At 41.2% G+C, this 55,637-nt stretch carries 43 protein-coding genes and 1 riboswitch; of the genes, 16 read left to right on the top strand and 27 right to left on the bottom strand.

The features are described 5' to 3' along the window. Positions 1-338 precede the first annotated feature (338 nt). Genes L1068_RS18830 through rph form a run of 3 tightly spaced genes read right to left on the bottom strand, consistent with a single transcriptional unit; the run spans position 339 to position 2,150 of the window. Positions 339-722: a diacylglycerol kinase gene (locus tag L1068_RS18830; protein WP_105170221.1), complete on the bottom strand. Its 384-nt coding sequence runs from the start codon at positions 720-722 to the stop codon at positions 339-341. A 58-nt stretch (positions 723-780) separates the two neighbouring features. Continuing rightward, positions 781-1,425, bottom strand: a complete 645-nt coding sequence (gene pyrE / locus L1068_RS18825; protein WP_038637440.1) for an orotate phosphoribosyltransferase — start codon at positions 1,423-1,425, stop codon at positions 781-783. Positions 1,426-1,436: 11 nt separating this feature from the next. After that, complete coding sequence (gene rph, locus L1068_RS18820; protein WP_237131447.1) at positions 1,437-2,150, bottom strand: ribonuclease PH; 714 nt, start codon at positions 2,148-2,150, stop codon at positions 1,437-1,439. A 188-nt stretch (positions 2,151-2,338) separates the two neighbouring features. Between rph and L1068_RS18815 the strand changes: the two genes are divergently transcribed. The 4 genes from L1068_RS18815 (at position 2,339) to L1068_RS18800 (ending at position 7,652) form a co-directional block, all read left to right on the top strand. Then, a complete protein-coding gene (locus L1068_RS18815; RefSeq protein ID WP_237131446.1) occupies positions 2,339-3,199 on the top strand; it encodes a YicC/YloC family endoribonuclease in 861 nt (286 codons plus the stop codon). A gap of 201 nt (positions 3,200-3,400) precedes the next feature. Continuing rightward, the gene (locus tag L1068_RS18810; RefSeq protein ID WP_237131445.1) at positions 3,401-4,054 is read left to right on the top strand and encodes a hypothetical protein; all 654 of its coding nucleotides are present in this window, start codon (positions 3,401-3,403) and stop codon (positions 4,052-4,054) included. A 6-nt stretch (positions 4,055-4,060) separates the two neighbouring features. Beyond that, positions 4,061-6,418 (top strand): EAL domain-containing protein, encoded by a 2,358-nt coding sequence (locus L1068_RS18805; RefSeq protein ID WP_237131444.1) that lies wholly within the window; start codon positions 4,061-4,063, stop codon positions 6,416-6,418. Between the two features lie 43 nt (positions 6,419-6,461). Beyond that, complete coding sequence (locus L1068_RS18800) at positions 6,462-7,652, top strand: hypothetical protein (RefSeq protein WP_237131443.1); 1,191 nt, start codon at positions 6,462-6,464, stop codon at positions 7,650-7,652. 7 nt (positions 7,653-7,659) lie between these two features. Here L1068_RS18800 and L1068_RS18795 read toward each other — a convergent pair whose 3' ends face one another. The 4 genes from L1068_RS18795 to L1068_RS18780 all read right to left on the bottom strand — a co-directional run bounded on the left by L1068_RS18795 (position 7,660) and on the right by L1068_RS18780 (position 13,841). Then, positions 7,660-8,343 carry a type II CAAX endopeptidase family protein gene (locus tag L1068_RS18795; RefSeq protein ID WP_237131442.1) on the bottom strand — a complete coding sequence of 228 codons (684 nt, stop codon included), beginning with the start codon at positions 8,341-8,343 and terminating at the stop codon, positions 7,660-7,662. A 75-nt stretch (positions 8,344-8,418) separates the two neighbouring features. Then, the gene (locus tag L1068_RS18790; RefSeq protein WP_237131441.1) at positions 8,419-10,236 is read right to left on the bottom strand and encodes a S8 family serine peptidase; all 1,818 of its coding nucleotides are present in this window, start codon (positions 10,234-10,236) and stop codon (positions 8,419-8,421) included. Positions 10,237-10,371: 135 nt separating this feature from the next. Continuing rightward, the gene (locus tag L1068_RS18785; protein ID WP_237131440.1) at positions 10,372-12,210 is read right to left on the bottom strand and encodes a S8 family serine peptidase; all 1,839 of its coding nucleotides are present in this window, start codon (positions 12,208-12,210) and stop codon (positions 10,372-10,374) included. Positions 12,211-12,740: 530 nt separating this feature from the next. Continuing rightward, positions 12,741-13,841 (bottom strand): phosphoribosylaminoimidazolesuccinocarboxamide synthase, encoded by a 1,101-nt coding sequence (locus L1068_RS18780; protein WP_105170235.1) that lies wholly within the window; start codon positions 13,839-13,841, stop codon positions 12,741-12,743. A 199-nt stretch (positions 13,842-14,040) separates the two neighbouring features. Between L1068_RS18780 and L1068_RS18775 the strand changes: the two genes are divergently transcribed. The 3 genes from L1068_RS18775 to L1068_RS18765 are packed head-to-tail and all read left to right on the top strand — an operon-like array spanning position 14,041 to position 16,572. After that, positions 14,041-14,727: an ABC transporter ATP-binding protein gene (locus L1068_RS18775; RefSeq protein WP_237131439.1), complete on the top strand. Its 687-nt coding sequence runs from the start codon at positions 14,041-14,043 to the stop codon at positions 14,725-14,727. Continuing rightward, positions 14,724-16,064 carry an ABC transporter permease gene (locus tag L1068_RS18770; protein WP_237131438.1) on the top strand — a complete coding sequence of 447 codons (1,341 nt, stop codon included), beginning with the start codon at positions 14,724-14,726 and terminating at the stop codon, positions 16,062-16,064. Before L1068_RS18775 ends, L1068_RS18770 begins: the two co-directional genes overlap by 4 nt. Positions 16,065-16,071: 7 nt before the next feature. After that, positions 16,072-16,572 (top strand): DUF3299 domain-containing protein, encoded by a 501-nt coding sequence (locus tag L1068_RS18765; protein ID WP_237131437.1) that lies wholly within the window; start codon positions 16,072-16,074, stop codon positions 16,570-16,572. A 34-nt stretch (positions 16,573-16,606) separates the two neighbouring features. Here the strand turns inward: L1068_RS18765 and mutM are convergent, their stop codons facing one another. Beyond that, positions 16,607-17,416: a bifunctional DNA-formamidopyrimidine glycosylase/DNA-(apurinic or apyrimidinic site) lyase gene (gene mutM / locus L1068_RS18760; RefSeq protein ID WP_237131436.1), complete on the bottom strand. Its 810-nt coding sequence runs from the start codon at positions 17,414-17,416 to the stop codon at positions 16,607-16,609. A gap of 8 nt (positions 17,417-17,424) precedes the next feature. Then, positions 17,425-17,886 (bottom strand): hypothetical protein, encoded by a 462-nt coding sequence (locus L1068_RS18755; RefSeq protein ID WP_237131435.1) that lies wholly within the window; start codon positions 17,884-17,886, stop codon positions 17,425-17,427. Positions 17,887-18,041: 155 nt separating this feature from the next. Here L1068_RS18755 and L1068_RS18750 point away from each other — a divergent pair, with 155 nt between their 5' ends. Then, entirely contained in the window at positions 18,042-18,962 is a 921-nt protein-coding gene (locus L1068_RS18750; RefSeq protein ID WP_237131434.1) for a manganese-dependent inorganic pyrophosphatase, read from the top strand. Between the two features lie 125 nt (positions 18,963-19,087). Then, positions 19,088-21,106, top strand: a complete 2,019-nt coding sequence (locus L1068_RS18745) for a diguanylate cyclase (RefSeq protein WP_237131448.1) — start codon at positions 19,088-19,090, stop codon at positions 21,104-21,106. Positions 21,107-21,351: 245 nt separating this feature from the next. Here L1068_RS18745 and rpmG read toward each other — a convergent pair whose 3' ends face one another. From rpmG to L1068_RS18695, 10 genes are all read right to left on the bottom strand, one after another. After that, positions 21,352-21,507: a 50S ribosomal protein L33 gene (gene rpmG / locus L1068_RS18740; protein ID WP_005493124.1), complete on the bottom strand. Its 156-nt coding sequence runs from the start codon at positions 21,505-21,507 to the stop codon at positions 21,352-21,354. Between the two features lie 12 nt (positions 21,508-21,519). Then, positions 21,520-21,756, bottom strand: coding sequence for a 50S ribosomal protein L28 (rpmB, locus tag L1068_RS18735; protein ID WP_010562023.1), 237 nt, complete (start codon positions 21,754-21,756; stop codon positions 21,520-21,522). 361 nt (positions 21,757-22,117) lie between these two features. After that, complete coding sequence (locus tag L1068_RS18730) at positions 22,118-23,176, bottom strand: efflux RND transporter periplasmic adaptor subunit (RefSeq protein WP_237131433.1); 1,059 nt, start codon at positions 23,174-23,176, stop codon at positions 22,118-22,120. Between the two features lie 11 nt (positions 23,177-23,187). Further along, positions 23,188-26,310: an efflux RND transporter permease subunit gene (locus L1068_RS18725; RefSeq protein WP_237131432.1), complete on the bottom strand. Its 3,123-nt coding sequence runs from the start codon at positions 26,308-26,310 to the stop codon at positions 23,188-23,190. A gap of 163 nt (positions 26,311-26,473) precedes the next feature. Continuing rightward, positions 26,474-27,331: a sulfurtransferase gene (locus tag L1068_RS18720; protein ID WP_237131431.1), complete on the bottom strand. Its 858-nt coding sequence runs from the start codon at positions 27,329-27,331 to the stop codon at positions 26,474-26,476. Then, positions 27,331-28,113, bottom strand: coding sequence for a YggN family protein (locus L1068_RS18715; RefSeq protein WP_010562027.1), 783 nt, complete (start codon positions 28,111-28,113; stop codon positions 27,331-27,333). The genes L1068_RS18720 and L1068_RS18715 overlap by 1 nt, the downstream gene beginning before the upstream one ends. 60 nt (positions 28,114-28,173) lie before the next feature. Then, complete coding sequence (locus L1068_RS18710) at positions 28,174-28,695, bottom strand: DUF1566 domain-containing protein (RefSeq protein WP_237131430.1); 522 nt, start codon at positions 28,693-28,695, stop codon at positions 28,174-28,176. Positions 28,696-28,708: 13 nt separating this feature from the next. Next, positions 28,709-30,403, bottom strand: coding sequence for a DUF1566 domain-containing protein (locus L1068_RS18705; protein ID WP_237131429.1), 1,695 nt, complete (start codon positions 30,401-30,403; stop codon positions 28,709-28,711). A gap of 112 nt (positions 30,404-30,515) precedes the next feature. Next, positions 30,516-30,848: a hypothetical protein gene (locus tag L1068_RS18700; RefSeq protein WP_237131428.1), complete on the bottom strand. Its 333-nt coding sequence runs from the start codon at positions 30,846-30,848 to the stop codon at positions 30,516-30,518. Between the two features lie 75 nt (positions 30,849-30,923). Beyond that, complete coding sequence (locus L1068_RS18695; protein ID WP_054980556.1) at positions 30,924-31,616, bottom strand: DUF2982 domain-containing protein; 693 nt, start codon at positions 31,614-31,616, stop codon at positions 30,924-30,926. A 222-nt stretch (positions 31,617-31,838) separates the two neighbouring features. Here L1068_RS18695 and L1068_RS18690 point away from each other — a divergent pair, with 222 nt between their 5' ends. Beyond that, on the top strand, positions 31,839-32,900 hold the full coding sequence (locus L1068_RS18690; protein WP_237131427.1) for an efflux RND transporter periplasmic adaptor subunit: 1,062 nt from the start codon (positions 31,839-31,841) through the stop codon (positions 32,898-32,900). After that, a complete protein-coding gene (locus tag L1068_RS18685) occupies positions 32,897-35,986 on the top strand; it encodes an efflux RND transporter permease subunit (RefSeq protein WP_237131426.1) in 3,090 nt (1,029 codons plus the stop codon). Before L1068_RS18690 ends, L1068_RS18685 begins: the two co-directional genes overlap by 4 nt. Positions 35,987-36,017: 31 nt before the next feature. Here the strand turns inward: L1068_RS18685 and L1068_RS18680 are convergent, their stop codons facing one another. Continuing rightward, positions 36,018-36,719 (bottom strand): SDR family oxidoreductase, encoded by a 702-nt coding sequence (locus L1068_RS18680; protein WP_237131425.1) that lies wholly within the window; start codon positions 36,717-36,719, stop codon positions 36,018-36,020. Between the two features lie 65 nt (positions 36,720-36,784). Here L1068_RS18680 and msrA point away from each other — a divergent pair, with 65 nt between their 5' ends. Then, positions 36,785-37,309, top strand: a complete 525-nt coding sequence (msrA, locus tag L1068_RS18675) for a peptide-methionine (S)-S-oxide reductase MsrA (RefSeq protein ID WP_237131424.1) — start codon at positions 36,785-36,787, stop codon at positions 37,307-37,309. 57 nt (positions 37,310-37,366) lie between these two features. On the opposite strand, the gene L1068_RS18670 is transcribed toward msrA, so the two are convergent. After that, on the bottom strand, positions 37,367-39,274 hold the full coding sequence (locus L1068_RS18670; RefSeq protein WP_237131423.1) for a TonB-dependent receptor: 1,908 nt from the start codon (positions 39,272-39,274) through the stop codon (positions 37,367-37,369). Between the two features lie 33 nt (positions 39,275-39,307). Then, positions 39,308-39,506, bottom strand: a riboswitch (cobalamin riboswitch). A 162-nt stretch (positions 39,507-39,668) separates the two neighbouring features. On the opposite strand from L1068_RS18670, the gene L1068_RS18665 reads away from it, so the two are divergent. Next, positions 39,669-42,923 carry a M6 family metalloprotease domain-containing protein gene (locus tag L1068_RS18665; RefSeq protein ID WP_237131422.1) on the top strand — a complete coding sequence of 1,085 codons (3,255 nt, stop codon included), beginning with the start codon at positions 39,669-39,671 and terminating at the stop codon, positions 42,921-42,923. A gap of 353 nt (positions 42,924-43,276) precedes the next feature. On the opposite strand, the gene L1068_RS18660 is transcribed toward L1068_RS18665, so the two are convergent. Next, the gene (locus tag L1068_RS18660; RefSeq protein WP_054981465.1) at positions 43,277-43,759 is read right to left on the bottom strand and encodes a YajQ family cyclic di-GMP-binding protein; all 483 of its coding nucleotides are present in this window, start codon (positions 43,757-43,759) and stop codon (positions 43,277-43,279) included. 123 nt (positions 43,760-43,882) lie between these two features. On the opposite strand from L1068_RS18660, the gene L1068_RS18655 reads away from it, so the two are divergent. Further along, the gene (locus tag L1068_RS18655) at positions 43,883-44,245 is read left to right on the top strand and encodes a VanZ family protein (protein WP_100914138.1); all 363 of its coding nucleotides are present in this window, start codon (positions 43,883-43,885) and stop codon (positions 44,243-44,245) included. Beyond that, entirely contained in the window at positions 44,214-45,125 is a 912-nt protein-coding gene (locus L1068_RS18650) for a 2-dehydropantoate 2-reductase (RefSeq protein ID WP_237131421.1), read from the top strand. The genes L1068_RS18655 and L1068_RS18650 overlap by 32 nt, the downstream gene beginning before the upstream one ends. Here L1068_RS18650 and thiI read toward each other — a convergent pair. Further along, entirely contained in the window at positions 45,103-46,563 is a 1,461-nt protein-coding gene (thiI, locus tag L1068_RS18645; RefSeq protein WP_237131420.1) for a tRNA uracil 4-sulfurtransferase ThiI, read from the bottom strand. The genes L1068_RS18650 and thiI overlap by 23 nt on opposite strands. A 366-nt stretch (positions 46,564-46,929) precedes the next feature. Between thiI and L1068_RS18640 the strand changes: the two genes are divergently transcribed. Continuing rightward, entirely contained in the window at positions 46,930-49,707 is a 2,778-nt protein-coding gene (locus L1068_RS18640; protein WP_237131419.1) for a pitrilysin family protein, read from the top strand. Between the two features lie 104 nt (positions 49,708-49,811). Here the strand turns inward: L1068_RS18640 and L1068_RS18635 are convergent, their stop codons facing one another. The 4 genes from L1068_RS18635 to L1068_RS18620 all read right to left on the bottom strand — a co-directional run bounded on the left by L1068_RS18635 (position 49,812) and on the right by L1068_RS18620 (position 54,552). Continuing rightward, positions 49,812-50,240, bottom strand: a complete 429-nt coding sequence (locus L1068_RS18635; protein WP_237131418.1) for a BLUF domain-containing protein — start codon at positions 50,238-50,240, stop codon at positions 49,812-49,814. 120 nt (positions 50,241-50,360) lie between these two features. Then, positions 50,361-51,098 (bottom strand): 23S rRNA (guanosine(2251)-2'-O)-methyltransferase RlmB, encoded by a 738-nt coding sequence (rlmB, locus tag L1068_RS18630; protein ID WP_010562064.1) that lies wholly within the window; start codon positions 51,096-51,098, stop codon positions 50,361-50,363. A gap of 4 nt (positions 51,099-51,102) precedes the next feature. Further along, positions 51,103-53,532 carry a ribonuclease R gene (gene rnr, locus L1068_RS18625; protein WP_237131417.1) on the bottom strand — a complete coding sequence of 810 codons (2,430 nt, stop codon included), beginning with the start codon at positions 53,530-53,532 and terminating at the stop codon, positions 51,103-51,105. Between the two features lie 66 nt (positions 53,533-53,598). Then, complete coding sequence (locus tag L1068_RS18620; RefSeq protein WP_237131416.1) at positions 53,599-54,552, bottom strand: ribonuclease Z; 954 nt, start codon at positions 54,550-54,552, stop codon at positions 53,599-53,601. Positions 54,553-55,637: the final 1,085 nt, after the last annotated feature.

Below are 55,637 nucleotides of genomic sequence, written 5' to 3'. Positions count from 1 at the left end.
CGTCGCTGTTAGGGCTGCGCATATTACGCTTTCCTATTTTTTTGTCAACACTTAATTTTGATTATTTTCTTTTTATTTTAAGAAAGTTTCAAAACTCAGTTTTACTTGACTCAACCAACTCGTGATTCGCTGCTATTCTGCGTCGTTCCCCGTGTTGGTGGAGGCGCATTATAGAGAGATCCGAATTTGGATCAACCCCTATTTCAAACTTTTTTTAGTTTTTTGGATCGTTTGGGTAAAATACGTACAAAACCGCCATAATTTGCAACTTCCGTTACATATTTATCACTTTTAAAGCCAGATAACTTAAAAAATGTCTAATTTTACACCACAGTAAATTAAGCAAAGATCTTTATATAGAGACTTACGCCCCAGACGATACCGACGATTAATAGTGAAAACGTAACCGCAGCTGAGCCCATATCTTTTGCTCGACCGGATAAAACATGTCTTTCTGTGCTTACGCGATCAGTTAATGCTTCAATTGCTGAATTTAATAATTCTACTATTAGTACTAATAACAGCACTGAAACTAACACAGCCCAATGAATCAAATCTTGAGCCAACCAAAATGATGCCGGAAACATCACAATTGCCAAAAGCAGTTCTTGGCGAAATGCTGCTTCTTCTTTTATAGCAGCTTTAATACCTAAGTAAGAACAGTAGCTGGCTTTAAATACACGCTGTAACCCGCCGCCATTTGGTTTATTTATTTCGCTCATTTTATTTATCCATAAAAAAACCCCGATAACCGGGGTTTTATATCAAACTTTTAGGTAATTACGCTACACCGTATTGATCACGGTACGCTTTGACCGAAGCTAAGTGCTCAGACATATCACCTTTTTGCTCAAGATAAGTAATAAGGTCAGCTAGCTTAACAATTGAAATTACCTGTGTATTAAAGTCACGCTCAACTTCTTGAATAGCAGATAGCTCGGCTTTACCTTTTTCTTGGCGATCAAGCGCAATCAGTACACCTGATAAATCGGCACCATTTGCAGCAATGATTTCCATTGATTCGCGAATTGCAGTACCTGCCGTGATCACGTCATCCACAAGCATGATTTTACCTTCAAGTGCAGACCCTACTAATGTACCGCCTTCACCGTGATCTTTTTTCTCTTTACGGTTAAAGCAGTAAGGCACATCACGGTCATGATGGTCAGCTAATGCAACTGCTGTTGTAGTCGCAATTGGAATACCTTTATAAGCAGGGCCAAATAATACATCGAAATCAATACCAGAATCTTGTAATGCAGCTGCATAAAAGCGGCCTAAACGTGCAAGGTCACGACCAGTATTAAATAAACCCGCATTAAAGAAGTAAGGGCTAGTACGGCCAGACTTAAGTGTAAACTCACCAAACTTAAGCACCTGCTTCTCAAGTGCAAATTCAATAAACTCTTTTTGATAATCTTTCATGTTGTCCCCTATTACGCTAACGCTTGCTTTTGCATATCGATGATTTCGCGAATTGAATGCTTAGCTAATTCAAGTAAGTCAGTTAATTCGTCATAAGAGAACGGTTCGCCTTCAGCAGTACCTTGCACTTCAATAAACTTACCTGTTTCGGTCATAATTACATTCATATCCGTTTCAGCTTCTGAGTCTTCTAAATATTCAAGATCCGTTACCGCTTCACCGTTATAAATACCTACCGAAATTGCAGCAATCATATGCTTAAGTGGATTAGCGTTGATCATGCCTTTGGTACGCATATAGGTAAGTGCATCAACTAATGCAACACATGCACCACTAATTGAAGCAGTACGTGTACCACCATCAGCTTGAATAACATCACAATCAATCGTAATTGTATTTTCTCCGAGCGCTGATAAGTCGACAGCTGCACGTAACGAACGTGCAATCAGACGTTGGATTTCCATAGTGCGGCCACCTTGCTTACCTTTTGCAGCTTCACGACCACAACGGCTGTGAGTTGAACGCGGTAGCATACCGTATTCAGCCGTGATCCAACCTTTACCTTGCCCTTTCATAAAGCGCGGCACGCCTGCTTCAACTGTTGCAGTACACAATACCTTGGTATTGCCGAACTCAACTAATACTGAACCTTCAGCATGCATTGTATAATTACGAGTAAAAGAAACTGGGCGAATTTGGTTAGGCGTTCGTTCACTAGGACGCATTGGATATCCTCACTATTCAAGATTTGGCATATTATAAGAACTAATTGTTCGAATCGCTATGGGAAAAGTCATAAAAGGCACAGTCTTTATATTTTTATCAGATAAAATTTACTGTAAGCTGCTTAACAACTTCCGCTATAATGCGACCAAGCATAAATTATCATTTCTAAAAACTTAGGAAACCGCACATGATCCATAGTATGACAGCCTACGCTCGCCATGAAGTTAAAGGTGACTGGGGTAACGGCGTTTGGGAAATTCGCTCTGTTAACCAAAGATACTTAGAAACCTTTATTCGTCTACCGGAACAATTTAGAGCACTAGAGCCTGTTATCCGTGAAAAACTACGCAAGCAATTGCAGCGCGGTAAAGTAGAAGTGTCACTTAAGTTTAATGCCAACCCTGTGCATGTAGGCGAGATGAAAATCAACCAAGCGTTAGCTAAGCAAATTATGAAAAATGCAACTTGGCTACAAGAACAAATTGATGGCGAAATCAGTCCGATGGACATTCTGCGTTGGCCTGGTGTTATGGAAGCTGAAGAAATGGATATGGATTCAGTGCAAACAGAATTGCTGAGTGGTTTTGATAAAACTGTTTCTGATTTTATTGATGCGCGTGGTTCGGAAGGTGCAAACCTTGAAACCATGATAGATACCCGTTTAACCGCGATTATTGAGCAAGTTGAAATTGTAAACGGTCAAATGCCTGAAGTAATGAAATGGCAGCGTGAAAAATTAACGAACCGTTTAGAAGAGTTAAAAGCAGAGATTGACCAAAACCGTCTTGAGCAAGAGCTAATTTACCTTGCACAAAAGCAAGATGTTGCTGAAGAACTTGATCGTCTACAATCGCACGTTAAAGAAACCCGTAAAATCCTGAAAAAAGGTGGCGCATGCGGCCGCCGTTTAGATTTTATGATGCAAGAGTTTAACCGTGAAGCAAATACACTCGCATCAAAGTCTATTAATACAGAAGTAACCAACGCAGCAGTTGAGTTAAAAGTATTGATCGAACAAATGCGCGAGCAAATTCAGAATATCGAGTAAGCTCTTTTTACATTTACTATATCGAAAAAGCCAATCGAACACCGATTGGCTTTTTTTATATTATTAATAAATCTTGCAATTTTTTCCTTAAAACCTCGCTCTAGCTATAAACGGGTCTAAACTTACTTTTAGCTCATAAAATCACTTTTCAACATTAACAATTAATTTGAAATGAGTTTGGCATTACATGGGGAAAATCTTTTGAGGTACTTATTACTTTTATTATCAGCGGTTACTGCATTTAGTGAAGCTAATGCACTCGAGCTGATGGTGAACGTCGTTGATAAAAATAATAACGCTGTAAACAAAGTCGTCGTATTTGTAACGCCAAAAGCTGGGGTCGCCGATTTACAACGCAACAACCAAACGCTGGTCATTGGTCAACAAGGTAAAAAATTTACGCCATATATTACCGTGATGCAAAAAGGGCAAAATGTTGTTTTCTCAAATAAGGATGATATTACCCATCATATTTACTCTGTGTCAGGTAAAAATCGATTTGAATTTAAGTTAAAAGCAGGTGATTCAAAACATATCTCTGATATGAATGCAGCCGAAGAAGTTGCTATGGGATGCAACATTCATGATTGGATGAGTGGTTACATATTAGTTGTCGACACACCATATTTTACTAAAACAAACACAAACGGTAGCGCCGTATTTACAATAAAAGACCCAGGCCAATATAATATTTCAGTTTGGCACCCTCAACTTGATACACCATCACATCAAATAACCGAAAGCCATTTGCTAAGCACAGATAAAAAAACACTGACATTAACCCTAACCAAACCGCTATTACCTATTCCCAAACAAGTTGGGCAAGAAGAATTTGAATTTTTAGAAGAGTACTAATCAACTATGAGACTTTTCAAAGTGCGCAGTTTACAAAGTAAAATTTTAATATTGTTCTTATTTTTACTATTGCTCGTGCAACTGGTTAGCTTCTATTTCACCTATCACACCAATGTAAAGCTTGAGAATACCCAATTAAACAATCGCTTAAGCAATGCATCTAATATATTTGAAACACAGTTTAATAATCGCCGCTATTACCTCTCTGCATTTGCTGAAACAGCAGCAAAAGACTACGGCCTAAAATCTGTATTAGACGAAGATACAAAGAGCTTTTTAGTTGCTTTAAATAATCACCGAAAACGCATTGATAGCGACCTTGCAATGGCAATCAATAACAAAGGAATCGTTTTTGCGCAGCTAGTTACTTACACAAACGATGATGGAATAGTAAAAGTGCGAGTAGGCAAAGGACAAGGCGAACCTTTTAGCCAACCCACCAGCTTTTTACAGCAAGAAACGGCGCAACTGGTCTTTATTGACAATTTACTTTATCAACTGAGCTTTGCACCTATTAAAAGTGGCTCTCGCATTGTTGGTTGGGTGGGGTTTGGTTATTTGATTAATAACGCACTTGCTAATGAACTCGCGACATTGACCGATGTAAACATTGGGTTTGCCAGCTTTGATGGTAAGCACTACCAAGTTATTGCCAGCTCAGATGAAGATAATTACCCAATAAAAGCCGATGTATTCAAACGCATAATTGCCAATACAGAACACCAATATTTGTATAACCGTATAGAACTTGGCAACACCGACAATGGGTATATTTCAGCGGTGCTTTTTGAGTCTCGTGCAGATTTATTAAAAAGCATTGATATCCAATGGCCGCGATTAGCTTTGCTAGTTTTTATTACGGTACTTTTATCGACGTTTGGCGCAATTGCCATTGCACGAGGTATTACCCGCCCAATCAAAAGCCTGATAAGCCAAGTAAAATCAATTTCCAAAGGTAATTACGACGGTATCGTAAATGTATCGGGTAGCCGAGAGTTAAAACAACTTTCGAATGAATTTAATGACATGACAAAAGCGATTATTTCACGTGAGAAAACAATTAGCTTTCAAGCCTTTCATGACCAACTAACACATTTACCTAATCGAAATGCTCTTGTTAGTGCAATTGAAAAACGTCAAATATCCAAGCATGACTTTTTAATTGTACAACTGAGTATTTTAAGAGCGGAGGAAATAGCCGAAACCCTCGGTTATCAGGCGAGTGACTATGTCATCAATGAGGTTGCGAATCGTATTGAAAACACACCACATGACTTTGATTGTTATCACTTAGGTAACGAAAATTTTATACTCCTAATTGAAAACCAAAACATCGACGCACTAATCGACACATTGCAATCAGCATTAACAATGCAATGCCAATTTCAAAACATTCACCTGCACCTGCAATTTACCTTTGGTGTCGTTGTTGCGTCACAACACCCTAACTGTTCTGTGGCCGAATTATTACAAAAATCCAATGTGGCAATTCAACGCGCCAAAAACAACAAAAAAGCATTCCAAATTTATGACCCAATTTTTGACCAAAATGCCATTGAGCGTCTGTTTTTAACCAATAATTTGCGAACAGCCATCGAACAAGATCAGCTCACCTTGTTTTTTCAGCCAAAGCTTTCGTTAAAAACAATGGAGATAAGCCACGTTGAAGCCTTGGTAAGATGGCAACATCCTGAAAAAGGCTTAATTCCACCAGATAGTTTTATTAGCATTGCAGAAAAAACCGGGCAAATGGATGCATTAACTCGCTGGGTAACGAATGCGGCAATTAATCAATATTTGGCATGGCAATCAAATGGAATCCACATCAACATTGCAATAAATATTTCTGCCGAAAATATATTAGATAAGTCCTATCCAGATTATGTAATCTCGTTAAAACAACAACATCAATTAACCGATTGCGCGATTACTTTAGAAGTTACCGAAGATGCCGTTGTGGATGATCCTGAAAAGGCAACCGAGGTATTGAACTACCTAAATCAAAGCGGCTTTAAATTATCGATAGATGATTACGGCACAGGATATTCTTCACTCGCGCAATTAAAACAACTACCAGTGCAAGAGCTAAAAATAGATCGCTCCTTCGTACAGCATTTGCTCGATAATGAAAATGATCAAATCATTGTTAAATCAACCATTGAACTTGCGCACAATATGGGGTTGTCGGTTGTTGCGGAAGGTATTGAAGACGAAGCCACATTACTATTTCTTCAATCTCAAGGATGTGAATTAGCACAAGGATACTTTATTAGTAAACCATTACCCGCTCATGAATTTGAGGCATGGTTATCTCAATCTAACTATAAAAAACAGACAAAAACACATGCGAAAGTACTTGATTAAAAGCCTTCTACCTATTTCTCTTTTATGCACAAGCAGTCAGTTATTGGCCGTAGATGCAAATATAAAAGGGCTAATTGATTTAAGGGCTTATCATGTAACAAGCGATGATAGTAATAGCTATTTAACCGGTGATTATGGAAAATTTCGCTTTGACGATGGCTTTGGAATAGCACTCGGACAGTTAGGTGCCCATCTTAATTTGGAATTTAATTCAACATGGTCTGCAACATTAGTCGCTAACGCATTTGCTAACAAAGGTAATAGTGCCATTGGTATAACCGAAAGCTTTATTAGTTACAAAGGCCTGCCCTCAAGTAATGGCTGGCGAATAAAATCAAAACTCGGTGTTTTCTATCCAACGATTAGTTTTGAAAATGTAGCTACTGCTTGGTCTACCCCATATACATTAACCTCTAGCAGTTTAAACAATTGGGTTGGTGAGGAACTTCGAAATACCGGCATAAACTTATCACTTGAAAAGTTGGGGAAATTCTCAGGCTCAAAGCATAGTTTTTCAGGCGATATTTCGCTGTTTAAAAACAACGATCCTGCGGGTGCAATGCTAGCGTGGCACGGTTGGACTATTGGTAGTCGCCAAACCTTGCTACATGAAAAATTAATTGTACAAGATTTCCCCGCACGCCAACAGAAACTCGCTGCACAAGCCGCTGAATCAGACCCTTTTTTAGAACTTGATGACCGCTTTGGTTTGCATGTTTCAGCCAATTGGAAGTACGCAAATAAACTTAGATTCAACTTAGGCTATTACGATAACTTTGCTAAAGAAGGGATTGTTGAAAATGGTCAGTACACATGGACAACAGAATTTATTCATTCAGCGTTGAAATACCGTTTTGCGAAAGAATGGGAAGTCATTGCCCAGTACATGAAAGGCAATACTTACATGACATCACCATACCAAGAAAAAGTGGTCGATAATGATTTCGACAACGCATTTATAATGCTACGTCATTTTTGGTCTAACCATCATATTGCAGCGCGTTTTGAGCACTTTAATGTGGATGATTTAGATAACATTTGGGGTGATAACAACAACGAGCAAGGTAATGCCTTTTCATTTGCTTATCGCTATAAGCTCTCTAAACAATCATTTATTCTAACTGAATATAACTATATCGATTCAACACGCCCTTCGCGCTGGTACGTAAACCAAGCAGTAGATAAAAAAGAAAGCCAATATCAAATTGGTTACCGCTATTACTTCAAACATTAAACGTGAATTACTCGCTGTATAAACGCATCGTGCTATCAAAATACATGCCGAGCCCAGCGGTAAATAACCAACATCCCCATAAACTGTGCTCAACAGCCACTAACAAGGTGCTACGTGAATGAATATAGGTAAATGAAAATACTAAACCTGCAATAAAGGCCCCCACTACCGCAATCCAATTTGCAAATAATAGATGCGCTAATGCAAAACTTGTCGCACTTAAATATGCACGTAGCTGCTTACTTTTAAAGACTCGTTTATAACGATGAAACATAAAGGTACGAAAAATCACTTCCTGCGGCCAGGCTGAAAAAATAGGGTAAAGAATTAACAGTAAGAACCACCACTTAGTTTGTTGCGTGGGTAAAGTAAAGAACCATTGGGGCGTAAAATACCAACTAGCTATCATCATCAATAGCGCTGCGACTAAAAAAGTAGCAACCACTCTATCGAGCGATAATTTAAGCTGCACCGGATTCCAAAGGCGAAAACGCTTAAAACGCGGATCACTTAACAACAGTAAAACACACCACCCTACTACCGATACCAAAAAAAGCAGTAAATAAGGCGCGATCACATCGCGTACGAAATACAAAAATACGGGTAAACAAAAGAATAAAAATACAAATTCGCAAATCAAAATGCGTTTGTAATAATGCTTAGGTGCCCAACGGGTAGGATCGAGTTTCAATAGCATGCCCTCCTATTACAGTATAGAAAGGCACGTTAAGAATTTAATGAATTTAATGTGAAGTAATCAACTTAGCTAAAACACCACCGATTGCTCTGAAGTGCATTGATTGGTGCCCGCTTCACATACTTTATAGGTATAGCTACCACCGCCTTTTACGCCGATGTTATCTGTGTATTCGCCATTATTACTTACTGAGTTAACAACAGTGCCATTACGGTAAATGTCGACCAAACTGCCCGATATGCCCGACCAAACAAGGTCGACATGTTGCACGCCTCTTACTTTATAGCCGGTTATGTTAAGGTCTGTATTACCTGGGTCGCCACCGCCATCACCACCGCATGGGTTAGCAATTAAGTAATCATCAGCGGCTTTTGCTTGTACTATGCCATAACCAAAGTACACATCTTTACCAGCGGCTCCCCCATCAAGCGCGCTTGCTTTTAATGCACTACGAATCTCTTCGCCGCTACAATCAGGATGATTTGACCAAACCAGTGCTGCTATGCCTGCAACGGCTGGCGTTGCCATAGATGTGCCACTCATATAGCCATAATCGCTGGCACCTACTTTTACTCTTATGGAAAGTGCGTTCAACATTTGACTTCTATCTTCTAATGCTACGCTAACAGTAGGAATACTTGTGTTATTTGGAGAGCCCAATGTGCCGCTAAAGAGCCCGGCTTCATTATTCACAATAACTGCAGCAATGCCTCCCGAGTTTTGGCAATTAAGCGCTTTATCATGAAAGCTAATACTCCCTCTATCGATGACACACACTTTTCCGTTTGCACCACTATCGACCGTATCCCCAAGCCCCATAAAGTGAGGTGAAGCGGTTTCGTCCCCGGTATTTTCCATCGCGCTCGAAGCGACCCCAAAACCATCAGCTAGCACAGCCGCAGTACTTGCAGTTCCTGCAGGATAGGTTGATAAGGTATCTACACCACCAGCGGTGACTTCTACGCAAATGGTTTCATCTTGTTTACGTTTTTTGCCGCGTCCTGTTTCACAGCTCGGAAATTGTGAAAAGCTAGCGATTTGATTATTTGCATCATTTGCACCAACCATCATTACTGACGAATAGCCTGCAGGATAACTGCGAACGCTATTGCCATCGTTACCCGCTGCGGCAATTGAAAGTCCACCAGCGCTTGCGAAGTTTTCAAAAGCTGCTGATTCAGTTGAACTGGCACCACCACCACCTAAACTCATATTAATAATGTTTGCGCCTGCTGCAGCACAAACATTCGCTGCATGAGCAAGGCTTGACGAATACCCCCAACCACTTGCATTAAACACTTTAACAATATGCATTAATACGCCAGGAGCCATGCCTATAACACCCACATTGTTATCAGCAGCACCAATTGTGCCAGCGACATGGGTGCCATGGGGTCCACCTTGCTCATACCAATTCCCTGTACCGGAATCGTTAGTACCATCTATATTGCCCCACACAAAATCGCTGTTAGATTGATCTAAGCCTGAGTCAATCACACACACCTTGATACCACTGTTGCCATCAAACAATACCTTGTCTGCTTGCGCTTGATAGACAACATACGGGGTTAATTGTTGTGTCATAGCATCGCCAATATCATCATTAAACAAATTAAAAGCTGTACGCGGGTAATCTTGTTCAATTAATTTAATGTGAGGGTTATTTAACAATCCTCTTAAGGTTTGGAGATCCTTCCCAGCAAACGACGCAGCAAAAAAGCCATCACTATCGAGCTTTATGTCACCTCCAAAACGTTTTGCAAGTGCTTTCACGACACCTTTATTGGCATTGTCGACTTGAATAATGTATCGATGATTATCAGGTTCGGCATATACACCCGCGCTAATAGAGAAGGCGATGCATACAGTAAGAGAAGAGAGTTTCATTGGTTTATGCCCCAAACACAACTATTGCAATTTTTAGAATAGTCAATTTAGGGGGAATCGCCAGTACGACTCTATACTAAAGAACATAAAAAAAGCCGCTTACGCGGCTTTGTTTAGGGTTGATTAGAAAATCAATTAAAAAACTACTGTCTTTTCAGCTGAACAAGTAGATGTACCTGCTTCACATACTTGGTAAGTATAGCTACCGCCACCTTTCCCACCAACTGCATCTGTGTAGCTACCCGTATTTGATACTGTAGCAATCATAGAGCCATTTCGGAAAACGTCCATTGAAGATACACTTGTACCTGACCAAGTTAGGTCTACACGTTTAGAACCTTTCACTTTGTAACCTTGTGCCGATAACGTGATATCACCTTCACCACCACCGTTATCACCGCCGCCATTGTCACCACCAGCACAGCCATTCGCTGTTAGGTAATCATCAGCTGCTTTTGCTTTTACGATACCGTAACCAAAGTAAACATCTTTACCTGCTGCACCAGCATCATAAGCAGTCGCTTTAAGTGCATTACGGATTTCAGTACCTGTACACGTTGGGTGGTTTGACCAAACTAGTGCTGCAATACCAGAAACCGCTGGTGTTGCCATTGACGTACCGCTCATAAAGCCATAATCGCTCGTACCAATTTTAACTGTCATTGATGCCGCATTAAGAAGCGTAGCACGGTCTTCAAATGCACCGCCAACTGCAGGAATTGTCGTCGCATTAGTGTCGCCTAATGTTCCGTAAAGCATGCCTGCTTCGTTATTAATAATTACCGCACCAACACCGCCTGAGTTTTCACAGTTTAGTACTTTATCGTGGAATGAAATATTACCACGGTCAATCACACAAATTTTACCAGCCGCACCTGAATCAACCGCCTCAGCTGTACCCATAAAGAAGGTAGACGCAGTCGCTTCACCCGCATTTTCCATTGACGATGTATTCATTGCCACACCATCCGCAGAAAGTGATGCGCTTGTTGCCATATCTGCAGGGTAAGTAGAAAGTGTATCTACACCACCAGCTGTCACTTCAACACAAATAGTTTCATCTTCAGTTGCACGTTTACCTCGGCCTGATGTACAGCTCGGGAATTGTGAGAAGTCTGCAATTTGGTCGTTATTGTCATTTGCACCAATCATCATTACTGAAGGGTAACCCGCTGGGTATGAACGCACATTGTTACCGTCGTTACCTGCAGCAGCAACCACTAAACCACCTGCCGCTGTAAAGTCAGCGAATGCATTTGATTCAGTGCTATTAGAACCACCGCCACCTAAGCTCATGCTGATAATGTTAGCGCCAGCTTGACTACATAGGTTTGCTGCATGTGCTAAATCTGATGAATAGCCCCAACCTTCAGCATTAAATACTTTAATAATGTGCATAGGTACGCCTGGTGCCATACCTACTACACCAAAACCGTTATCAGCTGCACCAATTGTACCCGCTACGTGAGTACCGTGAGGACCACCGTGCTCATTCCAGTTACCTGTACCAGAATCGTTATCACCAGTGATGTTACCCCAAACAAAATCTGGGTTAGATTGATCAAGACCTGAATCAATTACGCATACTTTCATATCTGAAGATGCATCAAACGCCAGTTGATCTGCCTGTGATTGGTATACAGCATACGGTGTTAATTGCTGTGTCATCGCATCACCAATGTCATCACTGTAAAGTGACATTGGCTTACGCACAAAATCTTGCTCAATTAGTTTAATATGTGGGTTGTTAAGAAGTCCTTTCACTTCTGATAAATCTTTCCCTGAGAAGCTTGCAGCAAAAAATCCATTTGAATCTAGTTTAATATCACCACCAAGTTTTTTAGCGAGCGCTTTTACTACGCCTTTGTTGTTGTTATCAACTTGGATGATAAAACGGTTTTCATCTGCTGCTTGCGCAGTAGCTACTGTGCTTAACGCTAGTAGTACTGATGTAGTTAATGTTTTTAATTTCATATAGCTTTCCCAGATTACATAAAGTAAGACACATGCTTTGCAAGCCGTATCTGTATTCGGGAATAAAGTTAACTAATATTTAACATTTCAACAACAAAATTCACATATTCCAAATCAACAAAACAATACATACTTTTAAATATAAGCAGACATCCAAACACCTTAAGAGCTAAACTTCTAAATCACTCTTTGCAATAACTCCCCCAATTAATCGAAAAAAAGGGATAATATTTCCAAATAACCAGTAAAACTCATCAGACCTGACTTTCAATATCTAAATGAAAATAAGTCCCGTTTTTAACTCTATTTTATATAACCGCAAAAACCTCGTTACATTTGTTTACATTGTCTTTGTAAACAAAGTTAACATCACATAAAAATGTCACACACACGGCAAAAATACGCTTGATGGAAGCCTTATCACTAGGCTAAAGCGCTAGGAGAAATAGAAAGTAGGAAATAGTTGGGTAGATAATTAAGGTGGAACAAAAAAGCGCCCTAAATAAGGGTTATTTAAGGCGCATTAAAGCTTAGTCGATAAGACCATACTCTTTATCAAGAATATCGATCACTTCTTGACGTGGATCGCTTGGAATTTCTAACTGTTTACCAACAATTTTGCTCGCAATACCTACGTAAGTGTCTGACACTTGCATCATCACATCTACCGGTAGTTTGTAACCCTTGGCAAGTTCTTCACGTTCATCCATGCGATCTTTATTAAGTAATACATCGCTATCAGGCACGTTATTAATTAATAACTGGCGGAAACCCTCTTTCGAGTTTTCAACAATCTTACCATCGCGATAAGCTGGGCCATCCCAAATACGTGATGAATCTGGTGTACCAACTTCATCGATATAAATAAGCTTATGCGAACCATCAACTTCTTCAACGTAGCCAAACTCAAACTTCGTATCCACAAAAATTTGGTCAAGCTCTGCAAGTTGCTCGCTAATTAGCTTAAAGCCTTCAGTTAATAGCTTTTCGTATAAATCGATATCGCTTGCCGACTTAAAGTTAAATGCCGCTAAATTGTTTTCGATGTTTTCGCGCGTAATGTTTACATCATCTACTTCTGGCACTTCTGCTACGCCAGTAATAATGCCTTTAGTCGATGGTGTAATTAATACATTGTCTAATTTTTGGTGAGCTTCTAACCCTTCTGGTAAATCAATACCACAGAAGTTGCGAACGCCTTTTGCGTAATCGCGCCACATACTACCCGTAATGTATTGGCGTGCAATTGCTTCAACGCGAACAGTTTCAGCTTTACGTACAATCCATACATAAGGGTGTGGAATATCAACAATGTGGTTACCCGCAAGGCCTGCTTCATCAAATAATTTAAACCAGTGAGACGCCACTGAGTTAAGCGCAATACCTTTACCTGGTACACCGTTAAGGCCGTTTTCACCTTGCCAAATACAGTCAAACGCTGAAATACGGTCTGAAATAACCATCAGTGCAAGTGGTGTATCTTTTGGAATGTTATATCCCTTTTCTTCGATTAAGCGAACGCTGTCTTGCTCGGTTAACCAATAAACACTGCGAACTTTACCGCTGTGAACCTTACCTTTGGTACGGATCGGTAAATCGTCATTTACGTCCAAAACCTTATATGAACTCATGGAAACTCCAAAAGATATTTTTGATACTAGAAAAGCGCGTTATGCACTCTAAATTGGGGTGCGCCAATTTTAGTGAAAAGTCACTGTAAACTCAATAATTGAACAAAAAAAGCAAGGGTATGAATTGCTATCGCAAAAGATTGGTTTCAAGGTGTTGTTGTTATAGTATCACACCAATATAAACTAATTTTGTGCAGTCATGTTAGCGATAAACAATCTCACTTTTTCATACCCAGGTGCTCGCAGTCAATTTGTGCTGCATGATTTTGCCTTAGCAAAAGGCGAGCATGTGTTTATTTACGGCCCAAGCGGCAGTGGTAAATCAACATTGCTCTCACTAATTACCGGGGTGCAACAGCAAAACAGCGGCTCAATTTCGATTTTAGACACGGCTTTTTCGACTCTTTCACAAAAACAAAAAGATCGCTTTCGCGCAGATCACATAGGTTATATTTTTCAGCAATTTAATTTAATTCCTTTTTTATCAGCTACTGAAAATGTAGCGCTAGGGTGTGAGTTCTCAAAAATACGTACTGAAAAAGCCATAACCAAATACGGCAGTGTTGAAAAAGGAGCGACGACATTATTAATGGCGCTTGGATTAAGCGAACAAAATATTGCTAAACCAGTCAATCAACTAAGCATAGGGCAACAACAACGCGTTGCCGCTGCCAGAGCATTACTTGGTGAACCAGAACTTATCATTGCCGATGAGCCAACGTCAGCCCTTGATAACGACGCCCGAGAAGAATTTATTAACCAGCTTTTTGAGCAAGCTAACAATAATCAAACCAGTATTTTATTTGTCAGCCACGACCAAACGCTCGCAAATTTATTTGATAGGCAATTAGCACTTTCAAGCTTTATGCAGGAGAAAGCACTATGAGCTTATTAACCCTCTCACGCAAAAGCTTACTGAATCGTTTTTCTAGTATTGCGATAACAACCATAGCTATAGCGCTAAGTATTACCTTGTTACTACTTATTGAACGCGCCCGTGTTGATGCCAAAGCAAGCTTTCATAATACGGTATCAGGCACCGACTTAATTGTCGGTGCTCGCACTGGCAATACCGAATTATTACTTTTTTCGGTATTTCGTATCGGTCACCCAACTAACAATTTAAGCTTCAAAAGCTATCAAGATATTACTAGCAAGCGCTCTGTAAAATGGGCGATTCCACTGTCACTTGGTGATAGCCACAAAGGTTTTAGCGTTATTGGTACCAATAATGACTACTTTGCTCATTACCGTTATGCCAATAAGCAAAATCTTGTATTCACAAAAGGGCACGCTTTTGAACAAGTAAATCATGTAGTGCTTGGCAGTAATGTAGCTAAAAAACTGCATTACCATTTAGGTGACTTGATTGTACTGTCGCATGGCGCTGGCAATACCAGCTTTCACCATCATGACGATCACCCATTCAAAGTCGTGGGTATATTAGCGGCAACAGGCACAGCGGTAGATAACAGCGTGCATGTGCCACTAGTTGCAATTGATAATATTCATGGTTCAACAACGCCTAATATTAGCAAAAATCACCAAGCAGATGAGCATCATGAACATAATCATGAACATGATGATAAGAACCATCAGCACCACAACGAACAAAGTGATAAACATAACAAGTTGCCAGCCCTATCAAATGCGGAACTAACCGGCCAACCAAAACAGATCAGCGCATTTTTATTAGGCCTAAAAAGTCCAATTTTTGCACTCCAGCTACAACGTAATATCAGCCAATATAAGCAAGAGCCATTGCTGGCGATTATGCCCAAATTCACCCTACGCCAGTTATGGGAAGTAGTCGGTCTATTTGAAAAAGCCTTATTGGTTATCTCGGGTGCTGTTGTCGTTATTGCTTTACTTGGCATGTTGACTAATTTATTGGCAAGTCTCAGTCAACGTCGCCGCGAACTTGCGATTTTACGCTCAGTGGGTGCTTCGCCGCGTACTATATTCACTCTGCTTGGCTTAGAAGCTTTTTTAATCACAGTATGCGCCACCTTGCTGGCTATCGCATTTTATTACCTTGTTATTGTGTTGCTTGCTAACATGCTTGGCAGCATCAGCGGTATTCACTTGCAACTTATGGCACTTAGCCAATATCAAATGAGTTTATTGGCTGGTATTATTTTGCTTGGCACCTTATTTGGTTGTTTACCTGCTTACAAAGCATATCGTTACGCATTGAGCGATGGCTTAACCATAAAAGTTTGAGAATTATATGAAACGACATTCGCTATTGTTTACTTTTTTCGCCTTAATAACGTTATTAAGTAATCAGCTGTTTGCCAATGGAAAAGCAAAAGAGCTTTACTGGGAAGACCTCATTCCTAAAGGCTATTCATCATCACCAGTTGAAGGGCAAGCTTCACACAATGAAAACTCTGAAGCCAACTGGGTGCAACCCGATTTAAACGCGCCTATTGTAAAAGAGCTGAATAATACCATGGTGACATTACCTGGTTTTGTGGTGCCACTTGAGGGTGATGATGAAGTGATCACCGAGTTTTTATTAGTACCATATTTTGGTGCCTGTATTCATGTACCACCACCGCCACCAAATCAGATAGTGCACGTAACCTTTAAAGATGGCGTACCGATTGAAAGCCTTTACGATGCCATTTCTGTTACAGGTAAAATGAAAACCGAAAGCTGGGAAGGCGAGCTAGCAAAGGTAGGTTATCGTATCGAAGGTGTAGGCGTTGCGCCATTTGACCTTTAAATACATCTAAACAAAAAAGGCGCTGCGGCGCCTTCTATTTCTGACAATTTTTACAATACACTGTACTGCGTTGTCCTTGACGAATTTCCATTAGTGGCTCTTTGCAGGTTACACACGGCTCACCTTTACGCCCATACACCAATAACTTCTGTGCAAAATAGCCTGGCTTTCCATCGGTTTGGGCAAAGTCTTTGAGTGTTGTGCCACCCTGTTCAATGGCATCCGCTAATGTTTGCTTTACGATAGGCACTAATTGTTGGTAACGCTTTTTAGAGATCTTACCTGCCGCGCGCTTAGGGTGAATACCCGCTTTAAATAAAGATTCATTGGCATAAATATTACCCACTCCTACAACCACGCTGTTATCCATTAAAAACTGTTTTATTGCAGTTTGCTTTTGTCGTGATTTTTCATAGAGGTAGTCAGCATCAAATTCGTCTTTTAATGGCTCAGGACCCAATTTTAGTAAGCTGCTATGAATTTCACCCGCTGCTTGCCACAAACAAGCGCCAAAACGACGTGGATCATTCAGACGGAGTACTTTGCCATTTTCGAGCTCTATTTCGATATGATCATGCTTTTTGAGTGGTACAGAATTATCGACTACCCGCAGATTCCCCGACATGCCTAAGTGCAAAATCACACTACCTGCATCCACACTAATCATTAGGTATTTTGCACGGCGGCTAATGTCTATTATTACGTTACCTTCAAGTTGATAAACGTCGTCTGGTACCGGCCAACGCAATTGCGCTTGATGCACGCGCACTTGTTTCACCGTTTGCTTGAGCATATGTGGCGAAATGCCTAAACGGCTTACTTCAACTTCTGGTAATTCAGGCATAAAAAACTCTAAAACTCCGTGGTAGGAAATAACTGATTGCAGGTTTGTTTATCTAATTTTAAACGACGCGCTTGATTATCATCAACAAAACACCCACCTGGCGTAGTAAATACGTCAAACACCAAACTGCGATCATAACCTGCAATGAAAAGTTCCACGCTTGCGAGCGCCGAGGACTTTTCATCAACTATCGGCATCATCTCACCGCTTGCTTGTCGCCAATTTAAATCAAGCAATTCAACATCAATATTTAACTGCTTATTAGTGCGCCAACTCGTACCAATTCGCTCAATTTTAAAGTCGCTGTATTGATAGGTCAGCACTGCGCTATTGGGTGGTAACAGTGATTGCGTAGCCTCATCATCAGACGTCGAGATAATCTTATGATGCAGTCCATTAAACAAAAAAATCATAATTAACATGGCAAAAATAATGACATTATTCCAGCCGGTTCGTCCAAGCCTAATCATTTCGATCCAAAACGAGTCTATTTCAGTATTACTAAGTTTATCTGAAACAAGCAGTTTTAGCATGCTTATAAGTAATACCAAATGAGTAATTTCTGTCGCTGTTAAAAGGTTATTTTTTTGCTAAACTATGCGCCAAAATTTAAGGAGTTCCGTCCATGGCAATGTATGTAGTGGGTCATAAGATCCCTGATTCAGATTCTATCTGCGGTGCAATTGCACTTGCATATTTAAAGAATCAAATTGGTGAAGCAGCAATCGCAACACGTTTAGGCGATGTATCACCTGAAACTCAGTTCATTTTAGACACATTTGGTTTTGAAGCACCTGAGCTTAAAATGAGCTACGCAGGTGAAGAGGTTTACATTGTAGACCACACTGAAAAAACCCAAGCACCAGATGACATTGATGAAGCAACGGTTGTTGGTGTTGTTGACCACCACAAACTGGGCGATTTAACAACGTCTACACCTCTTGAGTGTTGGATCCGCCCTGTAGGCTGTTCAAATACCATCATTAAGATGATGTATGATTTCTATGGTGTTGAAATTCCAAAGAACATCGCAGGTCTTATGTTAGGTGCAATCCTATCTGATACTGTTATCTTTAAGTCACCAACTTGTACTACTGCTGATATCAAGTGTGTTGAAGTACTTGCTGAAATCGCAGGTATCGAAGACTACAAAGCATTCGGCATGGAAATGTTTAAAGTAAAATCAGCGGTTGAAGGCACACCAGCTCGTGACCTAGTTATGCGTGATTTTAAAGACTTCAACATGAACGGTAACCTTGTAGGTATCGGTCAGTTAGAAGTTATCGACCTAGCGGTATTCGACGGCATCAAAGCAGATCTTGAAGCTGACATTGCAAAGCTAAAAGAAGAAGGTGGTCGTCATTCTGTATTCTTACTACTTACAGACATCATGAAAGAAGGTTCACAAATGCTAATCGCGTCTGATGACGAAGGCATTGTTGAGCGTGCTTACGGTGTTGCGCCAGAGCAAAGCCGCGTTTGGTTAGATGGTGTACTAAGCCGTAAGAAGCAAGTAGTGCCACCGCTACAAGATGCATTTGCTTAATTTAAGCTTTAGCAAAAAAAGGCGCGTTTAGCGCCTTTTTTAATGCTTAAGATAAAGCGCCATTTCGCTATGCAAGCCCTCATTTAAGCTCTATGCTTATATAAATTCAATTAGTTAAGTTTGTGATGCCATTAATAGTATTTTTGTTTTGTGTTTTATTTGCAGCTGCGCTTGATGCGACAGAGACAGAGCAAGCAACACAGCAAAATATTAGCGCTCACATTCAAAAGCAAAGTAACTTAACATTCTCCAATTACGAAAATCGCATTGAACAGCTTTCGCTTAAACACAATCAAGACAACCTTGAGATGCTGGCCGCGCTGAATCAGTTCAATGAACAAAATCCAACAAATAATTTAAACGAACTCGCCTACTTATTAAGTTACCGCTGCTATCTTGAACTGGTGAATAACCAACAAGATGCCTACCAACAAACAGAACAAAGTTTACTGGCACTGACTATCAGCTCAGCCTCAGAACCCGCTATTTCTGCAGCGACCAGCTTTTGTAAATCTTGGCGCTATTATTTTGAAAAAGATGCTAAGCAATACGATCTCTACATTGAGCAATCATTTAACTATGCACTCAATGCACCAACACCTGTGCTTAAATACTGGATTGCCATCAGCTTTGCCATGATGGCGCAAGATACAGGCAGGCACTCGGCGGCAATTGAGGCAGCAAAATTAGCAATGACCATTGCTAACGTTAATAAAGACAATTACCGAGAAGCCACCAGTAGAGCAATTATCGCAATTTCAGAAGCAGAGCTAGGTTTTTTTGACGACGCTCTGATAAATAACCAATGGGCGATTGATTGGTATAAAAGTGTTGACCAACAAAATGCCATTTTAGGTCTGTATCAAAATAGAGGGTTTATTCTGAATAGCCAAGGTAATACAGCACAAGCAAAAGCCATTTACCTAGACGCTATTGAACAGGCTAAAAAGCTGGACAACCAAGATGCAATTCACGAAATTTACAGCAATTTAGCTGCAATTGCCTTTACTGAAGGCGACCTTGCGCTTTCAAATGACTACGCAGAAAAGACACTGCAATATGCACAACAAAGTGACTATCAAACCCTCGCTGCGCACGCCTACTCAATTATGGCGATTAATAATGTTTATTTAAATCAGCTCGACCTAGCTCAAGAGTACTTCGATAAAGGCAATAGCTATTTTGAAGAGTATAAAATGATTAGCTTGTTGGCAGATAACTATAAATCTTGGTCGGAAGCGATGGCCAGCATTGAAAATTTTGAAGCGGCATATAAAGCACAGCTGCGCTACAAAGAACTGAGTGATAAAATATTTAACACCGAACGCGAAAGCCGCATGCTACGCATTAAAGAGCTTTACGAGGTGGCCCAAAAAGATCAAGAAATTGAGCAACTAGCGTTTGATAATCAGCGCAAAAATACTGAAATTGAAAACAAGTCATTGCAAAAACGAATATGGGTATTAAGTGCTGTTATCACTTTGTTGGCCTTTATTATTTTGTCGTTTTTTTATCGCAAGCTAAATACATCCAATAAAAAGCTAACCAAACACAATACTAAGCTCAATGAAGAACGCTTTATCGATCCGCTTACCCAAGGTTTAAACCGTCGCTTTTTTGAAGTACAACAGCGCGAGCGTATGCTAAATGTACCTGAAGTTAGCTTTAGCTTATTCGCCCTTGATATTGACCACTTTAAGTCACTCAACGATACCTATGGCCACGCCTGTGGCGACCAGGTACTGAAACAATTTTGCCAGCGCATTCGGCAATCCATTCGCCAGCAAGATAATCTGATTCGCATGGGTGGTGAAGAGTTTTTACTGGTGATTGAAAATAGCAACCTAGAAGCTGATGCTCAACTCATAAAAAAATTACTCACTATTACTAATTCAGAACCCATTACATTTGAGCTACATAACATTTCAATTTCGGTATCGATTGGCGCTGCTTCTAACGTCAATATTTATGATGAGACAACATTAGACTTTGCCCTAGAACTTGCAGATCAAGCGTTATACAAAGCAAAGCAGGCGGGACGAAATCAAGGGGAACTATTAGATTTGTATCAAATCAACCTAGCAAGTGTGATTAATAACTACGATATGATTGTTAGTAAGACGGTTACCCGTCGCCCACAATAATAAAAAATGAGCTGAAAGCTACTTAAATCTCAAGCAACATTCAAGTAAATACTTGATGATGCCTATTTACAATTAGAACCACTAAACAGCAAAACTTTTGTCCTGTCATCAACGCAGCTTTACAACTTAAAAATAAAACGCTTACGTAAGTGAATGGGTATTACTAAATTAAGTTGACTTAAAATTCAGACAATAAAAAACCCGAGATAAACTCGGGTTTTTTTAATTCTTTCAGCAAATCACAATTACTTGATTTTTGCTTCTTTGAAAATCACGTGTTTACGTACTTTTGGATCGTACTTTTTGATTTCCATTTTTTCAGGCATGTTACGCTTGTTTTTGTCGGTAGTGTAGAAATAACCAGTACCAGCAGTAGAAACTAAACGGATCTTATCACGCATGACTCAAGCTCCTTATACTTTTTCGCCGCGAGCACGGATATCAACTAATACCGCGTCGATGCCTTTCTTATCGATAATACGCATACCTTTAGTAGTAGTACGTAATGTAACGAAACGCTTTTCGCTTTCAACCCAAAAACGGTGAGTTTGTAGGTTAGGTAAAAAACGACGCTTAGTCGCATTGCGAGCGTGTGAACGGTGGTTACCTACCGCTGGACGCTTACCTGTAACTTGACAGACTTTAGACATGTCTATTTATCTCCAATAACTTCGCTCGAGCTAAATCATTTCTTCCGAGGTTTGTGTACGTTTCTGCCCCGGAATTAATCAAAGGGCGCTCTTTATACAGCAAATACAGGCTAAGATCAAGAAACCCGATCTTTAGTTCAGCTCATGTGTAAATTTTATAGCGGCTAATTATAGTGATCTCTTGCCCCGAGGGAAAGTAAAACTTGCTTTTATTTTCACTATTTCCGCGAATTAAGCAAAACAGCCTGTTTTTTCGAGTTTTCTTTTTACAAATAGAGCTAAATTAGCCAACTAATTTCATAAGCAAAAGCACAAAGTGACGATAAATTTTCTCACTTTGTGTCAAAGTTTTTAATTAAGCTTACTCTTGCACTAACACTTCTTGTCCTGATGTGAGTCTTTCGGCGCCTCTGGTCGCAACTTTATCGCCTAATTTTAATTGCTCCAATGTTACAGGACGCACTTCAACTTTACTGCCTTGCCCTTGGCCAACTTCCACGGCAACTTGTTGTGCTTTATTGTCATCTTGTATTTTTACAACATGAACACCTGCTTTTCGTAAAATAAGCGCATCACGCTCAACTAATAAGCTTGGTTGTGTTTTTTCAATATTAAAATCAACATCAACAAGTTGGCCACTGGCCCAACTCATTTTATTGTTTGCACTCAGCTTAGCGCGCACTTCAAATGTCTGCGAGCGCGAATCTGTGGCTGGAATAACTGCGCTTACCGTTGCCTTACCGGTTTGCAAATTATCAAAGCTGCCGCTACTTAAGCTAACGTTTTGGCCAACCGCTGCATATGCCAAGTACTTTACCGGTGCATAAAAACGTACTTCCAAGTTATTGATATCAATAAAATGCACCAACTTATCGGCACGGCTTGCATCACTGCCAGCTAATAAAAAGCGTTTGCTGACTATGCCGTCAAATGGTGCAACTACAGTTGCTCGCGCCATGCGGTCTTCAATTTGTTTCAGCTTCACTTTTGCCAGCTCAATATCGGTGAGTGCTAAGTCATGCTGACTTTGTACTAAATCAACTTGGTTTGCCGCAGCACTGCTGGTCTTAGCTAATTTTTTTAGCCGCTCAAGCTCTTGGCGTTGATAAGTTAAATTAACTTCAGCACGCTTAATCATAATGCGCTGCTCTGCCGCTTCTAATTCAAGCGGTAGCATTTCAATTCGCGCTATCACATCACCTTGCTTTATCATGGCGCCTGGCTCTGCAACAAAACTAAGCTTACCCGCGGTGCCAACGGTTAAATCAACATCGCCTTTACCTCTTAAGGTACCGTTCAAAGCCACGGTTTGAACAAGTGGCGCTTGCTCAACCAATTTAACCGCAACCGTTGGCAAGGCATATAAAGGTGCAACCAACAGCGATGAAGCAACTAACAGCGTATTTAATGGTTTATTCATCTTGGTATCCCTTATTTATTAGCAACCAGGTCTAATTGTGTTTTGTCGTTTTTAGTATTTGCTTGTTTTAATTGCGGTGGCGTTTGTTTACCTAGTAGTAATAAACTTGGCATTAAAATTAAGGTAAACATGGCACTAATTGCCATGCCGCCAACAATTACTGTCGCCAGTCCACGATAAATCTCCGAGCCAACACCCGGCATTATCATCAGTGGCAACATGCCAAATAAACTGGTTAAGGTACTTAAGTAAACCGGTCTTGCACGAATAAGTACTGCATTTTCAACCGCTTCACGACGTGATAAACCACCACGTTCGCCTTGGCGAGTTTGATCTACTAATAAAATCGCATTGTTTACAACCAGCCCGAGTAAAATAATAAAGCCAATCATGGTCAATAAATCGAGTGACTGAAAACTCACAACGTTAAGTGCCGCTAGCGCCAATATGCCGCCTGCTGCGGCCAGAGGCATAACTAACAACACCAACAGGCTATCGCGAGCCGATTTAAACAGCGCCGTCATCAACAAAAATAAAATAAATAGCGCCAGCACAAAGTTGTAGGCCATTTCTTCAATTGCTGAATTCATTTTTTGCGCATTACCCGCCAAAATCGCGTTCGCTGAACGAGGTAAATTTTCACGCACAACAGGCATCACTTGTTCAGTAAGTATTTTTTGCGCCTGCTGTAAACTCATATCGTTTGGCGGTGTAATTTGAATACTAACAGTACGGTAGCCATTTACACGGCGTAATTGAGATGGTCCAACGGTTCGCTCAATAGTGGCTAGCTCACCCAGCGTTTGCACACCAGCCAATGGTGTTGTGATAGGTAAACTCGCTAGCTCTTCGGGGCTTTGCCATGGATTAGCGCGTAAAATTACGTTCATGCGTTCGTTACCGTCAAAGTATTCGCTAATAAACATACCGCTGGTAAAGGCTTGCACCGCACTTGCAACATCACGGCGTGTTAAACCCGCTTGCGTAATGCGTCTATCATTTGGCGTGAGTCGCAATTCAGGCTCAGCCATATTAAGAGAAGGTTGCGGCTGCGCCATTGCTTCTGGCATAGCTTTTTTCACTTCAGCCAGTGCTAGTTGCGCAGTAGACATCAATTGCTCCATATCAGAGCCCTGCAAGTCGATGCTTAAAGTGCGGCCGTTGCCCCCATTTGCTACTTGGATCATCGAGCCTCTAAATAAAAAGACTTGGGTATCGGGTAGCTCTACAAATATTTCCTCACGAGCAACTTGCATTAACTCTTCTACGCGCTGAGCGTCGGCAGAATAAATAAAGCCACCCGCATTTGAACCAAACACATAGAAATTAAAATCTTTAATTGCAGGTGATTTCTCACCTAAGTAATAAGGCATTAAGCGCTGTTTTACTTTCTCAGCCAGCTCCTCTTCCATGTAGTCAATATTGGCACCAGCTGGTGTTACTAAACTATAAAAGAAGCCATCAGTTGGTGCGCGCGGCATAAAGTCAGTTTGCGGCACTAAGGTATATGTCACCAGCAACGCGCCACCTAACAATCCTACCACCCAAGAAACTTGCTTAGTACGAGTGCTAGTCAGTCGCATAATTAAATTAGTTAATCTACGCCAGTAGGCGTGAAATTGATCGTCGTTATTTTCATTGCTGAGTAAATATTTACTGGCAATAGGAATAATACTGATAGCACTAATTAATGAGGCAATTACCGCAATAGAAAGCGTTAACGCTAAATCTGAAAAGAGCTGACCTTCAATACCCGCCATAAATAAAATTGGTAGGAAAATCGCCACACTGGTTGCGGTTGAGGCAAATAGCGCACCACTTACTTGCACTGCGCCTTTTAACACGGCTTGCTTTCGTGCCATACCTGCTTGCATTAATCGCGTGATATTTTCTTGCACAATAATCGCAGCATCAAGCACTAAACCTACAGCAAACGCCAATCCTGCCAACGACACCACATTTAAACTGCGGTTAAAAATACTTAGCGCTAAAAAAGCCACCATTAACGACACCGGAATTGTCGATGCAATAATTAACGTTGTACGCCAACCTCTGAAAAACAACCACAAAATGCCGCAGGCCAATAGCACGCCTAGGCCAAGGTTACTTTTTACCAACTGTAATGCGTTACGAATATGCACAGATGCGTCGTAGCTTAATTCAATCGCTAAGCCTTCTCGGGCTAATATACCTTCGTTTAACTCTTTAATTGTGGCATTCAGCTCATCAAGTACTGCAACAGTATTCGATTCATTGGCACGGGTAAGCGTAATGTAATAAGCAGGTTTACCATTTCGCAGCGTCATTGCACGGCGGTCTGTTACGGTATTTTCAATTTTCGCTACATCGCCTAAGAAAATAGCACGCTCACCTGAATAGCCAATGCGCATCTGCGCCATATTATCTAAATCATATTGCCCAGTGAAGCGTACGGTATATTGGCGACGGCCAACATCGGCAACACCTCCTGAAGTGTCAGTTGACGACGCTAAGGTTTGGCTAATTTGGCTTAAACTAATACCCAATGCGGCTGCTTTATGGGGATCAAAAGTAACGCGTAATTCACGTGGCCTTTCACTCGCCAAGTTAACAAACGCAACTCCAGGGATTTTAGCCAAACGCGGTTGAATTAATTCATCAATTTGTTTTTGATAACGCGCCATATCGAGATGGCCACTACTTTGTGTTGGTACCACCAACAAGGTTGCCGCTGTAGGCCCACCGGAGCCAGGCCCTGCATTACCACCTGCAGTAACAATTGGGTCCATGGCATCTAAAGGCAAAGGCGGTGCTTGGTTTAAGCTGTTTAGCACATTTAGCATCGCCTCTTGCATATCGCTACCAACAGCAAAGGTTAAATTAATAAAACCCTGCCCTTGGTTAATTTGCGTATTTACCTCAAGCGCACCAGGCGTGTTTTTTACCGCATTTTCTAACGGCTCGATGATCACAGACTCGATTTCTTCTGGGGCAGCTTGGCGCCAACCTGAAATAATCGTGATTTGTGGTTGCTCGATGTCGGGGGTTAATTGGATAGGTAGTTTAAAGATACTAATTGTGCCAAACAGCATAATTAGCACTAAAATCACCAGCACGCAGGCTGGGTTTTTTAAGGAACTTCGTGTGATATTCATAATGATAATACAGGGGTATAACTAGGTGTAGTCTAGTTGTTTGTACCATCATTGCTAGTTGTAAATTGTGTTTAAATATTTCGAAAAGTTGAACACACAAAGAGCCAAGATAAATGACATAGTAACAAACTAAATCATCTAAAAATTCGTTTTATTATATGATTTAGTTTGACACAGTATCGATTGGTAATAGCTTATCTTTACCCCATTCGCTCCAACTGCCATCGTACACTTTCACATTATCAAACCCCGCAACCTCGGCGGCTAATGCTAAAATACACGCGGTTACACCGGATCCACAACTAAATATAAACTCTTTGGGTGCAGGAACAAGTTCGTTAAAAACTTGTTTGAGTGTCGCTTTATCTAACAACCCACCTTGTTCGAGCAAGCTGGCGTAATGCAAGTTAAGCGAGTTTGGAATGTGTCCACTACGCATCCCTTCACGCGGCTCTGCTTCTTGTCCGCTAAAACGGCCATAACCTCTCGCATCAACAATTTGAATATCGTCATTGTTAATTGCATTCAATACATAGTGCTTATCAACAAATAGTTGCTTATCTTGCTGAACTTTAAAATTACCTTTCACTGCTGGTATCGCGTAACTTTCAACAACGTCAAAACCCTGTTGCTGCCATGCAGGTAAGCCGCCACGTAAAATAGCAACATTATCAAAGCCCATGGTTTTAAACATAAACCAAGCGCGCGCCGCAGAGAACAAACCTTGCTTATCATATACAACCAAATGCGAATCTTGATTAATTCCTAACTGCTGTATTTTATCTTCAAAAACGTGCGCACTCGGCATGGTATTAGGTGATGCTGAGGTTACATCTGCAATACATTTACTAAAATCAAAACGTATTGTTCCTGGGATCACGCCACAACTTTGATCTTTTGATTTATTTACCGGGTTATCCATACTGGCATCAAGAACAACTAAGTTAGTGTCATCGAGGTGTTGCTTTAACCAAGTACAATCCACTTGAAAATCAGTGTTATCAAATACTGAATTAGTCATTACAAACTCAACCCTTTTACTTGTACTAAATCAAAATCAGCAAGTTCTGGTACTAGCTGCTGTAGCTTGTCTTCAGTTTCATTTAAAGTGCGTAAACAACCGCAATATTGATTCGCTTTTTGTTCGAGTTGCACAACTTTCTTTTGTAATGACTTATCAATTTCGCTGGCGATAATATCAATACGCTCACCCATGCCTGTGATTTTCTGCTCGATATTGCCTTCATTTGATTCAAATGCATCACCAAGCGCAACTAAAATAGCGCCGAGCGAACCATGCACAGCAGAGTGAATTTTTTGACTGATTTCTTTTTCAAAAAAATCATCTAATTTAGAAAGGGATTGGGGTGCGATATAGAAAAAGTCATCACCCGCTTTAAACTTATCTTTTAGGGCAATTTCAACGTACTTTAGTTGGTCTTTTAATACTTCTGGCTCTTTATCGGTAAAGCCTGTAACCACTTGTTCAATTGCTGACAAGCCTAAATTAACACCGTCGGTAGCAAGTTTAACCAGTTCAGGTACCGTACTGCGCAACCCTTTACTGTATTCTTTTAAAACTTGCATCTCTTCATCGTTAAGCTCAACCCAACGGCCGCGAATAAACAACTGAGTGTCGTTATTTATCTGCACATTGGTTTGCCCTTTATCAACAATGCGAATGACATCATCGGTAATAATTAAGCCATGTCCAAGCTCAACATCACATAATTCATCAGCCAACGATGCATTTGAAAACAGTAAGCTTGTAATCAAAAAGACCCAAAATCGCACCAACTTCATAACAATTCTACCCCAAAGATAACCCAACAAGATTATCAAACTAACGAGGTAGATACCAAATCATTTCGCATAGCGCATTAAACGTAAGTGCACATCTGAGGTTTTGCTTCTTAGGTTTGTTTTACCGCTATAAAAAGCCACGGCCCATGCTTGAGTAATACTGCCAACACCGCTTGTATTGGTCCAATAGTTTTGCGCCAACGTTGCTGGGAATACAACGTTATTAATTGCCGCATCAACGCACTGGCGTTCAACAAGCGAACTTAACTCTTTAACATTCGGCAACTGCCAATCGTCAAAGCCAGCGTATTGGTAATCTGCTGCAACTAGCAAGGCTTGTTGCCAAGTTAACTGCTCAGTGCCACCGGTGCAGGTGTTATTAGTCGCATCCCACGCTTGGCCAATGCTGCAACGCATCCACATCAGGCCAGTTAAATTATCAACCGCGGTGCCATCTGCATTTACCGTAAATTGTGCTGTTGGTGACGTACTAGGAATATTGCCAACACATACTTGCGCATTAGCAGAGCATGCAAAAACAGTCGTAGCTACAATAATCGATAATTTACTAAAAATACGCATAGTACCCTCTTTATTAATCATCATTACTGGTGTCTCGCACTAAACGTATGTAGCCAAGATTTTGTTTAGGATAACCAATGTCTTTACCTGAAAACATATCAATCGCCCAAGCAAATGCGCTTTGCCCACCTTCAGCGCTGGTTTGCATTGTCCAATACGGAAGTACACCATCAATTGCGAGTGTTGCCGAGTGCGGGAAAAAATCAGAGATCAGCACACTGCCCGAGCCCTGCTGACCGAAATGCAGTAGCGAGCTTAGCTCACTATGGGTTGGCACTCGCCAATTATTACCGCCACAATAATTAATCTCATTAACCTCTGTTACATACTGGTCAAGACCACAATTAACCGTACTTGGGCAAGAAACTTGTGCGGGCGCCTCTACCCCAGCAAAACCACCATTATTAACCGTTGTTAAATACCAACTATAAGTATTTTGTGCCTCGCGCAGTTGCGTATTAGGCAATGTACCACTACTGGGCTGCTTAACTTCCCAAATTAGCCCTGAAATATTATCTCTTACACAGCTAAAGTTAATGGCATTGTCTGCCAACTCTCCAGCAAACTGATCAAGCTTGGTGAAATCAAATGCCTCAGGGCCGCTGCCAACTTTATCAAGTAAGCCGGCGTGAATATCGCGGCCAAGCGCTGCGTCCTGCCTTGGGAATTCAGTTGAAACGCAGTTAATTAACTCTTTGCTGTTATCAAAACAGCGATTCATTCCGCTATCGTTAATTAAGCCAAGAGCTTTTGGCTCTGCAAGTACCTGTGTTTGTGCACTGTCAGTGCGATTGGCACTATCAGTTACCGTTAGCTCAAATATAAGGCTTTCAGGAGCATCAACATCTGGCACTATAAATTGAGTTTTGCACACATCGCTATTATCGAGTGTAACTGTTACTCCTGATTGCTGAACCCAATTACAGCGAAAGCTGGCGTCAACACTGGTTGAAGCACTTGCATCTAAGGTAACAGTGGAAAATTCTTGCGCGCTTTGGTTTGCGCCGGCATTGGCAAAAATTAGCTGATTACTTTTTTGTAAGGTTAGCGCTAACTCGTTAGATTGCTGACCGTCTTCATCGTCAGTGATGGTTAAACTAAACGTTACCTCGTCATTTTGTTCAAGTAATGGATGTGTAAATGTTAAATCAGCAGATGATTTATCGGCAATGGTAATTGCCGTTCCTGCAACTTGTTGCCACAAATAACTGACTAATTGACCATTTTCATCTGGATCAAATGAGCTACTGCTAGACAATACAATGGTATCGCCATATTGTGACGGTAAGCTTGTTGGCGCAGTTTGCTTAATTGAAACAACGGGTAATAAATTAACTGAGTTAATCGACACCACCAAGTTATCACTTACCGTACGGTTATCTGGGGCAACATATTCAACAGATAACTCAATTGTTTGATCTTGCTTTACATCGGGCGCGATAATTTCTTGCTTTGCTCCCTCCAGTGGAAAACCTTCTATTTGCGGCCCACTTAACTGTCGCCAAGTAAACGTACCACCTTCAGGGCTTGCAACCGCATTAACTGAAAACGTAAGTTTTTCATCGAGTGCAATATCACTTCCGGCATTAACAGACAAAGGCGCGCTGGTATTGTCATCGTTAGATGAATCTGAGCCGCCACCGCACCCCAATACTAACATGGCACTTAAGCAAGTGAGCAACACGGAACGCTGTTTTCCTATGGTCATAAATAACACCTAATCAAAAGTCGTTTTCTAAAATATAAAAATTTAATGCAAAAAAGCAGCCATAATTTTTCAACTATGACTGCTTTTTTAGAAATAAAATAATCGTTCTGAGCTACATGTAACTTTCTTGATGAACACGCACAAACAGTTTTGTACCTACCTTTGAGTAATCAACTTTATACTCTCGGCCATCCAGTGCTTGTAAAAAAAGGAGCTGTTTTTCCTCACCAAATACATCTTGCGAGCCTATTTGAACAACCTCTAAATAACGCTCTTTAGCTTCTCGGCGGTTGCGCGGCAGGCTTTCTTTGAAAGGCTGTAAACCAAAAGCTGTCACTCTAATCTTAGGATGGCCATCCCCATTAACAATCACTAAATCAAATTTTTTTTCTTTATGAATTATGGTGTTGCGACCACTTTTCACATATGCTCTGTCATCTGTCATGTTCAGCCTTTCCGATTTACACAACGCAAACCTTAATGACTTTAAATTCAAAAATTTGCGCTTATAACTATCTTTCTACTTGATGTTACTATATTTTTCTATCGTTTTCTCGGGATCTCGCAACCAGTGTTGCAATAAATTCACAAATTCATCTGCTGGGCGATCAAAGTAATTATAGGATATCAAAAAATGATAGCCATAAAGCTCGTTAAAATGCTCAAGACGATGGCTCATCATGGCGAGTAAACCATTGGATTCAAACTTATCTTGATACTGATTCGCCTCAATTAGCCAATCATCCGGCACATTACCTAACGGCCATTTAACTTTAATGCCTGCAATTAGCCAGTTGCGCTGCTCCATAATTAGCTTAAGTGCCAACCTTGGTGGCATACGCTTAATTAGTGGCGCGATCGACTTAAGCCGTAACCCCAAGCACGAAAGCTCAATGAACTGGTTATCATTTGCAATGCTGACTTGCCCTACTTCAGCGATATTATCGCGAGAAATACGCACTTTGCCGTAGCGATGATAAAACACTAAACCATTGTTGCTCAATACTAAATTATAGCGTGGTTCTGATAATTTAAAATATCCGATAAACATTGCAAACAAGGCGCCAATCACTACCGCCACATCAAAAATAGAGATGGGTTCTGGCTTTAATTTAACGAACAATAGTACCAGCACCAGCACAATGCTACCGGCAACCAAAAACTCGCCACCGAACTTATGCGCCGACGCAGCTATTTTTAAACGTTTTGCCATTAGCCCCACACACTAAAATATAAACATGCCATTAAAACACCCCAAATTAATGCTGCTCTTAGCTGTTTGCAATATGGGCAATTTTTACTTTTATTTTTCATAAATTCTACGTACTCACGGAAAAAAACACGTTTAATTCACAATATTATACGATGCCTAGCACGCACAAGTTCTAAACTGTCTAGTAGAATAGTGAGCCCTGAACACTTACGAGAAACTTTTATGCACGCAAAACAATCTGGTAAAGCATTATTCCCCCTCATCTGTTTTGTTTTATTCGGTTTATGCATTTATTTGTATTTACCTGAATCGCAAGGACAACAAAACAAGCGAAATGCAAACGCAACACCAGTACAGGCGCATCAAGTGGCAATTAGCCGCCAAGCAAATATTATCGAATCGCTTGGTACTGCGCGTGCAAATCAAGCGGTAACACTCGTTAGCGCACAATCCGACTATATTAAAAATATCTTTTTTGATGATGGCGACACCGTTAAAAAAGGCCAGTTGCTGGTTGAACTTCAAGATGCCGAAGAGAAAACCCGCGTTGAAGAACTTGAAATTCTATTAAAAGAAGAGAACCGTAAATTAAAGCGCTTACAACAACTGGCAAAAACACAAGCAACCGCGCGCTCTGCACTTGATGAGCAAGAAGCAAGCTATGAGGCAACCAAAACACAACTGGCTAGCGCTAAAATTAAACTTGCTGAAATGAAGCTATATGCCCCATTTAGCGGCAAACTTGGCTTGCGAGAAGTATCTACAGGTACCTTTGTTAATACCAGTACAGAAATCACCACTTTGGATGATACCAGCGTGATTAAAACCGATTTTAATGTGCCAGAGAAATACCTCGCGCAAATCGCCATTGGTATGACAGTAACCGCAACAAGCCCTGCTTACCCAACAAAAACCTTCAACGGTACAGTGTCACACATTGCCAGTCGTATTGATGCGGCAACACGCAGTGTAAAAATCACCGCAAACTTTGATAATAAAGATAACATGCTACGTACTGGCATGCTGCTATACACGCAATTAGAACTAAGCGCACAAAACACCTTGATGGTGCCTGAAAAATCACTTATTCCGCAGCAAGACAAACACTTTGTTTATGTCATTAACGATAACGTGATCGAAAAGCGCCAAGTTACTATTGGCCTGCGCCGCGGTGGTTGGGTTGCCATTGGCAGCGGTTTAAGCGAAGGCGAACAGATTGTGACTGAAGGTATTATTAAAGTCAGACCAAATAGCCAAGTGACAATTAAGGAGATGCTGAAATGATTTTAACCGACATTTCAGTTAAACGTCCGGTCTTTGCAACCGTAATAAACTTACTGCTACTTACTTTTGGTTTAGTTGCATTTTCAATGCTTCCACTAAGAGAGTACCCAGATATTGATACACCAATTGTGTCAGTAAGCACTAGCTACACAGGTGCGTCTTCTGAGGTTATCGAAACCAAAATTACCCAAGTATTAGAAAACCGTATTTCAGGTATTGAAGGTGTTAAAAGCATTAACTCGTCAAGCCGAAATGGTCGCTCAAATATTACCATTGAATTTAATATTGACCGCGATATTGATGCCGCTGCCAACGATGTACGCGAACGTGTTTCACGCGCACTTGATAGCTTACCCGAGCAAGTACGCCCGCCAGAAGTGTCAAAATCCGACAGCGATGAAAGCCCTATTGCATGGTTTGTATTAAACAGTACATCAATGAATTCATTGCAGCTGTCTGATTACGCCCAGCGTTATATTGTTGATAGGCTTGCGGTAGTAGATGGCGTAGCTAATGTGCGCCTTGGTGGCCAACGCGAATACTCGATGAAAGTATGGTTAAACCGTGATGCAATGGCTGCTAAAGGGGTTACTGCTGATGAAGTTGAGCGCGTATTACGTCAAGAGAACGTTGAATTACCAGCCGGTGAAATTGAATCGGTAGATCGCGATTTCACCGTACGTATTGCGCGTAGCTATAAATCGCAAAGTGACTTTCAAAACTTAGTCATTAAACGCGGCGACAGTGGTTACTTAGTGCGTTTAAAAGAAGTGGCCGATGTAAAGCTTGAAGCGGTTGATGAAGAAAACTTATTCCGCGGTAACGGCAAAGACATGATAGGCCTTGGTATTGTTAAGCAAGCCAAAGCTAACACCTTAACCGTAGTTGAAAAAGCACGCGAAGAAATAGAAAAAATTAAGCGTTCATTACCTGAAGGCACCACCATTCAAGACAGTTACGATTCATCTATTTTCATCCGTGAATCGATTTCCGAGGTGTATCGCACACTCGCTATTGCAATGGCGTTAGTAGTTGCCGTTATCTTTTTATTCTTAGGCAGCGTGCGCGCAACCCTTATTCCGGCAATTACCGTACCCGTTGCACTGATTGGTAGCTTTACTTTTCTTTACGGCATGGGTTACTCAATTAACTTACTTACCTTACTCGCTTTAGTACTGGCAATTGGTTTAGTGGTAGATGATGCCATTGTAATGCTTGAAAACATTCACCGCCGAGTAGAACTTGGCGAACCGCCACTGCTTGCAGCCTATCGCGGTGCACGTGAAGTCGGCTTTGCGATTGTTGCTACAACATTAGTATTGGTGTCGGTATTTGTGCCGTTAGTCTTTATGGAAGGCCGAATTGGTAGCTTATTTACTGAGTTTGCTATGGCCACCAGCGCTGCGGTGATTTTCTCAAGTTTAACCGCTCTCACATTATCGCCAGCGCTGTGCTCTAAAATTTTAAAACCAAGCGAGAAAGCGTCCAAGTTTAGTCATAAAATTGATGCACTATTTAGCAAATTTGAGAGCGGCTACGAAAATTTACTGCGTAACAACGTGGCTAGCAGCAAAAGCATGTTGCTCTTACTTATTTTTGCAGGCCTTGCTAGCTACTTATTATTTAAACAATTACCATCGGAACTGACACCAAAAGAAGACCGCGGTACTTTCTTTATAATGATGAATGGCCCTGAAGGCGCAAGCTACGAAAATAACGCACAGAACATGGCTCAGATTGAAGAAAAACTGATGCCATATCAGGAAAATGGTGAACTAAGTCGCGTACTTATTCGTGTTCCTGGCTGGGGTGGCCGTGGCGGCGTTGCAATTGTGGGTATGGCCGATTGGGACGAACGCAAACGCGATACATGGCAAGTTATGGGCGAAATCAGCGGTAAGCTTACCGATGTCACCGATGTGCGCGCCTTTGCCATTATGCGCTCTGGCGTTGGCGGTCGTGGTAACAGTCGTCCGGTTGAGTTCGTATTGCAAGGTAACAGCTACGAAGAACTGGCCGATTGGCGTGACAGAATTCTAGCTCGTGCCCGTGAGAACAAAGGGCTAGTGCGTCTTGACCACGATTACAAAGAGACCTTTCCGCAGTTTTTAGTCAGTATTGATAAAAACAAAGCAGCTGATCTGGGTATTAGTATTTCGCAAATTGGCCACACACTTGAATCTATGCTAGGTCAGCGCCGAGTCACCACGTTTATTGACCGCGGTGAAGAATACGATGTAATTTTAAAAGGCACCAAAGCTGACTTTTCAGACCCTAAAAATATTTCGTCGATTTACCTAAAGTCACGTAACAATGATTTAGTCCCATTGGATAGCTTAATCGCCATTGATGAACAAGCGACAGCAGCGCGTTTAAACCGTTACAACCGTATGCGCGCCATTACCATTAGCGCCAACCTAGCAGCTGATTACTCATTAGCAGAAGCGCTTGATTTCCTAAACCAAGTGGCCATGGAAGAAAACGACATTGAAGGCGCGATTGATTACAAAGGCGAATCACAAATGTTCTACGAAGGCGCATCGGCAATGACCTATGTGTTTATTTTAGCGCTCACGGTTACTTTCTTAGTACTTGCAGCGCAATTTGAGAGCTTTGTGCACCCGTTAGTAATTATGCTTACAGTGCCACTTGGCTTAGTTGGCGCATTAACAGGGTTATTCTTCACAAACTCTAGTCTCAATATTTATAGCCAAATTGGTATTGTTATGTTGATAGGATTAAGTGCCAAAAATGGCATCTTAATTGTGGAGTTTGCCAACCAGCTGCGCGATAAAGGTATCGCCTTTACCGAGGCATTAATCAGCGCTTCAAAACAACGCCTGCGCCCAATTATTATGACCTCTTTAACCACAGTAATGAGCTCGGTACCGCTGGTGTTGGCATCGGGCCCGGGTTCTGAAAGTCGTATGGTTATTGGTATTGTTATTTTAACCGGCGTGGTTGTGGCTACCTTGCTAACACTATTTGTTATTCCAAGTGCGTATTACATGCTGGCGCGTAACACACTATCGCCAGAATCCACTGAAAAAGCAATTAAAGATCAAGCGAGCGATCATCCGCTATAAAACTACCGAGTGGTAGCTAAGCTTAACTTAGCTACCACTCTATTTCTTGCCCATCCCACGCAAAGAATTTTCCACTGTCTTTTTCATTAACCTGAAACATTAAGCGAATTAAACATTCCGCACTAAAGTGTGCAGTAAACAATTTATTTTCTGGCACATTACGTTGAAATGGTTTAGATAACTTAGTATCAGTTGTGCCCGGATGAAAGGCTATAACACACACCTTCTTGCTACTTCGAGCCAGTTCCACACTCGCGGTTTTGATTGCCATATTAAGTGCTGCTTTAGCCATACGATAACTGTACCAACCACCTAAGCGGTTATCGCTTATACTGCCAACTCGCGCTGATAAAAACGCCAATTTACACTCTTTTGTCAGTAACTTTTGCAAATGCACTAAGTAGGTTAGCGGCGCAAATGCGTTGGCTTGCATTAATGCCATTGCCGAATCAACACGCCATTGTGATAGATTTTTTTCGGGCTGAATTTCCTCTTGATGCAATAAACCCAAACAACAAAAGACATAATCGAACTTAATTGATAACGTCGCTAAGCAGCTTGCGACCTGCTGTTCGCTGTGGTTTTCGACTAACAACACATTAAAGCGTTTATCACTTAAAAGAGTTGGATTGCTGGTGATAATGGTAATGTTGTGTTCGTCGCCTTGTTGGCATAATAACTCAGCAACAGCCAAACCTATGCCGCCCGCCCCAATAATTAAACTTTGTTTCATCTTGCCGTCCCTTGTCTAACTGTATTAATCTTTACGCAACTAACAAGAAAATAGATTAAACAATAATGCAAACAGCAATTTTTGGTGGTGGCTGCTTTTGGTGTATTGATGCGGTATTTCGCCGCTTAAAAGGCGTGCGTTCGGTGCTATCAGGTTACAGTGGTGGTCATTTAGATAACCCAACTTATCAAGATATTTGTACCGGCTTATCCGGTCATGCCGAAGTGGTGAAAATTGAATTTGATGAGCAAGTCATTAGCTACTCAACACTATTACAAATCTTTTTTGAGTTACACGACCCAACACAATTAAACCGCCAAGGTAATGATATTGGTACACAATACCGCAGTGTTATTTTTTATCTTGATGATGTTCAAAAGCTAGCGAGCTTAAAAATGCTGGCAAGTCAGCAAGTACTTTTTGCAGACAAAATTGTCACTGAGCTAAGCCCAGCGACACTTTTTTATAGCGCTGAAACATACCACCAAGACTATTACCGCGATAACCCTAATCAACCGTATTGCAGTATTATGATTGGCCCTAAATTAGCTAAGTTCTCTGCTAATTATGCGACATTACTAGCGCAATAAAAAAAGCCGCAAATTGCGGCTTTTTTTTACAAAATGATTCGCTGTTAAATCACTCGATTAAAAATCGTACGCGATACCAACAAATAACTGACGACCAATTTCGTGATAGTGGTAAAAGGCATCATTTACCCAATCGCCATCGATATCTACGCCATAACCTTGACTTGGAATGTACTCTTTATCAAATAGATTTTCGATACGAGCACTCACGGTTAATTGCTGTTGAATTTTATAGTTTGCAGCTAAGTCCCACACAATGCGTGATGGGATTTTAGTAATCAGCGTCGATTTTTGCTCAGATTGATACGCAACACTTAAATTAATATCTAAATCTTGCCACTGCTTAGCGATGCTGTAACGTACATTTTCTTTTGCAACAAATGGTAAGTCGCTATACTTTTCAAGAGCGATTGGTGAATTATCCACTTTCTGCGCATCGATGTAACTTACATTAAGCGTGTTATCAAAACCGTAAAATGCAAAATTAGTGGTTAGCTCTGCGCCTTCATAACGAGCTTCGGCAATGTTAAATGGTGACCAACGATGTGGGTTATCAGCTGTTGGTGCTGGTGCCCATGCAATTTTATTGGTTAGCTCGTTACGAAATGCCGCAACATCCACACTTAGGCTATCAAAATCAATACGTAAGCCAAGCTCACGGTTAATTGATGTTTCAGCTTCAAGCTCTGGGTTACCTGAACCAGGGTAGTATAAATCGTTGAACGTAGGTGCTTTAAAGCCAGAGCTTTGACTTACATGCAATACTGCGTCTTGATGCAGGTAAATACCACCCGCAATGTTATACGTTTGCTCAGCTCCAACTTCATCATAATCATCATGACGCACAGCCACATTAGCTAAAAAGTTACCGTCATCGTAATACGCGCCAACAAATGCAGCATAAGCATTGCGACTTTTCTCATCATAGCTGCTCGTTGTATCAATCTTGTCTTGATGCCAGTTTAAGCCGCCATTAAAGTCGATTTGCTCAGATAACTGATATGTCGATAAATAATCTAGCTGTACACGCTCTGTTGCAAAGCGGCTAGTTGGTTTAGTGCCAAACGTATCATCTTGATCTTGGCTAAACGCAACATCTACTTTATGGCTAAAGTCACCTAACTGTTTAAACCAATTAGCATTTACATGGTAGTTTTCATATTCGGTTTTATCTAATGTAGACTCTTGATAATCAAAATAATTATCAAACTCTACTTCGCCCGTTGAATACTGAGCAATAAAACCTAATTGACCTAACAACGCATTATTATGAGTAAGGTTTAGCCCTAGGTTTAAGTTGTCGTAACCGTCTTTATCTGGATCTGCAAAGTTTGTTGCATCGTTTTCTAATACGTCAAATCCTTCTGTACGCTCATAACCTGCATTAAGCGCAATATACACGTATTCCGTAGTAAAACGTGACGTACCTTCTAAGCTCGCGTAACTATTTGAACCCGTTGTTAATGCAATGCTGTGACCTTGTGATTGACGCGTAATAATATTAATAACACCCGCTAACGCATCAGAACCATATTGTGCTGCGCGAGAGCCTTTTACTACTTCAATACGCTCAACTGAATTTAATGGCAAAGTTGATAAGCTTTTATAACCTAAGGTTGCTGAGCCTACGCGCACACCATCAATTAAAATAAGCGAGTAACGAGATTCTAAGCCACGTACAAACAGGCTCGCATTTTGCCCTTGCCCACCATTACGGTTTACTTGAATGCCCGCTTGCGTTTCTAACACACTTAACACATCACGCACATTTAATTGCTCAATTTGCGCACGGTCAATAACTTGCACGCTCGCCAGAGTTTGGTCAATTGATTGCTCAAGCTTATTTGCGGTAACAACAATGGTTTCAATATCATGCTGTGTTTGAGCGTCGGTTGTATTAGCTGCAACGAATGAAGAAGACAAGGCAAGGCTAAGCGCCAAACCTAACTTAGATTTGTGATACATATTATCCCCTTGTGCCCACCGCACAATGTTAATCGTTTTAAGAAACCAATTGGCCGGTCTCCGGGCTGAGCATTTTATTTAATACAAAATACATCACCGTTGCGGGGGCAGCGTTGGACTTAATAAGGCAAAGACTTATGCACCAACTTCCCGATTATCCGTTGTTATGTTTGACCCGCTATTTTACTGAAGCGAAAGAGCAAAAATTTAACGGCACCAATAGGCTATAAATTTAGGCGCGTATTGTGGAGGGGATAAGTGAAAATGTCAATTTTAGAAGTCTAAACCGCTAAAAACAGCTGATAAACTGTTCCCTTATTGTTTCTATTAAAGGTCATTTAGGAGTAAACTTTATTACTCACACAGTGACAATAGATTTGTAACGGATTCAACTATGAAACAGTTAACTAAGGTACTTCTTGCCTGTAGTGCATTTTTGACTCTACACGTAAGTGCATTACAACCGCCCACGCAAGAGCAGCTAAAACGCTATAAAGCGGAAAAAACGCTTAGCCAGCGCGCTTTGCAAGCAAAATCATATGGTAACCACCAGCGTTTACACCATTTGCCGCAACTGCGAACAATGCAAAATAAAGCAGATGAAGCAAACCCATTTGAAGGGTACTTTCCGAGTTTAGGCACGCCTAAAATGTTGGTGCTGCTAGTTGAATTTCCCGATTACTTACACAATGAAAGCAACTCTCAAAGCGCAATTAACAGTAAAATTTTTGGTGAGGGCAACGCCAGCAGTTTCCCGTTTGAAAGCCACCGTGCATTTTACCAGCGTTCGTCATATAACAAACTTGATATTCAAGGTAATGTGCTTGATTGGTATAAAACCGAGTACAACCGTCCGCTTGACGATGGTACCAACGCCGCACAGGTAAAGCAGCAAATCATCAAAGAAGCAATTGAACACCATGATGCGCTTGGCCATGACTTTAGCCAATACGATAACGACGGCGACGGCGACATCGATTACGTTGCAGTGATTTGGACTGGCCCTCCTGGCGAATGGGCAAGCCTTTGGTGGGGTACTTTCTCAGGTTTTGGCGACAACTCATTTACCGTCGATGGTAAAACCATCAGCACAATTTCATGGCAATGGCTGGCCTATTCGGAAGGGCAAGCATTTTCGCCGCTTGTACTTATTCATGAAACCGGCCATGCACTTGGCCTGCCTGATTACTACGATTACGACGACAGCATTGGTCCACGTGGTGGTACAGGTGGTATGGATATGATGGATAATAACAGTTCAGATCACAGTGCATTTAGTAAATTTGCGCTTGGCTGGCTGACGCCACAGTTTGCATCAACTTCAGATACCAACTATCAACTTTCAGCCTCATCAACTAACCAAGATGCGCTTATTTTACGCAGCGACACAAGTGCCACCAATAAATACGACGAGTACTTTATTGTGCAATACCGCGATAGAAGCGGTAACGACTTAAACTTAAACGCTGAAGGTTTAAATATTTGGCACATAAATTCAGAGCTCAATAGCTGGGGCTACTTTGCCAACGATAACAGCTACTCTGACAACAAGCTGATCCGCCTTATTCAAGCTGATAATTTAAATGAAATTGAACTAGCTGCGGCCTACGCTGATGAAAACGATGTATTTACTACGGGCGATAGCTTTTCACCTCAAACACAGCCAGCGAGTAAAAGCTATGCCGCAAAACATACGGGCGTAGACATTAAAAACCTCAATACCGATGGCAATGCTGCTACGTTTAATGCACAAGTTTACCCTAGCATTGCGACGATTGCGGTCGGTTCTATTAGCGATAAATCACTGATAGCACATAATGCACAAGCAACCATTAGCAGTGACGACTTATCTCAAGTTGATCATGTTGAATTGTTAATTAACGGCGAACTTAAAAAAACACTATCCGCACCATTTGATGTGAATTTTGCAGAGCTTATTGCTGAGAATGGCCAACTAAACTTGCAGTTTAATGCCGTTACCGCCGAAGGTTATAAAAGCGCTGAATACTTGAAAGTATTCGCATACAACGGTGAACCTTCAGCAGTGCACTTTCATTTAGATCACTCATTAAATGCGGAAACAAAACAAGTTTACGATAGCTTGACCTTGCCTGTTTACTATTCAGACTTTTTATTCCCGCTAACTAGCACCAATTTTAAATTTGTCTCTGTCGATTTTGGTGAGTCTCGCACGCCTTGGAATAGACTAGACGATGGCACACTGCAAGCATTCGGCCGTGACCGTAAAGCAAGCAGTGAAGAAGTATCATTTATTGATAACTACTCGCGCTTTAACAGCAAGCTTATTATTGCCGGTGAAAATGTCCTTAGCCTATCGCCTGAACTTAGCAATGCACTCGATTTAACGGTAACCAACACCGATGTTCGTGTTGAGCAAGTGGAAAGTATCGCGCTTAATAATGGGCAAACCGTCAGCCAAACTATCATTGCAGAGGATAGCATCTCACCGCCAAGCTCTGAGTTTATTGCACAACAAAATGCAACAACCTTTCTTAACGCAAAAGGTGTGTTTTATGATGACATTGAAGGTAAATGGAAAAATGAGTTTGGCCCGTGTGGCATTCAAGGTGCGATCAATAACAGCAAACTAATTGTGAATACCTGCTCATTAAGCCACTTATCTGCTGGCAGCAAGTCTGCGCTGATTTCACATTATCTTGATTACCTTGAAGTTGAAGACACGGTAGACAATAACCTGCTACCGATTATTCAACTTGAAACCACTCATTACGTTACCGAAGGTGAAGCTGTGGCGCTAAGCGCAACTGTGAGCGATGCTGATAACGACCCGATCACGCTAGCTTGGCAGCAAATATCAGGTAGCGAAGTGGCAATTGCAGATAGCACAAGTGCAAATCTAAACTTTACCGCACCGCAAGTGCAAGCAGACGAAAGCTTAACATTCTCGCTCACAGCAGATGATGGCAAAGGTAGTACAACCGCATACATCACTGTAAACGTTATCAATGTAAATAAGCTTCCAGTTGTCGAAATTGATGCACCTCAATCAGTATTAGCTAATGAGCTAGTGACGATTTTCGTCTCAGCGACAGATGAAGACGGCGATGCGCTAACCTATGAGTGGCAACAAGTCTCAGGCCCTGCAATTGATTTAGCAGGTAACACCAGCAACACACTCAGTTTTACAGCACCAGATGTAGCAAGTGATACCGCTATTAATTTGTTTGTATCAGTATCTGACGGTAAAGGCTCTTCGGGTGTTCATATTTCAATTGACATCAAGCGCTCAAATCAAGCGCCGGTAGTTACAATCGGTAATGATATATCAGTAAATGAAGGTGCAACGGTCACGTTAACCGCAGAGTCGAGCGACCCAGATGGTGATGAACTCTATTACAACTGGAAACAAACCAGTGGTCCGGCAGTGAATTTAACCAGTACCGATGAAGCAAACTTAGTTTTCACAGCACCTAGCGTTGATAGCGATCAAGTACTTACATTTGAAGTTACGGTGAGCGACCAATTGCTAACGAGCACCGCAAGTGTTCAAGTAACAGTTAAAAACATTGCTCCTCCAACTACTGAAGCAACATCAAGTTCTTCAAGCGGTAGTTTATTTGCAATGTTAGGGCTTCTCACTCTAATTAGCTTACGCAGACGAAGTTAAGATTACCCCATAAAAAAAGAGCCACAAATGTGGCTCTTTTTTTTGATTTAAACCGCCAAAATAATTGGTGATTTTAAAAATTCACCTAGAGCATGCTGACCTTTTCGGTATGGAATTTGTTCACATCCAAAGCATTCTGCTCGAGGCGTTGGCTTGCAGGCATAGTGGTCTACGTCAAAAGCCAGCAACAAAGAGCTGGATGTTTTGGGTTGAACCCTACGGGCAGCACATTTGCAGTATTTCTAAGGCGTTATCACTCTTTCATGTAGAATAACTACACGTCAATCGTGACGCCTTGTACAAATTGTGCAAATATTGCTGCAAAATCATGCAGTAAAGTTCGGCACGCTCTACTAATCGCGGAAGTTTTTAAACTGGAACGGTTGCCCTAATTCAGCTTCGCGAACGAGTTGCATTATTGCTTGTAAGTCATCGCGTTTTTTACCTGTTACACGCACTTCTTCACCTTGAATCGCAGACTGTACTTTTACTTTTGAGTCTTTAATCAGCTTCACAATTTTTTTGGCAATGTCTTTTTCTATGCCCTGCTTGATAAACACTTGCTGAGAATACGTTTTACCGGTGTGAACCACATCTTTTACTTCAAAGCTTTTTACATCTAAGCCGCGCTTTACTGCTTTTGCCGCTAAAATATCAAACATCTGGTTAAGCTGAAAATCTGAATCAGCTTTCATCGTGATAATTTCTTTACCAAATTCAAATGAGGCTTCAACACCTCTAAAATCGTAACGCGTATCTAATTCACGATTTGAATTATCAACCGCGTTTTTTGCTTCAGTCATTTCCACTTCAGAAACGATATCAAATGAAGGCATAGTTATCTCCGTAATGTGCTAATGGTGCGATTATAAAGCGCATAATTAAACTTACAAATTTTTCATATTTTCACGCAATGCTATTTGTTATACTCGAAATTCGTGATTTTGAGGAAGTTTTGTGTGAGCCGACGTATTTATCAGGCATTGTTTATTGTATTTATTATTGCCTGCAGCCTGCTCTTTTTTAAAGAAGTAAAGTCATCGCTAGTTAGTATTTCGCACATCGATAAGGTTGCTCACTTCGCTGTGTTTTTTGTATTAACAGGCTTTTTAAAACGCGCGGTAAAAGCCCCGTTCTGGTTATATATCGTAATTCTGGCAGCGTATGGTGCTGGTGTGGAATATGTGCAAGGCATGCTTCCTCATCGCCAAGCTTCATTTGCTGATTTTGTTGCTGATGTTGCAGGTATTCTTAGTTACTTAATTATCAGTGCTGTATGGCATAAACGCTATGCAAAAGCGAAACAAAGTGAACAAGCCTAAGCTGTATATTGTTGGCCACGGCGCCATTGGTTTATTGTTCGCCCGATTGTTGCGCACAGCATTTGATATCAAACTGATTGTACGCAGCAAAACCAAAAACTCAGCGCACATAACGGTTACAGCGCTTGATCAATCTGTTGAAACATTCTCGCTCGAAACCGTAACGATTGATGAAATAGACGCTATCGATAACCTCTTTATTCCAACCAAGTCTTACCAAGTGGCAAACGTTTTAGCTCAACTGCAACATAAAATAAGCAGCCGCGCCACCGTGATATTGAGCCATAATGGCATGCCCAACTTGACGGCAATTAACCAACCGCTCGCAACACAAAATCTGTTTTTCTTAACCACCAGCATGGCTGCACTTAAGCACGCCGATTTTGCGATAGCACACACCGGCTTTGGCGCTAGCTTTATTGGCGCATTAAACGCTAACACCGAAAAAACACCAACAATCGAGCATCTTTTAACAGCAATACCAAATATCACCATAGAGCAAAACATTAACGCATTACTGTGGCAAAAATTGATTATTAATATTGCGATAAACCCATTAAGTGCGGTGCATCAAGTTAAAAATGGCGCGCTTATCGCACCACAATATGCCAGCGATATTATCGGTTTGGTCAATGAAGCGGTGTTTATTGCAAATAAAGAAGGGGTGGAAATATCGCTCAGTAGCGCGCTTGAAAGTGCCTACCGGGTAATGCGCGCAACTTCGCAAAACTACTCTTCAATGAATCGCGACGTGTTTAAACAGCAGCAAACTGAAATCGACAGTATCTGTGGTTACATCCATAAAAAAGGGGTTGAATATAGCTATTCAACCCCGTTTAACTCTCGCTTTTTAGCGCTTATTCAGGACGGTACACCTTAACGTTAGTGTAGCCTTCTTCATGTAAGATCAGCGCTTGTAATTGGCTCATTACACCCTTTTTACAATAGAGGTAATACTCTTCACCTTTTGGTAAATCACCAAATTGTGTTGCTAACTTATAAAACGGCAAGTGTTTAACTTCAATGCCGTCAAGCTCTAGCGGATCGTTGTCTTCTTCTTCCGGCGAACGAATATCAATCACGATCGCGCCTTTTGGTAATTCAGCTGCCGATTCCGCTTCTTTAACTTCTTCTTTGGTTTGTGCTTCAATCTCTTTAATGCACATAATACGCGCATTATTTACAACCGTATCAAGCACATCAAAATCGAAGCTTTCTTCTTCTGCAACGATCTTATCAAGCTTTGCTTTTACCGTTGGCTTTTTAGAAATAACGCCACAGAACTCAGGCATAGCTTCAGCCATTTCAGAGGTACCGATGCTACGAGCAATATCGATAATCTCTTGCTTATCGTGTTGAATAAGCGGGCGTAAAATTAGCGTTTCTGTTACGCGATCAATCACATTTAAGTTTGCTAAAGTTTGGCTCGATACCTGACCTAAGCTTTCACCGGTTACTAACGCATCAATGCCCAGCTTTTGTGCAATTGCACTACCAGCACGCATCATCATACGTTTAAGTACCACACCCATTTGGCTGTTTTCTATGTTTTCTAGAATTTCAGCAACAACCGGTTCAAAGTCTACTTTAATAAACTTTACACGGTGCGTTGAGCTAAATTGCTTCCACAAATAGTAACTTGCTTGCTTAACGCCAATCTCGTGTGTTGCACCACCAAGATTAAAGAATAAGAAGTGAGTACGCGCGCCTTTACGCATCATTAAGTAGCTTGCTACGCCCGAATCAAAACCGCCCGACATTAAGCTTAATACATCTTCTTGAGTCGGAAGCGGGAAGCCACCTAAACCAAAGTGCGTTTCTTTAATGATGTAAGCAAATTCGTTTTTAACTTCTACTTTTACTGTGATTTCAGGTTTTTGCAGTTTTACCTGTGCACCTTCAACATTCTGATTTAAACCACCACCAACGTAACGCTCTACGTCGCTTGAGGTAAAGTCATGCTTACCTTGGCGTTTACAACGTACGCAGAAGGTTTTGCCTTTTAAACGCTCTTTATTAAGCTCAAGTGCAACTTGGTAAATATCATCTAACGATTCAAATGTGGTTTCTTGTACTTCAATAAATTGCACAATACCCGGCACGCGCTTTAGGGTATCGATTAAACCAAGGCGAACTTCCTCATCTTGGCTTTTACACATCACTACGATGTTGTCCCAGTTTTGAATTACTTTCGCATCTTCATGAACGCGAATAACCATGTTTTTAACATTCGATGCTAAAAGCTTGGTAAAACGTTTGCGAACCGATTTACTTTTAATCGATATTTCTGGGTGTAATTTAACAATAAACTTGAACATACATCATTCTCAAAGCGACAGTGAATTTACTATTATACCAAGACTCAGTCCCTTGTTGAAAGTTTAGTTTAAGCACGCTAGTTATATCTGCTATGTGTTCTATTTCGTTTCCAAGCTTTTTACATCTGTTAAATCATCACCTTGCAATTCAATTTCGCTTAGTGTTTTATAGCTAACGGCATATTGACCTAAGTTGTTACTGTAGCGTAATGCCGTTGTCTTTAATGGAATAAATCAGGGCGCAACAGTTAGTTTTCTTAACAACTAACAGCGCTTGGCGTTTGCTATTAGAGTCCGCAGCATCAAAAGTAAAATAACGCCACGCATTTCAGTGCAACACTTTCTAATTTTCTAAGGATAGTATTAATGCAAAAACTCACTTTAACGGCGCTTACCGTCGCTGTATCTTTAGCGCTATCGGGCTGTAACAGTACAACCTCACCATCGACTCAAGCGCAATCAACTAGCGCTGCAATTAACTTACCGAGTGTTGACGTAAGTTACGACTCTTTTACGCTGGATAATGGCTTAAAAGTCATTGTTCACACAGACCGAAAAGCACCGATTGTCGCTGTAAACGTTTGGTATAACGTTGGCTCAAAGCATGAAAAGTTAGGCAAAACAGGTTTTGCCCATTTATTCGAGCACTTAATGTTTAACGGTACAGAAAACTATAACGATGAGTATTTTGGTCCATTCGAAAAAGCAGGTGCGACTGAACAAAACGGTACTACAAACAACGACCGTACAAACTACTTCCAAAACGTACCAACGACAGCATTAGATATGGCGCTTTGGATGGAATCTGATCGTATGGGTCACTTGCTTGGCGCCATTACCCAAGAAAAACTCGATGAACAACGCGGTGTTGTACAAAATGAAAAACGCCAAGGTGAAGCGCGCCCTTATGGCAAAATGTGGGGAGCAGTAGCGGAGAATACATTCCCGAAAGGTCACCCTTACTCTTGGTCTGTTATCGGTTCAATGGAAGATTTAAATGCGGCGTCACTTGATGATGTGCACCAGTGGTTTAAAGATTATTATGGCCCTAACAATGCCGTATTAGTGCTTGCTGGCGACATTGACGTTGCAACTGCTAAAGAAAAAGCGAACAAGTACTTTGGCGACATCAAGCCAGGTAAGCCTGTTGCGCAAATTGATGCATGGGTTGCTAAGCGCACTGGTACTAAACGCATGACAATGCAAGACCGCGTGCCGAGTCCTCGTATTGTTAAAGTATGGAATACCGCTGAAAAAGGTACCGCTGATAGCGAGTATTTATCACTGCTTGCAGATGTACTTGCCGGTGGAAAAAACAGTCGCCTGTATAAGCGCCTAGTCTATCAAGAGCAAAAAGCATCAATGGCATTTGCCTTTAACTACTCTCGCACTATGGCGGGTCAAATTATGATTGGTGTTGATACGCTACCGGGTGCTAATTTAAACGAAGTAGAAACGATTATTGATGAAGAACTTGCGAAACTACTGAGTGAAGGCCCAACAAGTGAAGAACTAAACCGTATTAAATTCTCAAATGCGGCAAGCTGGGTAAAAAATGTTGAAGGCGTTGGTGGTTTTGGTGGTAAGTCAGACATTCTAGCGTCAGGCATGGTGTACCATGGCGACCCTGTTTTCTATAAAAAGCAGCAGGCGATTCAAAACGCCGCAACTCCTGCTGATATTCAACAAGCAGGTAAAAAGTGGTTAACTGATGGTGATTTTGTACTGACAATCGAACCATTTGAAAAGCTTTCACACAACCAAACAGGCGCAGATAGAAGTAAAGTACCAAGCGTTGATTCATTACCAGAACTTAAACTACCTGAAGTACAAACTGCACGCCTAAACAACGGCTTAGAAGTTGTGTTAGCACAGCGTTCTGATACGCCAAGTATTAATATGGAACTTAACTTTGACGGTGGCTTCTCATCGACTACCGACGATAAAGCTGGCCTTGCGCTCTTTACAATGAAAATGCTGCGCGAAGGCACCAATGAGTTATCAAGCTTAGAGCTTGCTGCAGAACTAGAGAAAATTGGCGCGTCACTTTATTCAGGTGCAAGTTTAGATAACGCTGATGTAAGTTTAAGTGCATTAAAAGTGAATTGGCAGCGCAGTGCTGAGTTATTTTCACAAGCGATACTTAATCCTGCATTTAACGAGCAAGATATTGAGCGTATTCGTAAACTTACAATTGATGGCATCAAAAAAGAAAAATCAACACCAATGAGCAATGCATTGCGTGAGCTGCCACCGCGTTTATACGGAAAAAATCACGCATATTCGCAACCTTTAACTGGCTCGGGTTACGCAGCAACCGTTAACAGCTTCACTCGTGAGGACCTAGTTAATTACAAAAACACTTGGTTACGCCCTGATAACGCACGCTTAGTTGTGGTGGGCGATATTTCAATGGATGAGCTAACCGCAACACTAAATACTACGTTAGCAGACTGGCAGGCGCCAAATACTGCAAAACCTACGGTAAGTTTAACGCAGGTAACACCGGCGCAAACAGCTAAAGTATATGTTCTCGACAAGCCAGATACACCTCAATCACTGATTGTTGCCGGTTTACTTGGACCAGATCGCAATAGCTTAGCTACTGATCAAGATATTAAACTGGATATTATGAACACCATTATTGGCGGCTCATTTACGTCACGTATTAATATGAATCTGCGTGAAGATAAAGGTTGGTCATACGGTGCTCGCTCTGCATTACTTAACAATAAAGGCCAATCTCCTTTCTTTGTTTACGCGCCAGTGCAAACCGACAAAACCAAAGAGTCGATTCAAGAGATATTAAAAGAGCTAGAAAACTACACTGGTAAAAAGCCAGCGACTGACGAAGAGCTAAATAAAGTTGTCAGTAACAAGGTTGCTAAACTACCAGGCCGTTACGAGAAAAAGTGGTCGTTACTTAGCTCGCTATCAAGCGCATATAAACGAGGCAAAGATGTATCTGACCTTGAGCAATATGGTTCAAAAGTAAAAAACACCACACTTAATGACGTGAAAAAACAAGCTAAAAGCCTTATCAAAAAAGACCAAATGACTTGGGTTATTGTGGGTGATGTGGCAAAAATAAAAGCGGAACTTGAATCACTTAACTTAGGTGAAATTGTTTACCTAAAAGATTAACGAAATAGGTAAGTATTAATTTATAAAGCCGCAACTACGCGGCTTTTTTATATTTTAAAGTCGGCAAACTAGAACGTCTTGAGCTTTGCACTCTAGCTTATTAACTAAATTGATTTTGGTGTGAAGTCGTGGGTAAAAATCCGAAACAACTTAATCGCCAATGGCACCGCAACCTTACCAGTTTTAAACTCTTCCATCGTAGATTTTAGCTCGCTGTATTTGCTATTTTTTTCTGTTTCTAAATTGATCATGCCCATTGTCCACTTGGAAAAAACGCGTTTTTCAACGGGTTCAAAGTACATCAAATTACAGTCTTTATGACGCTCGTCGCGCGCAATCTTTTGATATAGTGAATCAATGGTGCTTTGTTCACCTTCGAGCACCTGTAGCAACCAACCGCCGTTATAAAAAAGACACCCCGTAATGCCTTGGCTTTCATTAAACTTGCGGGCTACCTCTAAAATATCTGAAAAATCTTGATTTGAAAGTGTGCGAGTTTCTCTACTTTGATAAATTAATTGGTGCAGTGACATAAACAGTTCCATGGCTTAAAGTTCAACTTTAAAATATATAGACTGTAATCTTAAAAAGGTCACTGTTTATAAACAAAAAAGGCCGCTATGCGACCTTCTTACCAAGCGAGTAAACTGTATTTACGCGCGTCGTTGGCGCAATACTTCAAACAAACAAATACCCGTTGCCACTGATACATTTAAGCTTGAAACTGTACCTACCATTGGAATTTTAACCAGCTCATCGCAGTGCTCTCGAGTTAAGCGACGCATACCTGAGCCTTCTGCGCCCATCACAATTGCCATTGGGCCGGTTAATTTAGCATCAAATACTTCAACATCTGTTTCACCTGCAGTACCAACAACCCAAACACCCATTTCTTTAATATCACGCAGGGTGCGCGCAAGGTTTGTTACCTGCACTAAAGGAACCGTTTCTGCCGCACCACAGGCAACTTTACGCGCGGTACCATTCAGTTTGGCTGACTTATCTTTCGGTACAATAATCGCATCTACACCTGCTGCATCAGCATTACGTAAACACGCACCTAAATTATGTGGGTCGGTTACGCCATCAAGTACTAATAAAAATGGCGTATCGCTATTGGCAATGATCTGGTCGAGATCTTTCTCGTTGTACTTTTTCCCCTCTTTTACGCGGGCAATAATCCCCTGATGCTGTTCACCTTTGGCTTTATCATCGAGTGCTTTACGCTGCATAAATTGAATTGATACACCGAATTGACGCGCTAGGTTAATAATTGGATTAAGGCGTTTATCTTCGCGGCCTTTTAGCGCATAAATTTCGATAAAGCGTTCAGGTTCTTTATTTAAAATTGCTTCCACTGAATGAAAGCCAAAAATTAATTCGTTACTCATTTAATTAGCTCTTAGCACGTTTTCTTGCATTTTTACCCGGACGCTTTTTAGCAGCCGAAGCTTTTGATTTGGTTTTGCTAGCAGACTTTTTACCTGCTTTGCTTTTCTTGGTCGGCTTGCCAGATGATTTACCCGCTGGTTTTGGCTTACCCTTGCCTTTGCCTTTTTCGGGAATCGCACCTGCACGCAGTTGGTCGCGCACACTGCTCGCTTCATTTACGGCTTTTTGCGCACGACGACGTGAATAGCGGTCTTGCCCTACTTCTTCACCTAGCGTTAAATTAATGCGGCGATCATCTAGGCTAACAGAGGCTACTTGCACATCAATAGCATCACCCATACGGAATACTTTGCGGCTATTTTCACCTATTAAACAATGCTTTTTACCGTCGAAATGATAGTAGTCATTACCAAGTGACGTAACATGCACCATGCCGTCAATATACAGATCATCTAACCGAATAAATAAGCCAAAATTAGTTACCGATGAAATCACACCGCTAAATACTTCACCTACACGGTCTTGCATAAATTCGCACTTCAGCCAATCGGCCACTTCGCGGGTGGCATCATCGGCGCGGCGTTCAGTCATTGAACATTGCTCGCCTAGCTGATCGACCTCATCTTGAATATAGGCATATTCACCCGATGTTTTTTGCCCTTGCTCTTTGATAACAGCTTTAATTGCGCGGTGCACAACTAAATCAGGGTAACGGCGAATTGGCGAGGTAAAGTGCGCATAGGCTTTTAATGCCAAACCAAAGTGACCAATATTATCTGCCTGATACACCGCTTGCTTCATTGAGCGCAACAACATGGTTTGAATAAGCTCAATTTCAGGGCGCTTTTCTAAACGGTCAAATAACTCGCCAACTTCTTTTGGCGTAGGCTCTTGCGGCATCGTAACTTCAATACCCAGTTCACCTAAAAACTGGCTAAAGTTCATTAGCTTTTCTGGATCAGGCTCGTCATGTACACGGTAAAGCGCAGGCGCTTCGTGTTTTTCTAATAATTTTGCGGCAGCAACATTAGCTAAAATCATGCACTCTTCAATTAGTTTATGTGCATCGTTGCGGCTCAGTGCCACTATTGATTCGATTTTACGCTGCGCGTTAAATATAAATTTCGGCTCTTTGGTTTCAAACTCAATAGCACCGCGCTCTAAACGTGCTGCTTTCAGCGTTTTGTACATTAAGTGTAATTCACGAATATGCGGCACAAGCGCTGCATTTTCTTCACCTAATGCATTTTCATCGCCGCCTAGTAACTCACCTACTTTGGTGTAAGTTAAGCGCGCATGCGAATTCATCACTGCTTGGTAAAAACGATAACCCGACAGTTTACCTGTTTGTGATACCGTCATTTCAGCCACCATACACAGGCGGTCTACTTTTGGATTTAAACTACATAACCCGTTAGAAAGCACTTTTGGCAGCATTGGAATGACTTCTGACGGGAAGTACACCGAGTTACCCCGTTGAATTGCTTCACGGTCTAATGGGCTGTTTTTGCTAACATAATGCGATACATCAGCAATCGCGACCCATAAACGCCAGCCACCTGACTTTTTCGCTTCACAAAATACCGCATCATCAAAGTCGCGTGCGTCTTCGCCGTCTATCGTTACCAGAGGTAAATGACGTAAATCAATGCGGTCTTCTTTGTCTTTTTCCAGTACTTCATCAGTTAGACCTGCGATTTGCTGCTCAAGATCTTTTGGCCATTGATTTGGAATATCGTGATTACGCAGCGCAACTTCAATTTCCATACCCGGCGCCATATGCTCACCAAGTACATCAATTACTTTACCAAGTGCGTTCATGCGCTTGCTTGGGCGCTGAGTGATTTCAATTTGCACCATTTGATTGTGCTTAGCATCACCTTCAAAGCCCGGTAAAATCATAATATCTTGGCTAATGCGCGGATCTTCCGCCACCACAACTGCCATACCATGCTCACGGAAAAAACGACCAATAATCGGTGCTCTTTCACCTTCAAGCACACGTACAATTCGTGCATCGCATTTACCGTTTTTACCAAAACTAGCTGGCTTTGCTAATACACGGTCGCCGTGCAGCACTTGCTCCATTTGGTGTTTTGGAATAAACCAATCTTTACCGCCTTCATCCAGCTCTAAAAAGCCAAACCCTTCGCGATGTCCAATCACTTTACCTTTTACCAAACCGACTTTATCAGGGATGCAGTAACATTTTGATTTATTAAATAGCAGCTGACCATCGCGCTCCATTGCGCGTAAACGGCGTTTCAAAGCGATTTGACGCTCTTCTTCAAACACATTTAGTTCGCCACATAAATCGGCAAAATTGGCAGGTTTAGTTCGGTTGCTGATATGCTCAAGAATAAACTCTCGGCTCGGCACTGGATTGTCGTATTTTTGTTGTTCGCGGTCTAAATAAGGATCTTTTTTCGGCATGAATTCGCACTATCTATGAAAGTGCTTTTATTTTAAACCATTTAGCCACTGGGTGACAGGTCATTTCTATGACAAGTCGCTTTGCACGCGCTTTTGTTTGTCGATTTCAACGACTAAACCATCAAAAGCCAACACTAAATCGCCGGTGTAGTGGCTTTTAGCCTCGTTTTCTAGCGGTTCCAGCATGCCTTCGCCATGGTAGCGGCTTGAAAAGTGAAACAACGCAAGACGCGGAACCTGATACAACTCGGCAAATTCAGCAATGCATTTGGCATCACTATGCCCAGTATGCATCCCAACTTTATGTAAATCACTATGAGTAAACGTGGCTTCGTGCACGAGTAAATCGATATCTTCAACCACATCGGCCAATAATTTAGGCTTTTCATTGTCGCCACAAATAATCACCTTACGCGGCTGCCAGCTAGGAAAACTATATTCTTCAGCGCGTAACAACTTACCTTGGTATTCAACATTCTGCCCTTTTTGCAGCAAGTTATAATGGCTACCTGTTGCAATGCCATCATTAGCCAACTTATCAAGACGCAGTTTACGCGGAATATTTCGCTCCGTTATTTTAAAGGCAAAACTTGGGACGCGGTGTTTTAATGGGTGAATAGACACCTGACAAAAGCTAAAATCAAGTGCCTGTTCTAATGTTTCAATCTCACGGCAAATTAACTCAAAACCCGCTTCCATTTGGGTGAATTTAAGAGCGCTTAATACAAAATCAATCACCGCTTTCGGCGCCACTAAATACACTGGCTCTTTTCGCCCAGCCAGAGAAATAGAAGCAATTAACCCCGGCAAGCCATAGCAATGATCACCATGTAAATGGGTAATAAAAATCACTGATAGGTGATAGCTCGCCAGTTCACTTTTTAATATTTGATGCTGCGTGCCCTCACCACAATCCACCAGCAACCACGACTTAGTCGAGTCAAAACTCACAGCAGTAGCACTCACATTACGATTAAGTGACGGGCACGCTGAAGAAGTGCCTAAAAAGTGAATTTTCAAATTATGAGCCTATGGTGTTGGAGTTATTGGGTAAATTGTAGAGGAGATTGAATGGGGATGGAATTGGTAATCGGCATTTGAAAGTTAATGATGCCCCTCGGATTTATTGCATATCATCAGCGTTTTTAAATAACTTCACCTCCTTGTATTTCATAAAGCCCATCCATGGGCTACATGGTTACTTTTCTTTATTACAAGGTCCTTTTTTTCATCTAAAGACCGCCTAAGGCGTTCTAATTTGTTCCAGACAAATTAGTGTCTCGCCAAAGATAAAGTAACCACAAATTTATAGGGAATAAATTTGAACAGCTAAGCTGGCCCGAAGGGCGAAATACAGGGATGTATTTCGTAATAGAAAGGCGACCGCACTATCAAACTTAATCCTCAAAACAAATTTGAATTATATGATAAACGCCATGAATCGGCATCCATGCCTCAGCATGGCTTGCTCGACCGCTTCGCTCCCTGTCTCGCATTATTCATTTAAATTTTGCTTTCAGGTTTGATTGAAGGGGGAAGTTTTTCTCAGCGGCGGCCTTCAAGGTCGTAATTGAGCGAATTTGTGACTTTGATAAAACTATTAAACATAAACCTCCCTTTCTATAATAAAGCCCATCCATGGGCTCCATGTTACTTTTCTTTGCTTCGCCAAAGATAAAGTAACCAAAAGAAAGGCGACCGCACTATCAAACTTAATCCTCAAAGCAACTTTGAATTTTATGATAAACGCCATGAATCGGCATCCATGCCTCAGCATAGCTTGCTCGACCGCTGCGCTCCCTGTCTCGTATTATCAATTCAAACTTGATTTTCGGGTTTGATATAAGCGGAAATGAATTTTAGCAACAGACTTTAATGTCACTATTGAGCGAAAAACGGTCATTGTATAAATTAATCAACTGGCATATAAAGTTTTCCACTGTTATAAATAAAAATAATACATTCCATTTCTTAATGATTATTTCCCCCTTAATTTTATAAACAGGCAACTTGCCTGTTTTCTGCAACCTATAAAATGTTAATTTCCAAATAACCATCTGACTAGTAACAACTAATTATTAGTGTTATAAAATGCTTTAGAATGA

The sequence above is a fragment of the Pseudoalteromonas sp. MMG024 genome (assembly GCF_021654175.1).
GTDB lineage: Bacteria > Pseudomonadota > Gammaproteobacteria > Enterobacterales > Alteromonadaceae > Pseudoalteromonas.
This window is presented reverse-complemented; position numbering and strand designations above follow the sequence as displayed.

Coding starts and splice junctions, on each gene's coding strand:
- L1068_RS18830 (WP_105170221.1), bottom strand. CDS start 722: ATGAGCGAAATAAATAAACCAAATGGCGGCGGGTTACAGCGTGTATTT.
- pyrE (WP_038637440.1), bottom strand. CDS start 1,425: ATGAAAGATTATCAAAAAGAGTTTATTGAATTTGCACTTGAGAAGCAG.
- rph (WP_237131447.1), bottom strand. CDS start 2,150: ATGCGTCCTAGTGAACGAACGCCTAACCAAATTCGCCCAGTTTCTTTT.
- L1068_RS18815 (WP_237131446.1), top strand. CDS start 2,339: ATGATCCATAGTATGACAGCCTACGCTCGCCATGAAGTTAAAGGTGAC.
- L1068_RS18805 (WP_237131444.1), top strand. CDS start 4,061: ATGAGACTTTTCAAAGTGCGCAGTTTACAAAGTAAAATTTTAATATTG.
- L1068_RS18790 (WP_237131441.1), bottom strand. CDS start 10,236: ATGAAACTCTCTTCTCTTACTGTATGCATCGCCTTCTCTATTAGCGCG.
- L1068_RS18785 (WP_237131440.1), bottom strand. CDS start 12,210: ATGAAATTAAAAACATTAACTACATCAGTACTACTAGCGTTAAGCACA.
- L1068_RS18780 (WP_105170235.1), bottom strand. CDS start 13,841: ATGAGTTCATATAAGGTTTTGGACGTAAATGACGATTTACCGATCCGT.
- L1068_RS18775 (WP_237131439.1), top strand. CDS start 14,041: ATGTTAGCGATAAACAATCTCACTTTTTCATACCCAGGTGCTCGCAGT.
- L1068_RS18770 (WP_237131438.1), top strand. CDS start 14,724: ATGAGCTTATTAACCCTCTCACGCAAAAGCTTACTGAATCGTTTTTCT.
- L1068_RS18765 (WP_237131437.1), top strand. CDS start 16,072: ATGAAACGACATTCGCTATTGTTTACTTTTTTCGCCTTAATAACGTTA.
- mutM (WP_237131436.1), bottom strand. CDS start 17,416: ATGCCTGAATTACCAGAAGTTGAAGTAAGCCGTTTAGGCATTTCGCCA.
- L1068_RS18755 (WP_237131435.1), bottom strand. CDS start 17,886: ATGATTAGGCTTGGACGAACCGGCTGGAATAATGTCATTATTTTTGCC.
- L1068_RS18750 (WP_237131434.1), top strand. CDS start 18,042: ATGGCAATGTATGTAGTGGGTCATAAGATCCCTGATTCAGATTCTATC.
- L1068_RS18745 (WP_237131448.1), top strand. CDS start 19,088: ATGCCATTAATAGTATTTTTGTTTTGTGTTTTATTTGCAGCTGCGCTT.
- rpmG (WP_005493124.1), bottom strand. CDS start 21,507: ATGCGTGATAAGATCCGTTTAGTTTCTACTGCTGGTACTGGTTATTTC.
- rpmB (WP_010562023.1), bottom strand. CDS start 21,756: ATGTCTAAAGTCTGTCAAGTTACAGGTAAGCGTCCAGCGGTAGGTAAC.
- L1068_RS18730 (WP_237131433.1), bottom strand. CDS start 23,176: ATGAATAAACCATTAAATACGCTGTTAGTTGCTTCATCGCTGTTGGTT.
- L1068_RS18725 (WP_237131432.1), bottom strand. CDS start 26,310: ATGAATATCACACGAAGTTCCTTAAAAAACCCAGCCTGCGTGCTGGTG.
- L1068_RS18720 (WP_237131431.1), bottom strand. CDS start 27,331: ATGACTAATTCAGTATTTGATAACACTGATTTTCAAGTGGATTGTACT.
- L1068_RS18715 (WP_010562027.1), bottom strand. CDS start 28,113: ATGAAGTTGGTGCGATTTTGGGTCTTTTTGATTACAAGCTTACTGTTT.
- L1068_RS18710 (WP_237131430.1), bottom strand. CDS start 28,695: ATGCGTATTTTTAGTAAATTATCGATTATTGTAGCTACGACTGTTTTT.
- L1068_RS18705 (WP_237131429.1), bottom strand. CDS start 30,403: ATGACCATAGGAAAACAGCGTTCCGTGTTGCTCACTTGCTTAAGTGCC.
- L1068_RS18700 (WP_237131428.1), bottom strand. CDS start 30,848: ATGACAGATGACAGAGCATATGTGAAAAGTGGTCGCAACACCATAATT.
- L1068_RS18695 (WP_054980556.1), bottom strand. CDS start 31,616: ATGGCAAAACGTTTAAAAATAGCTGCGTCGGCGCATAAGTTCGGTGGC.
- L1068_RS18690 (WP_237131427.1), top strand. CDS start 31,839: ATGCACGCAAAACAATCTGGTAAAGCATTATTCCCCCTCATCTGTTTT.
- L1068_RS18685 (WP_237131426.1), top strand. CDS start 32,897: ATGATTTTAACCGACATTTCAGTTAAACGTCCGGTCTTTGCAACCGTA.
- L1068_RS18680 (WP_237131425.1), bottom strand. CDS start 36,719: ATGAAACAAAGTTTAATTATTGGGGCGGGCGGCATAGGTTTGGCTGTT.
- msrA (WP_237131424.1), top strand. CDS start 36,785: ATGCAAACAGCAATTTTTGGTGGTGGCTGCTTTTGGTGTATTGATGCG.
- L1068_RS18670 (WP_237131423.1), bottom strand. CDS start 39,274: ATGTATCACAAATCTAAGTTAGGTTTGGCGCTTAGCCTTGCCTTGTCT.
- L1068_RS18665 (WP_237131422.1), top strand. CDS start 39,669: ATGAAACAGTTAACTAAGGTACTTCTTGCCTGTAGTGCATTTTTGACT.
- L1068_RS18660 (WP_054981465.1), bottom strand. CDS start 43,759: ATGCCTTCATTTGATATCGTTTCTGAAGTGGAAATGACTGAAGCAAAA.
- L1068_RS18650 (WP_237131421.1), top strand. CDS start 44,214: ATGCAAAAGCGAAACAAAGTGAACAAGCCTAAGCTGTATATTGTTGGC.
- thiI (WP_237131420.1), bottom strand. CDS start 46,563: ATGTTCAAGTTTATTGTTAAATTACACCCAGAAATATCGATTAAAAGT.
- L1068_RS18640 (WP_237131419.1), top strand. CDS start 46,930: ATGCAAAAACTCACTTTAACGGCGCTTACCGTCGCTGTATCTTTAGCG.
- L1068_RS18635 (WP_237131418.1), bottom strand. CDS start 50,240: ATGTCACTGCACCAATTAATTTATCAAAGTAGAGAAACTCGCACACTT.
- rlmB (WP_010562064.1), bottom strand. CDS start 51,098: ATGAGTAACGAATTAATTTTTGGCTTTCATTCAGTGGAAGCAATTTTA.
- rnr (WP_237131417.1), bottom strand. CDS start 53,532: ATGCCGAAAAAAGATCCTTATTTAGACCGCGAACAACAAAAATACGAC.